At 72.5% G+C, this 54,048-nt stretch carries 57 protein-coding genes and 1 pseudogene (1 of these 58 running past the window's edge); 32 read left to right on the forward strand and 26 right to left on the reverse strand.

Going from position 1 to position 54,048, the window contains the following annotated elements:
* Positions 1–176, reverse strand: partial view of a hypothetical protein gene (locus tag ACZ6Y1_RS19735; RefSeq protein ID WP_469630974.1) — the 5' portion only. It extends 31 nt beyond the left edge of the window; only the first 176 of its 207 coding nucleotides appear in the window; the start codon lies at positions 174–176; its stop codon lies beyond the left edge, outside the window.
* A gap of 275 nt (positions 177–451) precedes the next feature.
* Between ACZ6Y1_RS19735 and ACZ6Y1_RS19740 the strand changes: the two genes are divergently transcribed.
* The 3 genes from ACZ6Y1_RS19740 to ACZ6Y1_RS19750 all read left to right on the forward strand — a co-directional run bounded on the left by ACZ6Y1_RS19740 (position 452) and on the right by ACZ6Y1_RS19750 (position 2,210).
* Complete coding sequence (locus tag ACZ6Y1_RS19740) at positions 452–640, forward strand: hypothetical protein (RefSeq protein WP_469630978.1); 189 nt, start codon at positions 452–454, stop codon at positions 638–640.
* Between the two features lie 122 nt (positions 641–762).
* A complete protein-coding gene (locus tag ACZ6Y1_RS19745) occupies positions 763–1,194 on the forward strand; it encodes an NfeD family protein (protein ID WP_469630981.1) in 432 nt (143 codons plus the stop codon).
* A 2-nt stretch (positions 1,195–1,196) separates the two neighbouring features.
* On the forward strand, positions 1,197–2,210 hold the full coding sequence (locus tag ACZ6Y1_RS19750) for an SPFH domain-containing protein (protein ID WP_469630984.1): 1,014 nt from the start codon (positions 1,197–1,199) through the stop codon (positions 2,208–2,210).
* A gap of 145 nt (positions 2,211–2,355) precedes the next feature.
* On the opposite strand, the gene ACZ6Y1_RS19755 is transcribed toward ACZ6Y1_RS19750, so the two are convergent.
* The 3 genes from ACZ6Y1_RS19755 to ACZ6Y1_RS19765 are packed head-to-tail and all read right to left on the reverse strand — an operon-like array spanning position 2,356 to position 4,143.
* Complete coding sequence (locus tag ACZ6Y1_RS19755; protein WP_469630987.1) at positions 2,356–3,033, reverse strand: DUF3618 domain-containing protein; 678 nt, start codon at positions 3,031–3,033, stop codon at positions 2,356–2,358.
* Entirely contained in the window at positions 3,009–3,458 is a 450-nt protein-coding gene (locus tag ACZ6Y1_RS19760; RefSeq protein WP_469630990.1) for a phage holin family protein, read from the reverse strand. Before ACZ6Y1_RS19760 ends, ACZ6Y1_RS19755 begins: the two co-directional genes overlap by 25 nt.
* Position 3,459: 1 nt before the next feature.
* Positions 3,460–4,143 (reverse strand): hypothetical protein, encoded by a 684-nt coding sequence (locus ACZ6Y1_RS19765; protein WP_469630993.1) that lies wholly within the window; start codon positions 4,141–4,143, stop codon positions 3,460–3,462.
* A gap of 433 nt (positions 4,144–4,576) precedes the next feature.
* On the opposite strand from ACZ6Y1_RS19765, the pseudogene ACZ6Y1_RS19770 reads away from it, so the two are divergent.
* A pseudogene (locus tag ACZ6Y1_RS19770) lies at positions 4,577–5,335 on the forward strand (collagenase); the annotation flags it as partial.
* Positions 5,336–5,431: 96 nt separating this feature from the next.
* Here the strand turns inward: ACZ6Y1_RS19770 and ACZ6Y1_RS19775 are convergent.
* The 8 genes from ACZ6Y1_RS19775 to ACZ6Y1_RS19810 form a co-directional block, all read right to left on the reverse strand.
* Positions 5,432–6,829, reverse strand: a complete 1,398-nt coding sequence (locus ACZ6Y1_RS19775; protein WP_469630996.1) for an amino acid permease — start codon at positions 6,827–6,829, stop codon at positions 5,432–5,434.
* Positions 6,830–7,011: 182 nt separating this feature from the next.
* A complete protein-coding gene (gene pspAB / locus ACZ6Y1_RS19780) occupies positions 7,012–7,590 on the reverse strand; it encodes a PspA-associated protein PspAB (protein WP_469630999.1) in 579 nt (192 codons plus the stop codon).
* Positions 7,591–7,610: 20 nt separating this feature from the next.
* Positions 7,611–8,528, reverse strand: coding sequence for a zinc metalloprotease HtpX (gene htpX, locus ACZ6Y1_RS19785; protein WP_469631001.1), 918 nt, complete (start codon positions 8,526–8,528; stop codon positions 7,611–7,613).
* A gap of 16 nt (positions 8,529–8,544) precedes the next feature.
* Entirely contained in the window at positions 8,545–8,703 is a 159-nt protein-coding gene (gene pspAA, locus ACZ6Y1_RS19790) for a PspA-associated protein PspAA (protein WP_469631004.1), read from the reverse strand.
* Between the two features lie 121 nt (positions 8,704–8,824).
* A complete protein-coding gene (locus ACZ6Y1_RS19795; protein ID WP_469631007.1) occupies positions 8,825–9,115 on the reverse strand; it encodes an SHOCT domain-containing protein in 291 nt (96 codons plus the stop codon).
* A gap of 216 nt (positions 9,116–9,331) precedes the next feature.
* Positions 9,332–9,703 (reverse strand): hypothetical protein, encoded by a 372-nt coding sequence (locus ACZ6Y1_RS19800; protein ID WP_469631010.1) that lies wholly within the window; start codon positions 9,701–9,703, stop codon positions 9,332–9,334.
* On the reverse strand, positions 9,700–10,389 hold the full coding sequence (locus ACZ6Y1_RS19805) for an Asp23/Gls24 family envelope stress response protein (protein WP_469631013.1): 690 nt from the start codon (positions 10,387–10,389) through the stop codon (positions 9,700–9,702). Before ACZ6Y1_RS19805 ends, ACZ6Y1_RS19800 begins: the two co-directional genes overlap by 4 nt.
* Entirely contained in the window at positions 10,380–10,943 is a 564-nt protein-coding gene (locus tag ACZ6Y1_RS19810; protein ID WP_469631016.1) for an RNA polymerase sigma factor, read from the reverse strand. Before ACZ6Y1_RS19810 ends, ACZ6Y1_RS19805 begins: the two co-directional genes overlap by 10 nt.
* A 239-nt stretch (positions 10,944–11,182) precedes the next feature.
* Between ACZ6Y1_RS19810 and ACZ6Y1_RS19815 the strand changes: the two genes are divergently transcribed.
* From ACZ6Y1_RS19815 to amaP, 5 genes are all read left to right on the forward strand, one after another.
* Positions 11,183–11,668 (forward strand): Asp23/Gls24 family envelope stress response protein, encoded by a 486-nt coding sequence (locus tag ACZ6Y1_RS19815; protein WP_469631019.1) that lies wholly within the window; start codon positions 11,183–11,185, stop codon positions 11,666–11,668.
* Positions 11,669–11,800: 132 nt separating this feature from the next.
* The gene (locus ACZ6Y1_RS19820; protein ID WP_469631021.1) at positions 11,801–11,980 is read left to right on the forward strand and encodes a DUF2273 domain-containing protein; all 180 of its coding nucleotides are present in this window, start codon (positions 11,801–11,803) and stop codon (positions 11,978–11,980) included.
* A complete protein-coding gene (locus tag ACZ6Y1_RS19825) occupies positions 11,977–12,390 on the forward strand; it encodes an Asp23/Gls24 family envelope stress response protein (RefSeq protein ID WP_469631024.1) in 414 nt (137 codons plus the stop codon). Before ACZ6Y1_RS19820 ends, ACZ6Y1_RS19825 begins: the two co-directional genes overlap by 4 nt.
* A 325-nt stretch (positions 12,391–12,715) precedes the next feature.
* Positions 12,716–13,108, forward strand: a complete 393-nt coding sequence (locus tag ACZ6Y1_RS19830; protein ID WP_469631027.1) for a DUF6286 domain-containing protein — start codon at positions 12,716–12,718, stop codon at positions 13,106–13,108.
* 53 nt (positions 13,109–13,161) lie between these two features.
* Positions 13,162–13,761: an alkaline shock response membrane anchor protein AmaP gene (gene amaP, locus ACZ6Y1_RS19835; protein WP_469631029.1), complete on the forward strand. Its 600-nt coding sequence runs from the start codon at positions 13,162–13,164 to the stop codon at positions 13,759–13,761.
* An 82-nt stretch (positions 13,762–13,843) separates the two neighbouring features.
* Here the strand turns inward: amaP and ACZ6Y1_RS19840 are convergent, their stop codons facing one another.
* The 3 genes from ACZ6Y1_RS19840 to ACZ6Y1_RS19850 all read right to left on the reverse strand — a co-directional run bounded on the left by ACZ6Y1_RS19840 (position 13,844) and on the right by ACZ6Y1_RS19850 (position 16,818).
* Positions 13,844–14,656 carry a class I SAM-dependent methyltransferase gene (locus tag ACZ6Y1_RS19840; protein WP_469631032.1) on the reverse strand — a complete coding sequence of 271 codons (813 nt, stop codon included), beginning with the start codon at positions 14,654–14,656 and terminating at the stop codon, positions 13,844–13,846.
* A gap of 111 nt (positions 14,657–14,767) precedes the next feature.
* Positions 14,768–15,697, reverse strand: coding sequence for an ADP-ribosylglycohydrolase family protein (locus ACZ6Y1_RS19845; protein WP_469631036.1), 930 nt, complete (start codon positions 15,695–15,697; stop codon positions 14,768–14,770).
* A gap of 173 nt (positions 15,698–15,870) precedes the next feature.
* On the reverse strand, positions 15,871–16,818 hold the full coding sequence (locus tag ACZ6Y1_RS19850; RefSeq protein WP_469631039.1) for a LysR family transcriptional regulator: 948 nt from the start codon (positions 16,816–16,818) through the stop codon (positions 15,871–15,873).
* A 71-nt stretch (positions 16,819–16,889) separates the two neighbouring features.
* Here ACZ6Y1_RS19850 and ACZ6Y1_RS19855 point away from each other — a divergent pair, with 71 nt between their 5' ends.
* Positions 16,890–17,642, forward strand: coding sequence for an SDR family oxidoreductase (locus ACZ6Y1_RS19855; RefSeq protein WP_469631042.1), 753 nt, complete (start codon positions 16,890–16,892; stop codon positions 17,640–17,642).
* A 36-nt stretch (positions 17,643–17,678) separates the two neighbouring features.
* Here the strand turns inward: ACZ6Y1_RS19855 and ACZ6Y1_RS19860 are convergent, their stop codons facing one another.
* The gene (locus ACZ6Y1_RS19860) at positions 17,679–18,347 is read right to left on the reverse strand and encodes a lysophospholipid acyltransferase family protein (protein WP_469631046.1); all 669 of its coding nucleotides are present in this window, start codon (positions 18,345–18,347) and stop codon (positions 17,679–17,681) included.
* 165 nt (positions 18,348–18,512) lie between these two features.
* Here ACZ6Y1_RS19860 and ACZ6Y1_RS19865 point away from each other — a divergent pair, with 165 nt between their 5' ends.
* From ACZ6Y1_RS19865 to ACZ6Y1_RS19915, 11 genes are all read left to right on the forward strand, one after another.
* Positions 18,513–19,112, forward strand: coding sequence for a ribosomal maturation YjgA family protein (locus ACZ6Y1_RS19865; protein ID WP_469631049.1), 600 nt, complete (start codon positions 18,513–18,515; stop codon positions 19,110–19,112).
* A gap of 123 nt (positions 19,113–19,235) precedes the next feature.
* Positions 19,236–20,420, forward strand: coding sequence for an ROK family protein (locus ACZ6Y1_RS19870; RefSeq protein ID WP_469631052.1), 1,185 nt, complete (start codon positions 19,236–19,238; stop codon positions 20,418–20,420).
* A gap of 394 nt (positions 20,421–20,814) precedes the next feature.
* Positions 20,815–21,765 (forward strand): TauD/TfdA dioxygenase family protein, encoded by a 951-nt coding sequence (locus tag ACZ6Y1_RS19875; protein ID WP_469631055.1) that lies wholly within the window; start codon positions 20,815–20,817, stop codon positions 21,763–21,765.
* A 147-nt stretch (positions 21,766–21,912) separates the two neighbouring features.
* Positions 21,913–22,941 (forward strand): ABC transporter substrate-binding protein, encoded by a 1,029-nt coding sequence (locus ACZ6Y1_RS19880; protein WP_469631059.1) that lies wholly within the window; start codon positions 21,913–21,915, stop codon positions 22,939–22,941.
* A 1-nt stretch (position 22,942) separates the two neighbouring features.
* The gene (locus ACZ6Y1_RS19885; protein WP_469631062.1) at positions 22,943–24,082 is read left to right on the forward strand and encodes an LLM class flavin-dependent oxidoreductase; all 1,140 of its coding nucleotides are present in this window, start codon (positions 22,943–22,945) and stop codon (positions 24,080–24,082) included.
* Positions 24,079–24,588, forward strand: a complete 510-nt coding sequence (locus ACZ6Y1_RS19890; RefSeq protein WP_469631065.1) for a flavin reductase family protein — start codon at positions 24,079–24,081, stop codon at positions 24,586–24,588. The genes ACZ6Y1_RS19885 and ACZ6Y1_RS19890 overlap by 4 nt, the downstream gene beginning before the upstream one ends.
* Complete coding sequence (locus ACZ6Y1_RS19895) at positions 24,578–25,489, forward strand: ABC transporter permease (RefSeq protein WP_469631069.1); 912 nt, start codon at positions 24,578–24,580, stop codon at positions 25,487–25,489. The genes ACZ6Y1_RS19890 and ACZ6Y1_RS19895 overlap by 11 nt, the downstream gene beginning before the upstream one ends.
* Complete coding sequence (locus ACZ6Y1_RS19900) at positions 25,465–26,241, forward strand: ABC transporter ATP-binding protein (protein ID WP_469631071.1); 777 nt, start codon at positions 25,465–25,467, stop codon at positions 26,239–26,241. The genes ACZ6Y1_RS19895 and ACZ6Y1_RS19900 overlap by 25 nt, the downstream gene beginning before the upstream one ends.
* Positions 26,238–27,590, forward strand: a complete 1,353-nt coding sequence (locus ACZ6Y1_RS19905) for an LLM class flavin-dependent oxidoreductase (RefSeq protein ID WP_469631074.1) — start codon at positions 26,238–26,240, stop codon at positions 27,588–27,590. The genes ACZ6Y1_RS19900 and ACZ6Y1_RS19905 overlap by 4 nt, the downstream gene beginning before the upstream one ends.
* Complete coding sequence (locus ACZ6Y1_RS19910; RefSeq protein WP_469631077.1) at positions 27,587–31,456, forward strand: ABC transporter ATP-binding protein; 3,870 nt, start codon at positions 27,587–27,589, stop codon at positions 31,454–31,456. Before ACZ6Y1_RS19905 ends, ACZ6Y1_RS19910 begins: the two co-directional genes overlap by 4 nt.
* Positions 31,453–32,490 (forward strand): aldo/keto reductase, encoded by a 1,038-nt coding sequence (locus tag ACZ6Y1_RS19915; protein ID WP_469631080.1) that lies wholly within the window; start codon positions 31,453–31,455, stop codon positions 32,488–32,490. Before ACZ6Y1_RS19910 ends, ACZ6Y1_RS19915 begins: the two co-directional genes overlap by 4 nt.
* A gap of 508 nt (positions 32,491–32,998) precedes the next feature.
* Here the strand turns inward: ACZ6Y1_RS19915 and ACZ6Y1_RS19920 are convergent.
* Together ACZ6Y1_RS19920 and ACZ6Y1_RS19925 are read right to left on the reverse strand one after the other, a co-directional pair.
* Positions 32,999–33,262 (reverse strand): hypothetical protein, encoded by a 264-nt coding sequence (locus tag ACZ6Y1_RS19920; protein ID WP_469631083.1) that lies wholly within the window; start codon positions 33,260–33,262, stop codon positions 32,999–33,001.
* A gap of 219 nt (positions 33,263–33,481) precedes the next feature.
* A complete protein-coding gene (locus ACZ6Y1_RS19925; RefSeq protein WP_469631086.1) occupies positions 33,482–34,138 on the reverse strand; it encodes a maleylpyruvate isomerase N-terminal domain-containing protein in 657 nt (218 codons plus the stop codon).
* Positions 34,139–34,351: 213 nt separating this feature from the next.
* On the opposite strand from ACZ6Y1_RS19925, the gene ACZ6Y1_RS19930 reads away from it, so the two are divergent.
* From ACZ6Y1_RS19930 to ACZ6Y1_RS19940, 3 genes are all read left to right on the forward strand, one after another.
* Entirely contained in the window at positions 34,352–35,902 is a 1,551-nt protein-coding gene (locus tag ACZ6Y1_RS19930) for an alpha/beta hydrolase (RefSeq protein WP_469631089.1), read from the forward strand.
* Positions 35,903–36,047: 145 nt separating this feature from the next.
* Positions 36,048–37,109, forward strand: coding sequence for a serine hydrolase domain-containing protein (locus ACZ6Y1_RS19935; RefSeq protein ID WP_469631092.1), 1,062 nt, complete (start codon positions 36,048–36,050; stop codon positions 37,107–37,109).
* Positions 37,110–37,325: 216 nt separating this feature from the next.
* Positions 37,326–37,775 carry an ATP-binding protein gene (locus ACZ6Y1_RS19940; RefSeq protein ID WP_469631095.1) on the forward strand — a complete coding sequence of 150 codons (450 nt, stop codon included), beginning with the start codon at positions 37,326–37,328 and terminating at the stop codon, positions 37,773–37,775.
* A gap of 95 nt (positions 37,776–37,870) precedes the next feature.
* On the opposite strand, the gene ACZ6Y1_RS19945 is transcribed toward ACZ6Y1_RS19940, so the two are convergent.
* The 4 genes from ACZ6Y1_RS19945 to ACZ6Y1_RS19960 all read right to left on the reverse strand — a co-directional run bounded on the left by ACZ6Y1_RS19945 (position 37,871) and on the right by ACZ6Y1_RS19960 (position 42,355).
* On the reverse strand, positions 37,871–38,686 hold the full coding sequence (locus ACZ6Y1_RS19945) for a phosphatase PAP2 family protein (RefSeq protein WP_469631098.1): 816 nt from the start codon (positions 38,684–38,686) through the stop codon (positions 37,871–37,873).
* 56 nt (positions 38,687–38,742) lie between these two features.
* The gene (locus ACZ6Y1_RS19950; RefSeq protein ID WP_469631101.1) at positions 38,743–39,720 is read right to left on the reverse strand and encodes a YihY/virulence factor BrkB family protein; all 978 of its coding nucleotides are present in this window, start codon (positions 39,718–39,720) and stop codon (positions 38,743–38,745) included.
* Between the two features lie 5 nt (positions 39,721–39,725).
* Positions 39,726–41,564 (reverse strand): bifunctional phosphatase PAP2/diacylglycerol kinase family protein, encoded by a 1,839-nt coding sequence (locus tag ACZ6Y1_RS19955; RefSeq protein ID WP_469631104.1) that lies wholly within the window; start codon positions 41,562–41,564, stop codon positions 39,726–39,728.
* 101 nt (positions 41,565–41,665) lie between these two features.
* Complete coding sequence (locus tag ACZ6Y1_RS19960) at positions 41,666–42,355, reverse strand: DUF4232 domain-containing protein (RefSeq protein WP_469631107.1); 690 nt, start codon at positions 42,353–42,355, stop codon at positions 41,666–41,668.
* A gap of 104 nt (positions 42,356–42,459) precedes the next feature.
* Here ACZ6Y1_RS19960 and ACZ6Y1_RS19965 point away from each other — a divergent pair, with 104 nt between their 5' ends.
* The 5 genes from ACZ6Y1_RS19965 (at position 42,460) to ACZ6Y1_RS19985 (ending at position 46,648) form a co-directional block, all read left to right on the forward strand.
* The gene (locus ACZ6Y1_RS19965; protein ID WP_469631110.1) at positions 42,460–42,987 is read left to right on the forward strand and encodes a SigE family RNA polymerase sigma factor; all 528 of its coding nucleotides are present in this window, start codon (positions 42,460–42,462) and stop codon (positions 42,985–42,987) included.
* Positions 42,977–43,807, forward strand: coding sequence for a DUF4232 domain-containing protein (locus tag ACZ6Y1_RS19970; RefSeq protein ID WP_469631114.1), 831 nt, complete (start codon positions 42,977–42,979; stop codon positions 43,805–43,807). Before ACZ6Y1_RS19965 ends, ACZ6Y1_RS19970 begins: the two co-directional genes overlap by 11 nt.
* Before the next feature lie 234 nt (positions 43,808–44,041).
* On the forward strand, positions 44,042–44,986 hold the full coding sequence (locus tag ACZ6Y1_RS19975) for a virginiamycin B lyase family protein (protein WP_469631117.1): 945 nt from the start codon (positions 44,042–44,044) through the stop codon (positions 44,984–44,986).
* 150 nt (positions 44,987–45,136) lie between these two features.
* Entirely contained in the window at positions 45,137–45,973 is an 837-nt protein-coding gene (locus ACZ6Y1_RS19980; RefSeq protein WP_469631120.1) for a class II glutamine amidotransferase, read from the forward strand.
* A gap of 204 nt (positions 45,974–46,177) precedes the next feature.
* Positions 46,178–46,648, forward strand: a complete 471-nt coding sequence (locus ACZ6Y1_RS19985) for a hypothetical protein (protein WP_469631123.1) — start codon at positions 46,178–46,180, stop codon at positions 46,646–46,648.
* A 50-nt stretch (positions 46,649–46,698) separates the two neighbouring features.
* Here the strand turns inward: ACZ6Y1_RS19985 and ACZ6Y1_RS19990 are convergent, their stop codons facing one another.
* Entirely contained in the window at positions 46,699–47,106 is a 408-nt protein-coding gene (locus tag ACZ6Y1_RS19990; protein ID WP_469631126.1) for a UBP-type zinc finger domain-containing protein, read from the reverse strand.
* 77 nt (positions 47,107–47,183) lie between these two features.
* On the reverse strand, positions 47,184–48,440 hold the full coding sequence (locus ACZ6Y1_RS19995; RefSeq protein WP_469631129.1) for an NAD(P)/FAD-dependent oxidoreductase: 1,257 nt from the start codon (positions 48,438–48,440) through the stop codon (positions 47,184–47,186).
* Positions 48,441–48,688: 248 nt separating this feature from the next.
* On the opposite strand from ACZ6Y1_RS19995, the gene ACZ6Y1_RS20000 reads away from it, so the two are divergent.
* Positions 48,689–49,423 (forward strand): translation initiation factor IF-2, encoded by a 735-nt coding sequence (locus tag ACZ6Y1_RS20000; protein ID WP_469631132.1) that lies wholly within the window; start codon positions 48,689–48,691, stop codon positions 49,421–49,423.
* A gap of 45 nt (positions 49,424–49,468) precedes the next feature.
* On the opposite strand, the gene ACZ6Y1_RS20005 is transcribed toward ACZ6Y1_RS20000, so the two are convergent.
* Positions 49,469–50,107, reverse strand: coding sequence for a TetR/AcrR family transcriptional regulator (locus tag ACZ6Y1_RS20005; protein WP_469631136.1), 639 nt, complete (start codon positions 50,105–50,107; stop codon positions 49,469–49,471).
* A gap of 147 nt (positions 50,108–50,254) precedes the next feature.
* Between ACZ6Y1_RS20005 and ACZ6Y1_RS20010 the strand changes: the two genes are divergently transcribed.
* Both ACZ6Y1_RS20010 and ACZ6Y1_RS20015 read left to right on the forward strand, forming a co-directional pair.
* On the forward strand, positions 50,255–50,896 hold the full coding sequence (locus ACZ6Y1_RS20010; RefSeq protein ID WP_469631139.1) for a DsbA family oxidoreductase: 642 nt from the start codon (positions 50,255–50,257) through the stop codon (positions 50,894–50,896).
* A gap of 90 nt (positions 50,897–50,986) precedes the next feature.
* Positions 50,987–51,922, forward strand: coding sequence for an NADP-dependent oxidoreductase (locus ACZ6Y1_RS20015; RefSeq protein WP_469631142.1), 936 nt, complete (start codon positions 50,987–50,989; stop codon positions 51,920–51,922).
* Positions 51,923–51,952: 30 nt separating this feature from the next.
* On the opposite strand, the gene ACZ6Y1_RS20020 is transcribed toward ACZ6Y1_RS20015, so the two are convergent.
* On the reverse strand, positions 51,953–53,869 hold the full coding sequence (locus ACZ6Y1_RS20020) for a Dyp-type peroxidase (protein WP_469631145.1): 1,917 nt from the start codon (positions 53,867–53,869) through the stop codon (positions 51,953–51,955).
* Positions 53,870–54,048 lie beyond the last annotated feature (179 nt).

A 54,048-nucleotide genomic window follows, 5' to 3' on the forward strand; every position in this document is an offset into this window, starting at 1 on the left:
TCGGCGGCCCGGCGCTGCGCCCCGCTGTTCGGGGTCAGCGCGTCACCGGCCTCGCCCTCGTTCGTCTCGACAAGCGCCTCGTCGGCTTCCTTGCGGGCCTCTTCGTCACCGCTCTCGCCGGGTGCCTGAGAGGGAGGGGTGGCGGTCCGGCCGTGCTGCTGCCTCTGCTCGCTCATCGCGCTCCGATCCTCTGCGTCGACATCGCCATGGCCCGCGTCTGCCCCGCCGTGGCCGGCTCACGCTCACGCCTCGGGGCTTCGCCGGGCCGTGCGATCGTGGCACGGAGGCCGCTTCGGCGCCGACAGGGCAGCCGACCGCACAGGGCAGGTGTGGAGAGGCCGGTCCGGGGCAGACGAATCCCGCAGCCCCGCTCCCGGCGGGGCTGACCAGCTTCGCAGGGCAGCTCGGTCGCGGGGGCGACGACCGCGGCATCCCGTGACGAGGAGGAGCTATGGTTCCCGCCGAGAAGGACCGGGTCACCTACCGTGACGGCCGCGAGGATCTGCACCAGGGGCGGATCGAGGAAGTACGCGATCCCGGGCCGCACGCGGTCTACCGGATCCGCAACGAGCGCACGAACGAACTCCAGATCATCACCCAGGAACAGATCGAGGACGAGCCGAACCCGCCCGGCGCCTAGCCAAGGGGCTCCGCGCTCCGAGCGGGCCGGATTCCAGGTACAAGAAATGGGTAAATTCCATTTCAAATGGAGCGAATCACACCCACATGCCTCCGGTCGCTCCGCACGGGAGGAGGCCATTCGTGGAGCCCTGGCTGATGTGGCTGGTCGCGGCGGCGGTGCTGGCCGTCGCGGAGGTGTTCACCCTCACGGCTGCCTTGGGGCTGCTTGCCGCGGCGGCGGCCGTCACCGCCGGCGCCGCCGCGCTCGGCCTGTCCGTGCCGTTGCAGTTCCTGGTGTTCGCCGGTGTCGCGACGCTCAGCGTGGTCTTCGTACGCCCGCTTGCGCTGCGCCGCCTTTCACCCCGCCAGGAGGCACGGTTCGGCGTGGAGGCACTGGTGGGACAGCCTGCGTACGTCGTCAGTGAGGTGTCCGCGCAGGGCGGCAGGGTCCGCATCGGAGGCGAGGAGTGGACCGCCCGGCCCTACGACGAGACGCTCGTCATCCCGCCGGGGACGACCACCGACGTGGTGGAGATCAGTGGCAGTACAGCGTTCGTCTACCCGCGGGAGTGACCATGGAAGCCTGGGTCGTCGCCGGCGTCATCGTCGCAGTCTTCGCCGTCTTCACCGTGGTGCGGGCCGTGCGCATCGTGCCCCAGGCCCGCGCCCGGAACGTCGAACGGCTGGGCCGCTACCACCGCACGCTGACACCCGGCCTGAACGTCGTCATCCCCTACATCGACCGCGTGTATCCCGTGATCGACCTACGGGAGCAGGTCGTCTCCTTCAAACCCCAACCGGTCATCACCGAGGACAACCTCGTCGTCGAGATCGACACCGTCCTGTACTTCCAGGTCACAGACCCGCGGGCCGCGGCGTACGAGATCGCCAGCTACCTCCAGGCGGTCGAACAGCTCACCGTCACCACGTTGCGCAACGTGGTGGGATCGATGGACCTGGAGAAGACCCTGACCTCCCGCGACACCATCAACAGCCAGCTCCGCGGCGTGCTGGACGAGGCGACCGGCAAATGGGGTCTGAGGGTCAACCGCGTCGAGATCAAAGCCGTGGACCCACCACAGTCGATCAAGGACGCGATGGAGAAGCAGATGCGAGCGGAGCGGGACAAGCGCGCCGCGATCCTGGGAGCCGAGGGACAACGGCAGTCACAGATCCTCACCGCCGAAGGGGAGAAGCAGTCAGCCGTCCTGCGCGCCGAAGGTGAGCGAACGGCCGAGATCCTCCGCGCCGAGGGGCAGTCCCGTGCCATCGACGAGGTGTTCCAGGCGGTGCACCGCAACGACCCCGATCCCAAGGTGCTGGCGTACCAGTACCTTCAGGCGCTGCCGCAGCTGGCCCAGGGGCCGGGCAGTACCTTCTGGATCATTCCCGGCGAGGTCACCTCCGCGCTGCAGAACGTCAGCCGCGCCTTCAACGAGGTCCTGCCCCCGTCCCGGGCCACCCACGGCGGTCCCCCGGAGGACAGGGCGGACCAGGCGGCCGACGACGCCGCGCAGGCCGCACGAGCCGCAGCCCAAGCCCTCGCTGACGCGGCCGAAGCCGATCCCACGTCCCGACCGCCCGCGTGAACCGCCGCGCCGGCGACCTCCTGGGGGCGCTGTCTTCCTGGATCGGGGAGCGGACAGGGCCGCGGCCCATCGCCAGACCTCGGCCCCGGCCTCCGGTGTACTCGGAGGCCGGGCCCGCCGTCGTCGCAGCCGGGCGCCGCCCCGCCTATCCGGGGCGCTGGTCGCCGGGGTCCGTGCGTATCTCGGCTGCGGTCTCCCGCCCGACCTCGCGCAGTTCGCCGGCGGTTTCCCGGCCGGCGCTCCGTGCGCGCGCGGTGGTCGTGGCCACTGCCTCCTGCGCCGTGCCCTTGACGGATTCCACGGCTTCCTCGACCGGCTGCCGAAGCTCCTGCCGTACTTCCCGGGCAGCGTCGAGGGCGGTCTGCCTGACCGGTTCCAGCAGTTCGTCCGAGTGCTCACGCAGGCGCCGGCCGGCCTGTTCCTCGGCCTCGGTGGTCGGCAGGAGCGCGGCCGCGAGCATCCCGGCGCCGAAAGCCATCAGGCCGGCCGCGAGCGGACTGCCCTGCGTCGGCCGCTTCATCCGGTCCGGGGCCTGTTGCACGGCCTCCTGCACGGCCTGCTGCACGTCACCACCGACCTCCTTGGCCGTTTCCGTCACGCTGCCGGCGGCCTGGTGCAGGCTCGCGGAGGTGCCGTGCGCGGCGTCCTGTGCAGTACCCATCACGCGCTCCTTCACTCCACTCACGTGGTCGCGCAGGGAATCCACCTTGCGGCGGGCCATCCTGCTCGGGGTCATCCGGTCCGCCAGGCGGTCGACATTGCGCGAGAGGTGTGCTCGCCGGTATTCCATGTCGAGCCTCAGCTCTTCAGGTGTCGCGCCCATCGGGCGTCCTCCTTCAGGGTGTCCACCGTCTGCTCGGGCTTGAGGTTGACGGTGCGCAGTCGCTCGCGCCCCTTCGCGTAGAGCACACCGCCGACGACGGCCCAGACGGCCGTGACGATCAGAGCGGCCCAGGCCGGATCCATGACGTTGGCCAGCGCGAAGACCAGGGCCAGGCTGCCGAACAGCAGCACGAGGTGCCCGGCGTATCCCGCTCCGCCCAGCATGCCGACGGCCTTGCCCGCCTTGGCGGACTCCTGCTTCATCTCGGCCTTGGCCAGCTCGATCTCATCCCTGACCAGCTGGGACAGGTCCCGGCCGATCTCACCGACGAGGTCTCCGAGCGACGGCTCGGAGTGCGTCGCGGGCGGGGGCGGGACCGGCGGACGGGTGGGCGCCACGGGCCGTTCGTGGGAGGAGAGGGCCATCTCAGATCCCTTCCCCGGGCCCCATGGAGCCGCTGCCCCGGGCGGGCGATCCGTTCGGCGGGTAGGACGGCGGCGGCGGCATGACCTGCGCGGGTTCACCCAGCCCTGTCGAGGGCCTGGCGGCCACGGCCGGCACGTCCGCTCCCCGCCCGGTGCCCGATCCGTCCGGGCTCTGCCTCGAGGCCGCCGCACTCACGCCCTTGCCGGCTCGCGCGACGAGGAACCCGGCCAGCGCCGCGCCGGCGAGGAAGACCCCCGGACGGCGGCGAGCGAAGTTCTGCAGGTCGGTGACCAGCCCGTCGGGGCCCCGCTTCTCCACGTGATCGGCCATCTGACGTCCGCTGTCGGCGATCTGGCGGGCGACGCCCGCCATGGTGGAGTCCGGCTTGCCGCTCTCGCCCAGCTCCCGGAGCTCCTCCGACAGCCTCCGCACGTTCTCCGCCAGTCGTTGCGTCTGCGTCTCGGCCTGGCCGGTGAGCTGTGTACGAAGCTCATCGACGAGGTCACGGGCCTGCGTGGTGGCCTCGCCCACGACGTGGGCCGCCTGTTCCCTGGCCGTGCCGCCCACCTCGGCGGCCTTGTCGCCGATCAGTGACGCTCCCTCACCGGCCTTGTCCTGAACGGTCTGTGCTGCGGCCGCCGTGCTGCTCCCGTCCGGGCGGCTCGCGTTCCGGAAGTCACTCAAGGCTCCTCCTCGTGCTTCGCGTTCCGACGTTTCAGGGGGCGCCTGCCCCGCTTCCGCCACCTCACCCGCCCTCACTTGTGCGAGTCGAGCCCGAGGTTGCAGCCACCGCTCCGGGGGCCCGGCGGCGGCGACCCCCGTGGGCCGGGCGACGTGGGGTCTCGATGGACCCTGTCATGAATATTGAAAAGGACATGTCACATGTGCCATTTTACAGCGCAGCCCGTCAAGGACGGGACCCAACTCCCATCCCCAGGAGTGAATTTTGCGCGCCATGGCCGTCGCCACCGCCCTGTTCATAGCCGCCTTCGCGGCCTCCCCCGCCCACGCCGCCCAGGCCGACCCCAAGCCGGACCACGTCTTCTCGGACCCTGGCCAGCGACCGGCCCACGGCACCGCGAAAGGCGCTCCCGGTGCGACCGGGACCACCGGCGGCAAGCTGGAATCACGCATCCTGCCGATCGTCCACACCTGCAGCCCCTCACTGCGGATCCGTGCCCAGGAGATGACCACCGCCCAGCTGACGGCGACCTGCGCGAGCCTCGCGAACCAGGACGCCTACTTCCACGGCGTGGTGCGGGACTCCGGGCCGGTCGCCGACGACTACAACACCACCCTGGAAGTCGACGTCTTCAACTCGAGCGCCGACTACAAGGCCTACGCGGGGAGGATCTACGGCATCGACACCAATAACGGCGGCATGTATCTCGAGGGGGACCCCGCCCGGACGGGCAACCAGCCACGGTTCATCTGCTACGAGCGCACGGACGTGAGCCCCGGCTGGCAGATCTGGAACCTCAACCACGAGTACACCCACTACCTCGACGGCCGCTTCGACCTGTACGGGGACTTCGACGCCGGCCAGTCCACCCCCACCGTGTGGTGGGGCGAGGGCATCGCGGAGTACGTCTCCTACTCCTACCGGGGCGTGACCTACTCCAACGCCCTGGCCGAGGCCGGCAAGCACACGTACTCCCTGCGCACGCTGTTCGACACCACCTACGCCAACAGCGACGTCAACCGGACCTACAACTGGGGCTACCTCGCGGCCCGTTACATGGTCGAGAAGCACCCCGCCGACGTCGCGACCGTGCTCGGCCACTACCGCACGGGGAACTGGACCGCCGCCCGCTCCTTCCTCACCTCGCTGGACTACGAGAGCGACTGGAACGCCTGGCTGACGTCCGTGGCGTCGGCCGCCTGAGAACGGGCGACGGGGCCCCTCGCTCGCGGCGAGGGGCCCCTCGGCGTCGGGACCCGGCAACCGTCGCCGACGAGGCGCCGCCTTCCGTCAGTCGGCTTCGGCGCGGGCTTCGACGTCCTCGATGCCGGAGGGGCGGCCGGCTCGGACCCAGCGGAGGAAGAAGGCCGCAGCGATGGCGAGGGTGGCGGCGAGGGAAAGGACGGGCCAGCCGCGGAGCAGGTTGACCAGGAGGGTGAAGGCCACCGCGGCGGCTGCCGCGCCGTTGAGCCAGGCGAGGGCCGGCTTGCGCTCGGTACGGGCGAAGCGGGTCATGGCCAGCAGGCCGACGAGGAAGCTGACGAAGACCGCGACCGCATAGAAGAGGACGAGTTCCTGCTCCTTACCGGCGGAGGCGACGATGATCACGGCGGCCGCGGCCAGGTAGACGACGACGGACCAGTACGGGGTGTGGTGCCGATTGGTCCGGCCCAGCGCCGCCGGGAGGATACCCGGGTGGTCCGGGGTTCCGGCGAGGGCCTTGAGGAGCCCCGGGCCGGCCTGGAAGGAGGAGCTGGCAGCGGCGAGGAGGAGCAGGGAGCTGGTCAGCTGGAAGGCCCCGTAGAGCCAGCCGGATCCGGTGGCGGCCTGGGCGATGTCGGCGATCTGGGTGGAGTCCTCGCCCGGGATGCCGATGTGCAGCCGTACGGCCAGGGCGGTGAGGCCGAGGGTGAGCCCGCCGACGATGACCAGGAGCAGGGCGAGGGTGCCGCGCCCGAAGCGGCGGCGGTGGGTGTCGTCGAGCTGCCCCAGCTGGGCGATCGCGGTGGACGGTGCCTCGACGCCGGTGGCCAGGGCCATCGCGACGGGGAAGGCCAGTACGACGGCGAGCGCGGCCGAGCGGCCCGGGTCGGTCGAGGCGGGGGCGTCCCCGATGGCGTGCGGTGAGACGAAACCACGTACGAGGACGGCGACGCAGACGACGACGAACAGGACGGTCATCACGGCGAACAGCAGCCGGCCGCCGTGCCCGAACCAGGTCAGGCCCGCGACCACCACCAGCAGGAGCAGGGCGATCGGGATGCGAAGGGGCGCGACGGCGGGGAAGAGCGCGATCACGGCGCTGGCGGCGGCCGAGATGGAGATCCCGATGGTGAGGACGAAGTCGACGACGAGCGCGCCGATGGGTACGAACGTCCAGCGCGGCCCGAAGGCCCGCCCCGCGGCGGCAGCGGCCCCTCCGCCCTTGGGGAAGCGGCGTACCAGCTGCCAGTAGTTGGCGGTGACCACCACGACCAGGCCCACCACCAGTGACATGGTGGCGAGGAGCAGGGCGAGGTCTCCGTGGAGGGCGCGCAGGGCCGCTTCGATGGCGTAGGCGACGGAGGAGACGGGGTCCGCGATCACGGCGAAGGCGAAGGCGAAGAAGAGGACCGAGCGCCGCGGGCCTCGGTGTCCGGTGCCTCCCGGTGCGGGCACCGGCACAGCCGGCTGCTGTATGGCGGTCATGGGGGATGCCTTTCGAGGCGAGAGCCGGAGCCCATGGAACAGCCCATGACTCCTGACCGCCGACCAGACTTCCCGGCACACCAGGCGTCAAGAATACGTCAGCTGCCCGTTAAGGAACAGTCGAAATGCGCAGCGTGGCGGGGTACTTGAGTGTTCCGTCCCTGCCGCGGCGGTCGGCCTCCTCACAGCCCGGGGGCACCCCACAGCGGGAACCAGCGGGTCAGTTCTTCCTCCATGTGCAGGTCGTCCTTGAGCACGGCTTTGACCTGCAGTTCCAGGGGGTTGTCGCGTTTCTGGCCGGGCAGCGGCGCGAAGGGGTAGAAGGTGCCGCGTTTGTAGAGGTAGACGAGGGCGAGGGGGCGCCGCGCGGCGTCGTGGAAGGACACCAGGGAGCACAGCAGCTGCGGGCCGAAGCCGCTGTCCTGCAAGGCCGTGTTGACCGCGTGCAGGTCTCCCACCAGCGCGGGCAGGTCGTCGGGGGCGCGCCGGGAGAGCAGCCATGAGTAGCCGTAGCCGTCACGGCTGCACTCCACCGGTGCGCCGCCGCGTTCCGAGTCCGCCTCCAGCAGGGACCGTACCTCTTGCTGTACCTGGGTGAAGGCGCCGCCCTCGATGGAGGCGAAGCAGACCGAGCCCGCTCCGGTCGGAGTGAATCCGACGGCCGCCTGGAGGGTGACGGCGGCCGAGGGCAGCCCGAAGAGCTGGTCCAGGTCCGGCCCGACCGGCTCGGACCGCCCGAGCAGCGTGTCCCAGAAACCCACGGGACCTCAACTCCCTTCTCTCACGGTGTCCCGCCGCCCGGCCCGCCCAGCTCGGCGGCGATCTCGGCGAGGGCCGCGAGCCGGCGTTCCAGGCTCGGGTGGGTGGAGAACAGGTTCGCCACCGCCGTGCCGGCATGGAGAGCGGGGGCGAAGAAGAACGCGTTGAACGCCTGGGCGGTACGCAGGTCCTCGGTGGGGATGCGGGCGATGTCGCCGCTGACCTTGGTCAGTGCCGATGCCAGGACGGACGGCTTGGCGGTCAGCATGGCCGCTGCCCGGTCGGCGGCCAGTTCGCGGTAGCGGGACAGGGCCCGGATGAGCAGGAAGCTGATGGCGTACACGAGGGCGGAGACCGCCATGACGGCGGCGAACACGACCGCGGTGTTCTGATCGCGCTGGTCGCGGCCGCCGAACAGCTGTGAGTAGAAGGCGAAGCGGACGACAAGTCCGGCGATCACGCCCAGGAACGAGGCGATGGTTATCACCGCCACGTCGCGGTGGGCGACGTGTGACAGTTCGTGGGCCAGCACGCCCTCCAGCTCCTCGGTCTCCAGGCGGCGCATCAGTCCGGTCGTCACGCAGACCACGGCGTGGTCGGCGTTGCGGCCGGTGGCGAACGCGTTGGGCAGGTCCATGTCTGAGACGGCCACGCGGGGTTTGGGCATGTCCGCGCTGGCGCACAGGCGGTCGATCACCCCGTGCAGCTGCGGCTGCTCCTCGGCCGTGACCAGGCGGCCGTGCATGGCGTACAGGGCGATCCGGTCCGAGTACCAGAACTGCGCGGCGAGCATCCCGGCCGCGATCACGACCACCAGGACGGTGGACTTGAGCAGTGCGACCAGCGCGGCGATGAAGGCCACGTACACCAGCCCGAGCAGGAACATCGTGAGCAGCATGCGGGCGGTCAGCTGCCGGTCGGGTTCGAAACGGCTGTGCATGGCTGTCATCCCGGAATCAGGCCCTCTCGGAGAGCAGTGCGCGTACCTGTGCCGGGCTGGCGTCCCCGTCCGGCAGCACGAGGTGGGACGGGGTGACGGTGTCGTCCGGCATTGGCGTGCCGAGTGTGCGGACAGCGTCCTGCAGGGCGCAGGGGGCGGCGCTGAATATGGTCATGGGGACTGCCTTTCCGCTGGTCACGCGGGTGCCGAGTCGTGCGGGGCGGTCGCCCGGATCGCACGTGGCGGCCTCGCACGCCACGACCGGTCACGTCTCATCGCCGGCAGCCACGAGCGCCTCACATCGGCGTACGCGAGCTGGTTCGGGTACGCAGTACCGCGCGCCGCTTCAGGTAGTCCTCTGCGTCGATCTCGCCCCTGGCGAAACGTTCCGCGAGAAGCCACTCGTCCCCCTCATCGGCATCGGACTCCGTGTCGGGGGCGAAGGGGGCCTCGGACTGCGCGGTCCCCCGGGTGAGGGGGCGCAGGATGTAGGTGGTCACGGTGACGATCAGGGCCACGACCAGCAACGTGGTGAGGGACATGGCGAACCAGCCCCAGCCACCCATCGTGTGACCGTTCCAGTTCATGGCTCAGCTCCCGGGTCGACGGACGTGGGCAGCCGGGAGGCCGTCCGCTGCCAGCGTCACCCTGGGACCCGTGCCGGGTCATGGGCCGATCGGGCCCCGGACGGGTCCGTTGGGCCCATACCAGGAGGGCCGTTCCCCGGCGGCTGCCCTCCCCCTGGGCCGCGGCGGCCGGACGAACCGCCGGGGGAAGCGAAAGCCCACAGGCGCTGCCCCCGGTCATACCGTGCGGGTGATCGTGACCAGGACGGTGACCGGTCCAACCGTCGTCCCGTGCTGGGCGAGGTAGGTCGTGACCGCGGTGCGCACCTGCTCGCGTACCTGTCGGGCGATATCGATCGCCCGGCGGTCGAGGTGCAGGACACAGCGCACTTCGATGTGCCAACCGTCCTCCCGGGTGGGCTCGGAGCGGATGCCGGCCGCCTCGGGACGGGAGGTGGCCTGCGCGCCTGTCGCGGCGTGCCGCGTCCGGGACGCGGCGAGCGCCAGACGTTCGGTGAGGGAGGGCTGGAGTGCTGCCACGCCGGGAACGGCGAGGGCTGCTCGGGCCGCGGCCAGGTGGACGCCTTCGCGGTGATCGGCGGCGGTCATTCCTCACCTCCTGTGGATCCTTCCGAACCGCGTGGGGGCGTGGGCTCGAGTACGGCGTTCACCGTGAGGTCGACGGCTGTGACGGCGAGGCCGAGGACGTGGCGGGCCGCGTCGAAGACGGCTTGGCGTACGTGTTCGGCGCGCTCCGGGAAGGGTTCGTCGAGGGCGGCCGCGAGGGTGATGGCGACCACGTGCACGCTCTCGCTGCCGCGGTCCGGGGTGAGACGGCAGCTGGCCGCGCGGGCTCCGGGGATGCTGTCGGCGGCTCGGCGCAAGATCTTCGCAGCGGCGCTTTCGGCGATGCGCAGGTCGTGTGCGGGATCGTCGAGCAGCAGCATGGCGCCCAGCCGGGTCTCGGCGCGGACGGCGTTGATGACCCGGTTGGCGAGGCCGTGGCCGTCGGGAAGTTCCTCGGCGCGCAGAGCCCGGGTCGCACGGTCCAGGGCCGTCAGTCCTTCGACGGCTTCCCGGCAGTAGGCGCAGGTGCCGGTATGGGGGTCGGCCGCGAGCGCGGCGGGATTGCGGGCCTGCTCCCAGGCACGGCCGAGGGGGCGTCCGCACGGGAGAAGTTCGGCCCCGGCCAGAGATTCGGCCTCGGGGCCCGTGGACGCCGTGTCCGTCGCGCCATCTCCGTCTCCGGTTCCGAACTCTTCGCTGCCGGAGCGGTGCGGGTCGTCTATCGCCATGGGCGCATCGCCTCCGTCAGAGCGCGTCGTGCGCGGAAGAGCCGGCCGCGTACGGTCATCTCACTGGTGTTCACAAGGTGGGCGATCTCTTCGTAATGCAGGCCGTGCAGCTCCCGCAGTACCCAGCACACGCGCAGGTCGGGGCTCAGGTCCAGGAGCGCTCGCGCCAAGGCCGCTGTGGCGGCGTCCGTCTCTGCGGCCCGGGCCGGGGAGCTGCCGGCGTCCACGGCTGCGGGCTCGGGAACGGTGTCCAGGGATGCGGGGCGGGGTCGGCGGCGCAGGACGTTGAGGCAGCGGTTGGTGACAATCCGGTACATCCATGTACCGAAGGAGGCGCCATGACGGAATTCCGGCAGCTGCCTCCACGCACTGAGGAAGGACTCCTGGACGGCGTCCTCGGCGTCTGCCCGGCTGCCGAGCAGACGCTGGGCGAGGGCGAGCAGACGGTTGCTGTGCCGGCGGACCAGGACCGCGAAGGCGTCGTCATCCCCTTCGCCGGCCCTCACCACCAGCATGTCGTCCGTCAGGTCGGCGGAGGTGCTCCGGCCGCTCATGGCGTCGGCGATCGGCCGCGGCGTCGGCCGCGGCGGGAGGTCCGCGCCGTGAAGGGCGGTCTGGTCCTGTGGCGCATCGCCGCTCGCTTTCTACGGGGAACGGTCTCGCGGTCGCGTACGCACCTCTCGATGGTATGCGGTGCGGGCCTCGGGAGCCGGGTGAGGAATGTCCCCGTCCGGTGTCCAACGATTGGAGGGCACCTCACCGGCGCCCCGACGGACACTCTGGGGAGGTCCTCATGTCGGACACCATCAACCCCGCCGCAGGTGGGAACGAGCGCGAGTCGGCCCCTACGGGCAAGACGCTGACGGGCCGCAGCGGCGCGGGGACGGCGCCGGAGACGCGGGGCCGGACGACCATAGCCGACAGCGTGGTGGAGAAGATCGCCGGAATGGCCGCCCGCGAGGTCCCGGGCATCCACAGCCTCGGCGCGGGAGTGGCCCGCACGCTGGGGGCCGTGAAGGACATGGTCCCGGGCGGCCGTCCCAGTGTGAGCCGCGGCGTGAAGGTGGAAGTGGGCGAGCGGCAGGCCGCCGTCGATCTCGATGTGGTCGTGGAGTACGGCGTGGCCATCGTGGACGTCGCGGGTGACGTCCGGACCAACGTCATCACGGCCGTGGAACGCATGACCGGTCTGGAGGTCGTCGAGGTGAACATCACCGTCGACGACGTCCACCTGGCCGATGAGGAGGACGAGGAGGGGGGCGAGGGCCGGGTGCAGTGAGCTCCGCGGTGAGCTCGCAGTGACCCGGGAGTGAGCCGGGAGTGAGCCCCCCCCCCGCCCCCTCACGGCCGGCCCGGCCGGACCCCGGGGCGGAAACAGGTAAACGTCACATACGAAATTCAGGTGAGTTGGATGAGCGCAGCAACAGTGGGCCTGCTGGCCGGTATGGCTCTGGGATTCGCCGCATTCTTCGGAGGTTTCTGGGCCTTCCTCCTCGTCGCGGTGCTGGGCGCGGTGGGTCTGGTGATCGGTCGCATGCTGCAGGGTGACCTGGAGATGTCCGACTTCGTGCATTCCCGGGAGCGGCGATGACCTCGCAGCCGGCCGGTGCCTCACAGGGAACGGGGGCGGATCCGGCGGCTCCGGTGGTGGTACCGCCGGCACAACGCGGTGCCACGGTGATACCCGACAAGGTCGTGGCCCTCCTGGCGGTCCGAGCCACTCGGGAGGCTCTGGCCATGCAGCGGGGCGGGGGCCGACCGCCCGCCCATGGGAGGTCGCCCGCTCCGCGCGCCTCCGTCTCCGTCAAGAACGGCGTGGCCCGGCTGGGACTGAGCCTGGACCTGCCGTACCCCGCGGACCTGGCCGAGGCCTCCCGCCAAGTGCAGCACTACGTCAGCGAGCGCATCTCCCAGCTGACCGGCATGAGGGTCTCGGAGGTCACTTTGGCCGTCGAGCACCTGGTCAGCTCCGGCGGCCCGGAAGGCCGGCGTGTGCAGTGAGGCGGTCGGCGCCGCCACCGGAAGGAGAGCCGGTATGAAACGGGACCAAGGCCCTGCAGGAGAAACGGTGGGTGCCCATGGGGCCGGAGCCACGTCGCGCTCGGCGGCACTGGCGCCACACGCTTCGCCGGCCCCTTCGACCGCCGCGAAGGCGGGGAACGCCTCGCGTTCCCGGACGGCCCGTCGTCCGTGGTCCGCACGCCGGATACCCGCCGCACTGACGGCGCTGGTCATCGCGGCTGCCGCGGCGACGCTGTTGTTCGACATCGTGAGGGTCCGTGCCGGTCAGTCCGCCGCGGCGTGGCGCACTCGCCTGGCCGATGAAATGGCCACGCGCCCGCTGGACGACCTCTGGATGCAGATCGGCGGCGCCTGCGTCGCCCTCCTCGGCCTCTGGCTGTTCGTCCTGGCGGTGACACCAGGTCTGCGCCGGCGGCTGCCTCTGCGATCCCCCGAGGAGCAGGTGCGGGCCGTGCTGGACCGCGACGCGGTGGGCCTCCTGCTGCGCGACGCAGCCATGCGCGTACCTGGCGTCAGCGGTGCAAGGATCCGGGTCGGCCGGCATCGCGTCGCGGCCCGGGCGGATGTGCGTTTCCGCGCCGCAGCCGATGTACGGGCCGATCTGCTGGCCGCTCTGCGGGAGCAGATGGACCGCCTTGCGCTGGCCCGCCCACTGCGGCTGGACGTACGGGCGCGGCCCCGCCCGCGCAGAAAGTGACCCGTCCCTCGACGCTCAGTTCGCGAGAGCGGAAGAACGGAAGAAGGGATCCCATGAGGAAGTCAGCGATCAACCGGATCCTGTTGGCTCTGGCAGGCATCGTCCTGCTCGGCATCGGCCTCCTTGTCCTGGCGGGCGGCTTCGATGTGTACCGGCGCCGGCACCTGACCCCTCCCACCGGCTGGCCCCTGACCGGTCCGCGCGACGTCGTACTCACCGCCGCCGACCGCACCCGCTGGGTGAACGAAGGATGGTGGTGGCCCGTGGTCATCGCCGCCTTGGCCCTCGTCCTCGTACTCGCTCTCTGGTGGCTGCTGGTACAACTGCGCCGCACGCACCCCGGCCACATCTCCCTCGGGGAACCGACGGTCGATGACGTGGAGCTGCGTGAGCGCGCCCTGAGCGATGCCCTGGCCGCCGATGCCCGCCGACAGCCCGGCGTGACAGGGACGCGGGCCCGAATGGTCGGCCCGGCCGGCCATCCCGCGGCCGAACTCGATGTCACCCTCAGCCCGGACAGTGGGCCCGGATCGGTTCTGCGGACACTGTGCGACGGTCCTCTGGCGCGTGCCCGGCAGTCCACCGGCCGAGGCCGGCTTCCCGCGACGGCGCGGCTGCGGGTGGCACCGCACAAGCCGCATCGCGCGGAATGAGGGCGGCGCGGGCGGCGAGGGCGGCGCGGGACGTCAGCACGGCAGCTGTCCGCGGGTCCGGACGTGAAGCCGCAGAAACGCATCATGGCCGGACGCGCCGGCGTCGTTCTCGTGTCCGCGGGGCGCGTGGTCGGCGCGCGACCGCCAGTAGGTGCAGGCTCGACACCACGAGCTCCGGACGGCCGTCGGCGAACCGGGCGGCAGCCAGGGCGGATTCCAGCGCCTTCGCCCCCAGGTCCTTCTTCCCGGTCCGGCGCTCTTCGGCTCTCAAGGCCTCGTAGGCGGGCCCGTGCAGCCCGTGGACCACCACGTCACCCAAGCCGGCCTGCCGGGCCTCGGCGCAGAGCTCCGAAGGGTCGTGGTAGTACGTGGTGGGGCCGTCCCCGCGGACGCGCAGCCCGCTCGCCGCGATGTCCAGTGCATGGGGCGAGTCCAGGTCCATGAGCTTGGCATACCGGTTGAGCGCGGCCGCAGCGACCAGGCCACCGGGCTTGACGACGCGGTGAGCCTCCCGCCAGGCACGCGCACGCCCGGTTGCGTCCGGCAGGTGGTAGAGGGGGCCGAGCATCAGCACGACGTCGAACGAAACGTCGTCCTGGCCGAGTTGCCGCGCGTCACCCACGCAGGCAGCCAGTCCCCGCCGGCGGGCCTGCCGTACGTGGTTCTCCACCGGGTCGACGACGAGAACCTGATAGCCGCTGTCGGTGAGCCAGCGGGCATGCACTCCGGGGCCGCCGCCGACGTCCAGCACGGACGCGGGCGAGGGCGGAAGGTGTGCACGCAGCAGTTCCTGTGTCCGCACCAGCTCGACCGTCCCGATGGTGCGCCCGGAAGTGAGGCGGCCGGCCTCATCGCCGGCATCGTAGTACGCGGTGATGTCGGGAAGGAGTGCCATGTCGACCTCCGGCGGCGGAAGGCGGGTCTGCCGATCGGAGAATGGCATGGCCGGCCGCACGACCGCTACGGAACCCTGCGGGCGGAGGAACAGGCCCCAGGACCACCCGGTTCAGCCCGCGAGACGGTGTGCGAGGTGGAGCAGATCCGCCAGATTCAGCACCCGTCCCTCGAATCCCGGGAGGGGGACATGGAGAGGGCGGGTCCAACGGGCGGGGATCGCGTCCAACCCGTAGTACGCGCCGGCGAGGCCCCCGGTCACCGCGGCGACGGTGTCCGTGTCACCACCGAGGTCGATCGCCGCGCGTATCGCGTCCTCGAAGCCGGTGGTGGTGCGCAGGGCCCAGACGGCGGAGCCCAGGCAGGGCCAGACGGCGCCGTTGAACTCGGTCGCCTGATCGGGGTGCCAGTCGGGCGCCAGGACGGTGGCGTAGCGGTCGCGGTGGTCGGGGTGGACAAGGGCCAGGATGTCCGGGAGCGCGGTGAGGGGGTCGGTGTCCTGGAACGTGACGCGGATGAGTTCGTGGAAGATCGCGGTGCCTTCCCAGGCCGCGCGGTCGCCGTGGGTGAGGGCGGCGATGCGGCGGGCCGCGTCCATGGTGGCTTCCCGGCCTGCGGGCGCGAAGTGGACCGCGGAGGTCGATGCCCGCATCAGGGAGCCGTTTCCCGCAGCTCGCTGGTTGACCTGGAAATGGATCGCGGCGGCGAGGTCCCAGGGCATGCCGTTGGTCAGGACGTCTTCGGTCTGCAGGCCGATGTCCTTGGGCTGTGATGCCGCCCACCGCTGGAAGCGCGCGAAGACGTCCGGCAGGTCCAGTCCGCCCCGCTCCAGAAGGGACTCCGCGACCAGGACGGCCATCTGCGTGTCGTCGGTGGCCTCGCCGGGATCCCAGCCACCGCCTCCGCACATCTCCCCACCCCCACCGGGCGCGGGGAACCGGGCGGAGAACGCTCCCTGGGGACCGAACTCGAAGGGGCCGCCCAGGGCGTCGCCCGCCGCCGAGCCGACGACCGCGCCGGCGGCCCGCTGAATCCGCGTCATTCGAGTCATTCGAGTCCTCCGCGTCATTCGCGTCATTCGCGCAGGCTATCCGTGCCGTGCCGACCGCCGCACGGCAGCCCCGGTGCGCCGAGCCTCCGCCGGGCGGCCCTCGCCCGTGCCGACTCAGGCCTCCGACCTCCGGCCGCCGTACGGCCCATGCCGAGGCGCGGACGTCAGTGGGCCAGTGCCGTCATGTGGTCGGGCTGGCGGGCGGCGACGTCGTGGGCGGCTCGGACGAAGGCGGCGACGGCTGCGGATCGCGAGGTCTCCGGCCAGGCGACCATGACCGCGCTGGGACTGAGGCCGGTGACCGGCCGGTATGCGATGTCCGGGCGCTGGTGCCGCGCGGTGGTGGAGAGCGCCAGGAACGCCACCGCCTGGCCCAGCGCGACCACCTCCAGGAGTTGCTCGACGCTGGCCACGAGCGGCCCCTCGGGAGGGTCGGCCGGCGCCGAGCCGGTGAGGCCATCGCCGGCTTCGGCTCCGTCGCATCCGGTGTAGTAGGCGGTGGCGGAGGGCGCGGCCCCCTTCCAGCGCGGGATCGGTTCGCCCATGAGGTCGGTCAGCCGCAGTCGCGGGCGTGCGGTCAGAGGGTGCGCGGCGGGGAGGACGGCCAGGCGCGGCTCGACCACGAGCGTCTGGGAATCGAGCCCTTGACCGTCGAACGGGCTGCGCAGCAGCGCTACGTCGGCACGGCCGTCCCGCAGCATGGCGATCGGCTCTCCGCTGCCGCCGACGACGACTTCGGGCGGCGGCAGGTGCGAACCCGTCCCCCGGTAGGCGGCGAGGATCTCCCTCAGCAGCCCGGCATCGCCTCCCGGCTTGACCGCCACGACGAGCCGGGGTGCCGGCTGACCGGCCCGGCGTGTCCGCCGTACCGCCGCGTGCACCGCGTCGACGGCGATCCGGGCCTGATCGAGCAGCACTTGGCCGGCTTCGGTCAGCCTCACCTGCCGGGTGGTGCGCTCCAAGAGGCGTACTCCGAGACGGGACTCCATCTGAGCGATCGCCTTCGACAGCGGGGGCTGCGCGATCGCCAGGCGTTGCGCGGCCCGGCTGAAGTTCAGTTCCTCGGCGACCGCGATGAAGTACCGCAGCTCGCGCACCTCCAGCTCATTCATATCCGTGGACTATAGATCCAGAGTCTGCTGGTCTTTCCCTGCCACCCGTGGGTGAGGCGAGGCTGGACGCCATGACGACTTCGCAGAAAACTGCTCTGATCACCGGTGCGAACAAGGGCATCGGCAAGGAAACGGCGCGCAGGCTCGCGGCTCTCGGCATCACCGTGCTGATCGGCGCTCGCGACGCCGAGCGTGGCGAGGCGGCGGCCGAGGAGCTTCGCACCGACGGCGCCAACGGCGCCCACGGCGCCGACGTACGGTTCGTACCGCTGGACGTCACCGACGAGATCTCGGTCCAGGCCGCGGCGAAGCACATCGAAGCCACGTTCGGCCGCCTCGACATCCTCGTCAACAACGCCGCGATCGCCGCCGGGCCGCAGAAGCCGAGTGAAACCCCCGCCGCGACCGTCCGACAGGTCTACGAGACCAACGTGTTCGGCGTCGTCGCGGTGACCCACGCCATGCTCCCCCTGCTCCGCCGCTCCGACGCGGGGCGGATCGTCAACATGTCCAGCGAACTCGGCTCCCTCACCCACTTTGCCGACCCGGGCAGCCCGTGGTCCGCCTACTACTCGGTCCTCCTTCCCTACTGCACCTCGAAGAGCGCGCTGAACGCGGTCACGGTGCTCTACGCCAATGAACTGCGCGCCGAAGGGATCCTGGTCAACGCGGTGAGTCCCGGCTACTGCGCGACCGACCTCAACCGCCACTCCGGGATACGTACGCCGGAGGAAGGCGCGGCCGTCGCGGTCGCCCTGGCGACGGCGGGCGAGGACGGCCCGACGGGCACCTTCCTGGCCGAGGACGGGCCGATCCCCTGGTGAGACCTGCCAGGTTGTCGCCGCCCGAAGCCTGACGGATCAGCCGCGCAGTGCGGCCGGTTCGTTCAGGTGCGCGGCCGCGGTCCGCCACGCACGGGTCACCGCGGTGCGGGCGCGGGCCGTGCGTTCCTGGTGGTCGCCGGTCAGGTGGACCGGTGCGCCCACGTGCACGTGCAGACCGGGGCGCCGCAGCGGTGCGGTGGCCACCCCCGCGAGCTGCTTGGCCACGCTTCCGGACGTGATGCGACGCGCACCGGCCTGGCCGACCGGGACGACCTGCGCGCCGGTCCGCTCGGAGAGGCGGGCGAGCCCGCTGCGGAAGGCTTCGGGGGCGGCTTCGGCCGCGTCGGCACGCCGCGGCAGTCCGCCTTCCGCGTAGATGAGCACCAGTCGGCCCCGTCCGAGGGCTTCCGCGGCCGTGTCGAGTGCCGCCGCGGCCCGCCGGTCCCCGCGGAAGACGGGGATGTGCCCGCCGCGCGCCAGCGCCTGCCCGAGTACGGGCACCCGCCACAGCCCGGCGGCCGCCATCACCACCGGCTCGACGCCCAGCCTCCGCAGGGCGGCCAGCACGACGGCGGGATCGGCGAGTGACGTGTGGTTCGCGGCGATGATGCTGCCGGGCCGGAACGCCGCCCCGGTATCGGTGTCGCAGGTCACCGACAGCCGCCCGAAGGCGGGCAGCAGCGTGTCGGCGATGGTGCTGAGCATGAAACGGGTCCCCTCCCGGTCCGGCGGTGCGGCTCCCATCGTCTTCGCCGGCCGCCCCGGACCGCGTGAGTAGCCGTACTCGGAGCACGTACTCATCCCGGGCCGCGGCACGGGGGAAAACACCCAGGCCCTGACCGCGCATCCGGCACCAGGCACCATTGCCGGATGGCCTCCGCACCCGCGAACACCGAGCGCGCCCCGGACCCCGCCGCACCGGAGCGTTCCCTCGCCCGGCCGGGCCGCGCCCGCGCGGCGGCGGTGGCCGCCGCCGCACTGACCGTCGGCGCGGGCCTGACGCTGAGGGCGACGGCGGCGGTGGACGTGGCCAAGTACGGCGGGGACGCGCTGTACACCGTCCTGCTCCTGACGCTCGTCGTCGCGGCCGCCCCCCGTCTGTCGCCCGCGCGGGCCGCCGCGACAGCGCTCGCCGCCAGCTGGACGGTCGAGTTGCTCCAGCTCGGTCCGGTGCCCGGGGAGCTCTCCCGGCGCAGCACCCTCGCCCGTCTCGTGCTCGGCTCCACCTTCAACGCCCCCGACCTGGCCTGGTACGCGGTCGGCGCCGCCGCGGGCCGGCTGGCCCACTCCTCGCTGCGGCGGACCCGGCGCGGCGCCGACACCGGGTCGCGCCGGAAGGCGTACGGCGGCTTGCTGCGCCGCGGCAGTGGGGCGGCTCCGACCTGCGGTTCAGCGGGAATGGCCGACCCCAGGAGGGGTCGGCCGGCGGCTTCGCACAACCGTCATTGCCCCGTAACGCCGGATCGTTGACCGGCCTCCATGGGCTTGCGAGCATCGGGGCATGAGCTTGTCGAACTGTCCCCAGCGCCGGTAGCCCCCGCTTCCCGGGGCCGCCGTGCCGCCGTGTGACCGCCCCCGGACCGAGGATCATCGATGCGACCAGCGCTCATCGCGACGCCGGGCGGGCAGACCGCCTCCGACCAGCCCGACGGTGCGACCGTCGTCCTCCGGGCCGTACTGCACGGGGGCCCGCTGGCGCGCACCGCGATCATCGGTAAGACGGGGCTCAGCGCGGCCGCCGTGTCGCGGCACGCGGCGGAACTGCTCGCGATGGGGCTGGTCTGGGAACCGCCCGAGCCCTCGCGGCGGCCTCGGCCGGGCCGCCCCCGCATCCCGCTTGACATAGAGACCTCGCATCACGTCGCGGTGGGCGTGCACATCGCGGTACCGCGGCTCACCTTCTCGCTCACCGATCTGCGCGGTGGCGTCATCGCGCACGAGCATGTGCCCAGGCAGCCGCAGCACGGCGCCGTCCTCCACGACGTCGCCGCCCGGCTGCCCGGCTTTCTGCGCCGGCACGCCGGCGGGCGCTCGGTGCTCGGACTGGGTGTGGTCACCGGCGGCTGGGTCGACCCGGACGCCGGGGTCCTCGTCGAGAACTCCGCCCTCGGCTGGCGTGACATCCCGCTGCGGCACACGCTGCAACGGGCGGTGGGCCTGCCGGTCCATGTGGAAGGCCACGCACGGGCGTTGGCCCACGCGGAACTGCTGTTCGGCGAGGTCCGCGGCGGTGACCTGGTGCACCTGTTCGTGGGCAACGCCGTGGACGCGGCGATCGCCACCGGCGGCGTCCTGCTCCGGGGCCGCCGATACGGCGCCGGGGGCATCGCCCACCTGCCCGTTCCGGGCTCGACCGAACCCTGCCCGTGCGGTCGTACCGGCTGCCTGCAGGCCACCGTTTCCGACCGGGCCGTCGCCCAGCGCGCCGTCGCGGCGGGCATCATCCCGCATCCCGACCTGCGACTGCTCGTAGGCGCCGCTCTGGCGGGCGACGGCCGCGCGATGGACCTGTGCCGCGCCCGGCTGCGGCTCATCGCGCACGCGGTGAGGCCGTTGCTGGACCTCATCAGTCCGGACGCCCTGGTGCTGACCGAGTCCGCCGCCCTCCGTCTCCCGCAACTGCTGGACGAGTTGGTCCACGAGCTGGAGAGCGACGGCGGCCAGGTGCGTTCGGGCTCCTTCGGTACGGACACGCTGGCGGTGGCAGCGACCGCGCCGGTGCTCGCGGCCGTCTACCGGGACCCGTTGGGACTGCGCACCACCGGCAGTGCCCGATGAGCGCAGACGGGCGGGCGGGGATTCTTCCGCACCGAGACAAAACGTTGTCCGTACCGGCAGCGTGGCGGCAGACTCCTCGCATGGACGCACAGCAGAGGGCCACGATCCGGGCAGCCGCAGGCCGGCACCCCGTGAACGCCTTCCGCGTGCACCACTTCGCCGGACTGGGCTGTCGCGCCCGCTGACCGGCATTCCGCCGACGCGCCCCCGCGCGGCCGCACTGCGGCGTTGACCGCCGCGCACTTCTTCCCCCGGACTCCGGCCCGGCACCGGATCGACCTCCGGCCCGGCGTCTTCCACACCTTTGGGCACGCGCCCCTCAGGTGAAATCCGCGCGCCCCGACGCCATCACGGCCGTCGGCACCGTATCCGCCATGCCCGAAAGGAACCGCCCATGAGCACGCTCTCCGTCCGCCCCGTCGCCGGTCACATCGGCGCCGACATCGACGGCGTGGACCTCGCCCGGCCGCTGTCCGCCGAGACCGTCGAGGGGATCAGGCAGGCCCTCCACCGCCACAAGGTCGTCTTCTTCCGGGGGCAGCGGCTCGACCATTCCTCACACATCGCGTTCGCCCGCCACTTCGGCGAGCTCACCTACGCCCACCCGCACGACGACGCCCCGCCGGAGGACCACCCGGAGATCTTCACCATCGATCCGCGCCGCTTCGAGGAGCGCTACGGGAAGAACTTCCGGGACGAGTACCGCAAGCGCCAGTACAGCTACTTCGACGGCTGGCACACCGACGTCACCGCCGCGGTGAATCCGCCCGCCGGTTCCATCCTGCGCGCCGAGACCGTTCCGGCGGTCGGCGGCGACACGCAGTGGACCAACCTCGTCGCCGCGTACGAGGGACTTTCCGCCCCGGTCCGGGCGTTCGTGGACACGCTCCGCGCCGAGCACCGGTACGGCGGCAGCCGGCCGGTGGCCGAGGACGGCGAGTACGCCCGCCGGATCAACGACAACCTGCTCGTGTCCGTGCACCCCGTGGTGCGGGTGCATCCCGAGACCGGGGAGCGGGCGCTGTTCGTCAACCCCGGTTTCACCAGCCACATCGTGGGCGTCACCGCCGCCGAGAGCAGGCGCATCCTGGACCTGCTGTATGCCGAGATCACCCGGCCCGAGTACACGGTGCGCTTCCGCTGGGAGCCCGGACACGTGGCGTACTGGGACAACCGGGCCACCGCGCACCTCGCCCCGCGCGACCTGGAACACCTGGACGTCGAGCGCCGGCTGCACCGGGTCACCCTGATCGGCGACGTCCCCGTGGGACCGGACGGGCAGAAGTCCGAGCTCGTCGCGGGACGCCCCTTCACCGCCGAGCACCGGGTCGCCGTCGCCTCCTGACACGGCCGAAGACAGGCCGTCGGCGCCGTACGCGGTTCCCTCCACCGCACGGCGTCGGCGGCGACACCGCCAGAGCGCGCATCCGTCATCGCGCCGAACAAGCAAAGGTCCCCCGGTACCGCCATGTCTGCATACCTCTCAAGACCGTTGAACCGCCGAGGATTCATCGCCCTGGGCAGCGGCGCGCTGCTGACGCTCGCGGGCTGCGCCTCCTCCGATCAGTCCGATCCCACGACGCGCGGCGCGCTCCCGACCCTGTCCCCCGACAAGAGCACCACCCTCCGCATCGGAGTGAGCACGGCGCAGGTCCAGCTGGCCGCCGAGCCGTCGCTCGGCCCGCTGCCCTTCTCCGTCGAATGGGTCCGGCTCAACGGCGGGCCGGAAACCATTCAAGGATTCCGTGCGGGAGCGGTCGATCTGGCCGCCAACGCCGGGATGCCGCCGATCCAGGCGCACGACATCGGCGTCGACGCCAAGATCGTCGCCATCTCGCACAACACGGCGGTCAACTACATCCCGACCACCCGCCCGGGCAGCGACATCACGACGGTGAAGGACGTCGTCGGCAAGAAGATCGCCTTCTCGCAAGGGCAGGCGCAGGGCGTCACCATCCTGAAGTGGCTGAAGGAGAACGGGATCTCCCACAAGGACGTGACCCTGGTGCCGCTGCCGAGTTCCCAGTTCCTGACCGCTCTCCAGGGAAAGCAGGTCGACCTCGCCCCGCTGACCGAGCCGTCGCTGACGAAGTACCTGAGCCAGTACGAGAAGGACGGCGCGCGGACCCTGCCCACCGAGGTCCAGGACCTGCTGAGCCTGCTGTGGGCACCCACGTCGGTGCTCGCCGACGACCGGAAGGCGGCCGCGATCCAGGCGTTCATCCCCATCTGGGTCAAGGGCAACAACTGGGCCTGGGAGAACCCCGAGAAGTGGGTCGACTCCTACTACGTCAAGGACCAGGGCGTCGCCAAGGAGGACGGCGAACGGATCATCACGTCACGCAAGAAGCCGCTGTACCCGGAGGACTGGGACTCCTCCATCGCCTGGGAGCAGTCGGTCGCCGATCTCATGTCCGGGGCGGGCTTCGTCAAGGGATTCGACGTCAGCGTGCTGTTCGACCGGCGGTTCGAGCGCGTCGCCGCGCAGGCCGCGTCCGCCGAGTACCGCGGGCAGGCCTGAGATGGGCGAGTACCTCTGGTACATCCCGAACACGGTCGAACCCGGTCACCGCGGCGACGACACCCCCGACGGCTGGGACACGCTCGACCACTCTACGGAGCTGGCGCGGGCGGTCGAGCACCACGGCTGGGCCGGGGCCCTGCTGGGCACCGGCTGGGGGCGACCGGACACCTTCACCGTCGCGGCCTCCCTCGCCGCCCGCACGACGACGTTCAAGCCGCTCATCGCGATCCGGCCCGGCTACTGGCATCCCGCGAACTTCGCCTCGGCCTCGGCCACGCTCGACCGCCTCAGCCAGGGGCGGGTCCTGGTCAACATCGTCAGCGGACTGGACGACGCCGCGTCGTACGGCGACGGCGAGTTCGACCAGTCGCGCCGCTACGAGCGCACGCTCGAGTTCCTCCTGCTGGTCCGCCGCCTGTGGCACGAGGAGGAGGTGACGTTCCGCGGCGAGCACTACCGGGTGGACAACTCCAGGGTCCGGCCGCGCCCTTGGGGCGCCGAACAAGGCCTCCACCCCCGGCTGTACTTCGGCGGCGCGAGCGCGGCCGCCGAGCGGGTCGCCGCGCAGGAGGCCGACGTCCAGCTGTTCTGGGGCGAGCCGCTGGACGGGATCGCCGGGCGGATCGACCGGCTGCGTGCGCTCTCCGAGACGGTCGGGCGCAGACACCGGCCGCTGGAGTTCGGGCTGCGCATCACGACCGTCGTCCGGGACACCACGGAAGAGGCGTGGCGCGCGGCGGAGGAGAAGGTCGCCCACATGGCGCGGCAGGGCCCCCGTGCCCGGGAAGCGTTCCGGCGCCACACGGCCGTCGGTCAGCAGCGCCTCCTCGACCTGGCGGCACGGGGCGACGTCCTGGACACGTGCCTGTACACGGCTCCGGGCCGCTACGGGGGCGGCGGTGCCGGTACGACATGGCTGGTCGGCTCCGCGCAGGAGGTCGCCGACGCCCTGGGGAGGTACCGGACGCTGGGCGTGACCCACTTCGTGCTCTCGGACACCCCGTACAAGCAGGAGATCGCCCGGGTCGGCGACGGACTGCTCCCCCTGCTGAAAGAGCCCGGCCCAACCGGTCCGGCATCGCCCACCAGCGGCAGCCGGCGGCTGTCCGCCGCCCACCCGACGGAGGCTCCGGCATGACCGCAGTGCTGCACGACACCACATCCCTGCGAGCCGTGTACGGCGCGTTCCCCACCGGCGTCACCGCGATCGCCGCCCTGATCGACGGGGCGCCGGTCGGGCTGGCGGCCAGTTCCTTCACGACGGTGTCCCTCGCACCGCCGCTCGTCTCCGTATGCATGGCGCGCACATCGAGCACGTGGCCGGTGCTGCGCCGCGCCGGGCGCCTGGGCGTCAGCGTGCTCGGCGCGCAGCAGGGGCCGCTCTGCCGGCGGCTCGCCGGTCCGAGTGACGAGCGGTTCGACGGGGCCGCGTGGCGGACGACCCGGGACGGCGCGGTCCTGCTGGAGGGCGCGGGTGCCTGGTTCGAGTGTTCCGTCGAGAACGAGGTCCGCGCCGGGGACCACGACATCGTCGTACTCCGCGTCCATGACCTGCGCCTCGACCAGGCCGTGGAACCCCTCGTCTTCCATTCCAGCACGTTCCGCCCGCTCACCCCCGGATCCAGGAGCCCCGATGAACGTTGACATCTCCGTCCCTGCGGGCGGAGGCCCGGCCACCGTCACCGAAGGGCCCCGGAAGGCCCCCGCGGCCACCGCACCACCGCCGCCGGGGCCGGACCCGGAAGCCGGCGGCCTGGTCCCCGCGCGCCGGCGACGCCTCGGGCGAGGCAAGCAGATCCCGTTCGGCCGGCTCCTCGGCCCGCTGCTGGTCGTCGTGGTCTGGTGGGCGGCCTCGGCAGCCGGATGGCTGGACCCCCGCAAGCTGTCGTCGCCCTCGTCGGTCCTGACCTCCGCCCGGGAACTGTGGACCAGCGGACGGTTGCAGGACAGCGTGCAGACCTCGCTGACCCGTGCGCTCCTGGGCCTGCTCATCGGGGTCGCGGCGGGCGTCGTGCTGGCGCTCGCGTCCGGGCTGTCCCGCATCGGTGACGCCTTCGTGGACGGCACTCTGCAGGTCAAGCGCTCCATCCCCAACCTCGCCCTGCTTCCCCTGCTGATCCTGTGGCTCGGCATCGGCGAGACGATGAAGGTCGTCGTCATCGCACTCGGGGTGCTGGTGAGCGTCTACATCAACACGCACGCGGCACTGGTCTCCATCGACGCGCGTTACGTGGAACTCGCCGAGGCACAACGGCTCTCCCGCCCGCAGTTCCTGCGCAGGGTCGTGCTGCCCGCCGCGCTGCCCGGCTTCTTCACCGGCCTGCGACTGGCCGTAACCGCGGCCTGGCTCGGCCTGATCGTGGTTGAGCAGATCAACGCCACATCGGGAATCGGCTACATGATGTTCCAGGCCCAGCAGTACGCGCAGTCCGGGATCATCCTCGTCGGCCTGGTGCTGTACGGCACCTTCGGGTTCGCCTCCGACGGTCTCGTCCGCCTGGTGGAGGGGAGGGTGCTGTCGTGGCGTCGTACGATCACCGCCTGAGCGGCGCCGCGGCGGCCGCGGCCGTGGATTCCGCCGCCGTCCGGATCACCGGCCTGACCCGGTCCTTCGGGGACCGTCGTGTGCTCGACGCCGTCAGCCTGACACTCGGGCAGGGCGAGTTCACGGCGCTGCTGGGACGCAGCGGATCGGGCAAGAGCACACTGCTGCGCGCGGTCGCCGGTCTCGACCACGACGCGGTCGGCTCGGGGGAGATCCTGGTGCCGGCCCGGGTGTCGCTGGTGTTCCAGGACTCCCGGCTGCTGCCGTGGCTGAGGATCCTCGACAACGTCGTCCTCGGTCTGCCCGGGAAGGACGCCCGGGAACGCGGACGCGCCGCCCTGGACGAAGTCAGCCTCGCCCAGCGGGAATCGGCCTGGCCGCACGAGCTGTCCGGCGGCGAGCAGCAGCGGGCCGCGCTCGCCCGGTCGCTGGTGAGCGCACCGGACCTGTTGCTCGCCGACGAACCCTTCGGCTCCCTGGACGCGCTGACCCGGATCCGGATGCACCGGCTGTTGCGCCGCCTGTACGAGACGCACCGGCCCGCCGTGCTGCTCGTGACCCACGACGTGGACGAGGCGGTGACCCTCGCCGACCGGGTGCTCGTCCTCGACGACGGGGACTTCGTCCAGGACCTGCGCATCGACCTGCCCGCCGGACGCGACCCCGGTGACCCCCGCTTCCAGCACTACCGCACCACCCTGCTGGGCGCCCTGGGCGTCCTGCCCGCCCACCGTACGAAGGAACAGCCATGAGCAAGCGAGCCGGACAACTCCATCTCAACGCCTTCCTGATGGGAGTCGGCCACCACGAGGCCGCCTGGCGGCTGCCGGAGTCGGACCCGTACGCCGGCTGGGACGTGGCGCATTACCAGAACCTGGCCCGCATCGCCGAGCGGGGCAAGCTCGACTCGCTGTTCCTCGCCGACAGTCCGGGCCAGCACGGCGACCCGGGGCGCAGGCCGGCCGGACAGCTCGAGCCGACGGTGCTCCTGACGGCGCTCGCCGGGGTGACCGAGCGCATCGGCCTGATCGCGACCGCTTCGACCTCCTACAACGAGCCGTACAACCTGGCCCGCCGGTTCGCTTCCCTCGACCACGTGTCCGGCGGCCGGGCCGGATGGAACATCGTCACGACCGCCGGCGCCGACGCGGCCCGCAACTTCGGCCTGGACGACACGCCTTTGCACAAGGAGCGGTACGAACGCGCCGGCGAGTTCCTCGAAGTCTCCACCCGGCTCTGGGACAGCTGGGCCGACGATGCGATCGTGGCCGACAAGGGCGCCGGCGTCCACGCCGACACCGCGAGGGTCCGCAAGATCGGCCACGCCGGGCGGTTCTTCCGCGTCGACGGCCCGCTGAACGTCCCCCGCTCACCGCAGGGCCACCCCCTGTTGGTGCAGGCCGGTTCGTCCCAGAACGGCAGGGCCTTCGCCGCCCGTTGGGCGGAAGCGGTCTTCACGGCGCAGCAGACCCTCCAGGAGGCCCAGGCGTTCTACGCCGACCTGAAGAAGAGGGCCGCGGCCCACGGACGCGATCCGCACGGGATCAAGATCCTGCCCGGCATCGTGCCGGTCATCGGCGACACCGAGGCCGAGGCGGCGGAGCTGGACCGTGAGCTCGACCGGCTGATCAGCCCCGAGTTCGCCAGGCGTCAGCTCGCCCGGCTGCTGAAGCTCGATCCGGACGCCCTCGACCTGGACGCCGGACTGCCCGAGGACCTGCCGTCCGAGGACCAGATCGAAGGCTCCAAGAGCCGGTACACCCTGATCGTGGACCTGGCCCGGCGGGAGAAGCTGACGGTGCGGCAGCTCATCGGCCGCCTCGGCGGCGGTCGCGGGCACCGGACGTTCACCGGCACACCCGTCCAGGTTGCCGACGCGATCGAGGAGTGGTTCGACAACGGCGCCGCGGACGGGTTCAACGTCATGCCGCCGGTCCTTCCGTCCGGGCTGGAGGTGTTCGTGGACAAGGTCGTGCCCATCCTGCAGGAACGCGGGAGGTTCCGCACCGACTACACAGGTGCCACCCTGCGCGAGCACTACGGGCTGCCCCGACCCGCCGACTCGTTCGCGGCGTCACCTGCCGTCGAGGTGTCCGCGTGACCGTCACCTCCTGTAGCACCGCGGACCGTACGTCCCAGGCATCCCGCGGACCGGTCGATCCGGGATGGGTACGCCGGCTGGCCCGGTACTGCCTGGCCTACCGCGCCGATCTGGCCTGGGCGTACGGCGCCGCGCTGGTCGCAGCGGTCGCCACGGCCGTACTGCCGCTCGTCCTGCGCCACGTCGTGGACGGGGTGGAGGCCTCGGCGGCGGACCTGACCCCCTGGGCCGCGCTGCTGCTCGGCATCGGCGGGCTGAGGTTCGGGGCGAGTTACCAGCGCCGGTACCGCTCCGGACGGGTTTCGCTCGGCGTGCAGTACGACCTTCGCAACGACGCCTTCGCCGCGCTGCTGCGCCTCGGCGGCAGCCAGCAGGACGATCTGCACACGGGGCAGGTCGTCAGCCGCGCCATCTCCGATGTGACGCTCATACAGATGCTCCTCCAGTTCCTGCCGAACATGTTCGGCAACGCGCTGATGTTCCTCCTGTCGGTGGCGCTGATGGCGGCGCTGTCGCCGCTGCTGACCCTCGTCGCCCTCGTCGTGGGACCCGTGCTCTGGCTGATCGCCTTCCGCAGCCGCCGTGACCTGTTCCCGGCCAACTGGCATGCGCAGCAGGAAGCCGCAGAGGTCGCGGTGACCGTGGAGGCGGCGGTCGCGGGTGTCCGCGTCGTCAAGGGGTTCGCGCAGGAGCAGCGCGAACTGGACGCGCTGGAGCGGCGGTCGCGCAGCCTGTTCTCCTCCCGGGTCCGCGTCGCCCGGCTGACGAGCAAGTACAACCCGGCCCTTCAGGCCGTACCCGCTCTGGGACAGGTCGCCGTGTTCGCGCTGGGCGGCTGGCTTGCACTGCGCGGCAGCATCTCCCTGGGCACCTTCGTGGTGTTCACCGTGTACCTGGGATCGTTCGTGACGCCCGTGCGCCAAGTGGCCATGCTGCTCACCGTGTGGCAGCAGGCGCGCGCCGGCGTGGAACGGGTGCTCGACATCGTCGACGCGTCGCCCGGGATCACCGACGCCCCGGACGCGGTCGGCGTGCCGGACGGAACGCCGGCCGTCGAGTGGGACGGTGTGGTGTTCGGCCGCGACCGGACGGCCGACCCGCTCCTGGACGGGTTCACCCTGCGGGTCGAACCGGGGGAGACACTGGCACTGGTCGGTGCGGCCGGGTCCGGCAAGTCCACCGCGGCGTCGCTGCTGCCGCGGTTCTACGACCCGGCCGCCGGGACGGTCCGGGTCGGCGGCATCGACGTGCGCGAACTGCGGCTGGCCGATCTGCGGGCCCGGATCGGCTTCGTGTTCGAAGAGCCGCACCTGTTGTCCGACACCATAGGGGCGAACATCGCCTACGGCCGCCCGGACGCCGCGCCCACGGAGATCCGTCACGCCGCGCAACTCGCCCAGGCGGACGGATTCATCACCGCGCTGCCGGACGGCTACGACACCGTGATCGGCGAGCAGGGCTCCACGCTCTCCGGCGGGCAGCGCCAGCGGATCGCGCTGGCCCGGGCCATCCTGCACGACCCCGCCGTACTGGTACTCGACGACGCCACCTCCGCGATCGATGCCCAGGTCGAGGCGGCCATCCACACCGGGCTGCGCCAACTGGCCAGGCAGCGAACGACGTTGATCATCGCGCACCGGGCGTCGACGCTGGAGCTGGCCGACCGGATCGCCGTACTCGACCGCGGCCGGGTCGTCGACATCGGAACAGCCCGGGAGCTCCAGGCTCGCAGTCCGCTCTACCGGTCACTGCTGTCCCCCGACGGGCAGCCCGGCGAACTCGGCGTGGACGAGGCGTCCGCGGCGCAGGCCCCCCGCCCGCGCGGCGTGACCGAGGAGCTCTGGCGCGGCGGCCCGGACCCGGCCCAGGCCGGGCGGGACGTCGGCGCGCGGGTCGCCGCCGCTTACGCGCAGGCCGCCGCGACGTCCGGACCGGGCCGGCCGGGGCACGGGGCCGGTCTGCTCGGCGGCGCCCCTCCCAGCGAGGAACTCCGGGAGCGGCTGGCCGCGTTGCCGCACGTGGACGCCGATCCGGAGGTCACGCCCGAGCAGGCACGTGCCTGGGACCCGGGCTTCGGGCTGTGGGCCCTGGTACGGCCGTTCCGTCTGCCGCTGCTCGCCGGTCTCGCGCTCGTCGGCGCGGACGCGCTCGCGCAGATCGCCGTCCCGGTACTCGTCCGGCACGGGGTCGACAGCGGCGTCACCCGGTCCGCGCCGACGGCGCTGCTGCTGATCGCCGCCCTCGCTGCGGCGGTGGTGCTGCTCGGCTGGCTGGTCAACACCGCCCAGGTACGGGTGACCGGCCGCACGGGCGAGCGCCTGCTGCACACCCTGCGGGTTCGTACGTACGCCCAGTTGCAGCGGCTCGGCCTGGACTACTACGAGCGCGAGCCGGCCGGCCGGATCATGACCCGGATGACCACGGACGTGGACGCGCTGTCGGCGTTCCTGCAGACCGGTCTGGTGACCTTCGTGGTCTCTCTGCTGACGATCCTCGGTGTGCTCGTCGCCCTGCTCGTGATCGATGCCGGGCTCGCCGTCACCCTGCTCGTCGTACTGCCGGGCCTGATCGCCGCCACGATGGCGTTCCGCTCGCGGTCGTTGCCCGCGTACCTCGAAGCACGGGAGCGGGTCAGCGCCGTCAACGCGTACCTGCAGGAGAACGTGGCCCTGATCCGGGTCACCCAGGCGTTCGGCCGTCAGGCTCACAACGCACGGGACTTCGCCGAGCTGGCCAGGGCCTTCCACGACGCCCGGCTGCGGGCCCAGCGGCTGATGGCGACATTCTTCCCGTTCGTCGAGTTCCTGAGCACGGCCGCGACCGCCACGGTGCTGGTGATCGGCGCCGCACAGGTGCGCGACGGCAGGCTCACCGCCGGAACCCTGATCGCATTCCTGCTCTACGTCGAGCTGTTCTTCTCGCCGATCCAGCAGCTGTCCCAGGCGTTCGACGGCTACCAGCAGGCGGTGGTGGGACTCGGCAGGCTGCGTGCCCTGATGCGCGAACCGGTCGGCACACCGATCGCCGCGCGCCCCCTGCCCGTGCGTGAACTGCGCGGTGCGATCGAGTTCGACCGGGTGTCCTTCGCCTACCGGGACGGCGAACGCGAACGGCTCCGCGAAGTGACCCTGCGCGTCGCCGCCGGGCAGACGGTGGCCCTCGTCGGTACGACCGGTGCGGGCAAGTCGACGATCGTCAAGCTCGTCGCCCGCTTCTACGACCCGACGACCGGAACCGTGCGGGTCGACGGCACAGACCTGCGCGCACTGGATCCGGCCGGGTACCGGCGCCGGCTGGGAGTCGTACCGCAGGAGACCCACCTGCTGGGCAGCACAGTGCGGGACGCCATCGCCTACGGCCGCCCCGACGCCACCGACGCCGAGGTGGAGGCAGCGGCGCGCGCGGTCGGCGCTCACGAGATGGTGGCCGGGCTGCCGGCCGGCTATCTGACCGAGGTCGGAGAACGCGGCCGCGGCCTCTCCGCGGGCCAGCGGCAACTGCTCGCGCTGGCGCGGGCGGAACTCGTCGACCCGGACATCCTGCTGCTGGACGAGGCCACCGCCTCCCTCGACCTGGCCAGTGAACGCCGGGTGGCCGCCGCGACGGCCGCCCTCACCCGGCGGCGCACCACCCTCGTCGTGGCGCACCGGCTCACCACCGCCGCCCGCGCCGACCGGGTGATCGTCCTGCGGGACGGCGCGGTCGCCGAAGCCGGCAGCCATCACGAACTGCTCGCGGCCCACGGCCCTTACCGCCGGCTGTGGGACGCGTACCGCGCCGCCGGCGACGCGTCGAGCATCGACCAGCTCGCCGAATCCGGGGCAGTGCCCGGACGGCTGACCACCGCCACGGAAGGAACCTCATGACCATCCCGTACCGGCCCTTCGGCCGCACCGGCGTGCAGGTGAGCGCGCTCGCACTCGGCGCGATGAACTTCGGCGCCCGGGGCAACCCGAGTCACGAGGACGGGGTGCGCGTCATCCACCGCGCCCTCGACGCCGGGATCAACATTATCGACACGGCGGACGTGTACTCGCAGGGCGAGTCGGAGGAGATCGTCGGCCAGGCCCTGGCAGGCCGCCGGGACGACGTCTTCCTGGCCACCAAGTTCCACGGCCGCATGGGGGAGGACGTCAACCGGTTCGGCAACTCGCGACGGTGGATCTTCCGAGCGGTCGAGGACAGCCTCCAGCGGCTGCGGACCGACCACATCGACCTCTACCAGGTGCACCGTCCGGAGGACGACACGGATTTCGACGAGACCCTCGGCGCGCTCTCCGACCTCGTACGCCAGGGCAAGGTCCGGTATCTCGGCACCTCCACGTTCCCGCCGTCCCGGATCGTCGAGGGGCAGTGGACCGCGGAGCGGCGGGGCCGCGAGCGAGTGGTGTCCGAGCAGCCGCCCTACTCGATCCTGGCCCGCGGCGTCGAGGCCGAGGTGCTCCCGGTGGCACAGCGGTACGGCCTGGCGGTGATCCCGTGGAGCCCGCTCGCGGGCGGCTGGCTGACGGGGCGCTACCGAGCCGGGCGGCCGCAGCCGGAATCCAGCCGAGCAGCCCGTCAGCCGGGACGCTTCGACGTCGACAGCACGGAGAACGCGGCCAAACTGGAGGCCGTCGAGGCGCTCGCGGTCCTGGCCGAGCAGGCCGGGATCACCCTGATCGAGCTCGCCCTCGGCTTCGTGCTGTCCCACCCGGCGGTCACCGCGCCGATCATCGGCCCGCGCACGCTGTACCAGCTGGAGGAGCAGCTCGGGGCGGCGGAGAACCCGCTGCCCTCCGACGTCCTGGACGAGATCGACAAGATCGTCCCGCCGGGCACCACCCTCTCGGCGCAGGACGCGGGGTACGTGCCGCCGGGCCTGCACGACCCGGCAGCACGACGGCGGGGCGCCCGCTGAGCGGCGGCGGGGGTGGGCGGTGTGCGCAGGGCCCGCCCGTCGCGCGGTTCGGTGGGCGGGCAGTCCGCCACCTGCCCCGGCGGGACCCGCACCGCGCCCGACTCCCTCGGTGCTGCCTCGTCCCGGCGCGTCCCGGGCTCAGTCGCGGCCCCCCGAGCCGCCGCCGAGGGCGGTGATCCGGGCTCCGCGGGACGCCCTCCGGGCCGGCGCGAGCCACGGGGCTCCGGCCGCCGGTGTGACGGCGCGCACCCGCACACGCGGGGATTCGGGACCGGTCGTACGCCGTCCGTGGCGCCATCGAAGCAGGCCTACCCGCCTGCAACGCCCCGATCCGACGTCTGCCACGTCGTGGGGGGCGGCCGACGGTGCCGCGGGGCCTGCGGATCGGGGGGGAAAGATCAACAGGAGCCCCAACGGCACCTGTACCGCCCCTGCCCTCTTTCCCGCGCCTCAATCGCCGGAATCACGTCCACCTGGGCGCACGGCCCGGCACGCCGAGCCCTCACGTTCAGGCCGGCGATCCCGTCCAGATCTCGGGGATCAGCGGCGCCGGCATCCACACGGTGAACATGGCCGCGATGACGCACTCGAGGACCCCCACCGGGATGAACCAGATCGTCACCCACAGCGGAAGGGTGAACGCGGCCATGGTGAGCCAGAGCCGACACCGGAACCTGTCGACCGCCATCCGGGTATGGCTCAGCGCCGCGCACACGGTCACCAGCATCGTGACCGCGCCCAGTGTCGCCAGCAGGTACGTTCCGGCGCGCATGTACCACCAGAACGCAACGTCCAGGGGGGCGCCGACCACGGGGTAGGCCAATGCCCAAGCCGCCGTGTGCAACCCGCAGTACAGGGCGACCAACCGCCCCACGGGCCGCAGCACTCTCCCCGTGCCAGAACCGTCCGCAGCCATGCCGCCCCCCGAAGTATTGAACGCGTTCAATCCGTTCGGTGATGCTACACGCTGCCACGGTGTCGATGGTCCGTGTCAGCCGAGCACCAGCGGCAGCCTCTCCCCGAGGGTGCCCAGGGCGGCCCGTTCCTCCGTGGTCGGCGTGCGGCGGCCGGTTCCGATCAGCAGTGCGTCCCGGTGGGAGAGCGAGGCGGGGAAGGCGGCGCCCGCGATCTGCTCCAGGGCCGTCCGGGCCGCCGCGAGGGTCTCCTCGGGCGGGGCCGGCGCGTCGGACGGCAGGTGTGTGATCAGGTCGAGGTGGTGCAGGGTCCATTCCAGGACGTACGCCGACAGGTAGTCGGCGACGGTCAGTACCTCGCCCCGCGTGCCGACACGGGCCATGGGGTCGGCGAGGGCGGCCGCCCGGCCGGCGGCCGAACCGACGTCGTCGAGGTGGAACTTGAGCCACCTCGGCTCCCCGTACGCCGCCGCCAGCCGGGGGACGAGTGCGTCGAGCGGATCCTCGCCCGTCGGGGGGTCGACGAGTTTCCAGTAGGTGACCGCGTCCACCGTCGGTTCGGCCCCGGCCGGGGTGACCAGGGTGATCAGGACGTCCTGGGCATCGATGACCAGGTGACACACCAGATCCCGCACGAGCCAGCCGGCGCAGCCGGACGGCCGCTCGAAGTCCTGGTCCGGGAGACCGGCAACCGCGGCCCGCAGAGCCGTCCATGAGCGTGAGAACAGATCCATGACGGCACCGTAGCCCGGCGGTCCGGTCGTGCGCGGTTCCCGGGGTCTGCGTACTGACCCCGCGCGCGCACGGTGGTGAAGCTGCTGACTGGACACGGGCGGGGGTGGTGCTGGCACCACCCCGGATACGGGCATTGGGGGGATCGTCCGGTGGGCCGGGTTCTCGGAGGATCAGGGTGTACCGAATCGCTCCGACCGGGGGGAACCACCCACATGCACCTCTTCAGGAAGCCCGCGCGCTGGGCCACGGCCGCCGCGTGCGGGCTGCTCGCCCTCGCCGCCCTGCCCGCCTCGCCGGCGAGCGCCGCCGGGACGAAGGGCGGCGCGCCGGCCGTGCCCTCGCGGTACGCGCAGCAGCACCTCGACTGGCAGCCGTGCCAGTCCGGGGCGCTGGAGTGCGCCTCCATGACGGTGCCGCGCGACTGGTACCACCCGGGCAGGGGGGCCGACCTGACCGTCGCGGTGTCCCGGCACCGGGCCGCGGACCCCGCCGCGCGGCGGGGCGTGCTGATGATGGCGGCCGGCGGGCCGGGGGCCTCGGGGCGGGGCCGGCCCGCCGGACTGGCCTCGTACGCGCCGAAGCTGGCGGCCGCGTACGACATCGTCGGCTTCGACCAGCGCGGGGTCGGGGCCAGCACACAGGTGGTCTGCTCCGACCAGGACACGGTGGACGCCCTGTTCACCAGCGGCGACCTGCGCGACCGCTCCCCCCGGGCCGTGGACGCCACCGTGGACCGGGCGCGGAACTTCGTACAGGACTGCCGGCGGCGGTCGGGCGACCTGCTCCCGTACATCACCACCGACCAGGCAGTGCACGACATGGACCTGTTCCGGGCGCTGCTCGGCGAGTCGAAGGTGTCCTATTACGGCCCCTCGTACGCCACCTTCCTCGGCGCCTACTACGCGACGGAGTTCCCGCGCCGGGTCGACCGGGTGGTGCTCGACAGCAACATCGGCTTCACGGGCAGTTGGCAGGAGTTCCTGACGGGCCAGCCGCTGAGCTTCCAGCGCCGGTTCGAGGAGGACTTCCTGCCCTGGCTCGCCGCGAACGACGCGACGTACCACCGGGGCCGCACCGCCGCGGAGGCCAAGGCCTCGTACGAGCGGCTGCGGAGCGCACTGGCCGAGCACCCGCTGGACCTGGAGGGGACGACGGTCACCCCCAACCACCTCGACGCCGCCGCCACCTCCCTCATCTACAGCGGCGACCGCTTCCCCGACCTGGCGATGACGCTGGGTGTCCTGGAGCACCCGGAGGCGGCTCCGCCGGCCGCCCGCAAGGCCCTGGCCGAGAAGCTGGAGCACCCGCTGGGGGCGCAGTTCGCCGCCGACTTCTTCTCCGTCATCTGCCAGGACACTTCGTGGAACCACGACAGCGCCTACTGGGTCCGCCGGAGCGCGGCCGACAGCGCGGCGTACCCGATGGCCGGGGCCCGTGAGCTGACCTTCGCCTCGGTCTGCGCCGCCTGGCCGCGCTCCCGGGCACCCCGGGTGCAGGTCACCGGGCGGGGGCTGCCGCCGGTCCTGATGCTCAACTCGCTCCACGATCCGGCCACTCACTACGAGGGCGCGCTGCGGGCCCACCGCGGGACGGCCGGATCCCGGCTGATCACCGTCGGCGGCGGCGACCACGGCGTCTACCAGTCGCACAACCCCTGCGTGGACGCGTACGTCGAGGGCTTCCTGGTCGACGGCCGGATGCCTGCCGAGGATGCCTCGTGCGAGGGCGGGCCGCTGCCCGGCCCGACCGCCGCCGGCCGGTAGGTTCGAAGACCCTCGCACCCCCACGCGACCCCGATGACTACTCTCCTTCGTCTCGGGTTCGCTCCTTCCCAAGTCGCAGGGCGGCGGCCGGGAATCATCATGGGGGCTCTGTCGGCGGATGGCCGCCCGTCCGCATCATTCGGACATGGACAAGGCTCAGGAACTCGGCGCGCTCGCCCTGGCGACCGCTGAGCAGCTCGCCCGACGGCACGTCGGTGTCGTGGTCGCCGCCGTCACCGGCGGACACGTGGGGTTCGCGGGTGCGGGCACCAGCGGAGGGGGCGGCACCGGGACACCGAGTGCCGACACGCTGTTCGAGATCGGTTCGGTCACGAAGACCTTCACCGCGCTGGCCCTGGCACGGATGGCGGTCGCCGGCACGGTGGATCTCGACGAGCCGCTGGCCCGGCTCCTGCCCGGGGGCACGTCCGTACCGTCGCGGGCGGGGAAGGAGATCACCCTGCGGCATCTGGCCACCCACACCTCCGGTCTGCCCCGGCTGCCCAAGGGCATGATGCTGCGGGCGCTGCTGCGCCCGCGAACTCCCGATCCGTACGCCGGCTGCACCGCGGACGTGTTGCTGTCCGGGCTGGCCCGCACCCGGCTGGCCGCCGCACCGGGCGAACAGGTCCGTTACTCCAACCTCGGCGCCGGACTCCTCGGGCTGGCCCTCTCCCGTCGCGCGGGCACCAGCTACGAACAGCTGGTGACGGACCAGGTGTGCGCCCCGCTCGCCATGTCCGACACTCTGGTGTCGGCGCCTGCGGGCCGCCCCGGTCGGCTCGCCCAGGGCCACGACGGCCGGCTCCGCCCCACCCCTCCTTGGAACCTGGCCGACCTCGCCGGGGCGGGAGGCCTGTGGTCGACCGCGACCGACCTGGCGTCGTACGTACGGGCCCAACTGGACGGCGGTGGGCCCGCCGAGCTCGCGGAAGCCATCAGGCTCTCCCGGCGGGTCGAGCACCGCAGCAGCCGTTTCGCCTGGATGCACCTCGGCTGGACGGCCCACCGCCTGCACCCCCGCCAGGGCGCCCATCTGCAGATCTGGCACAACGGGGGAACCGGCGGCTTCTCCTCCTTCGTCGGCTTCGACCCCGAGACCGGCACGGCGGTCATCGTCCTGAGCAACACCCAGCGCCCTGTCGACGCCCCCGCCTTCGAGCTGCTGCGCACCCTCCAGGAGGGCGCCGCCCCTCCCAGGGTCTGAGGGGTTTCGAGCGCGGCCCTTGCGGAAACACGCGAAAAGGTCGAAGAGGTACCGATCGCGAGGGGACGAATCACCATGGGGACCATGATTCTGCTGATCGCACCGATGCTGCTGGCCCTGCTGCTGGTCACCCGCCGGGACGGCCACCGTGCCCGCCACCGGGCCGGGCGTTCCTGATGAGCGGACGCGTGGACCGAGGGTGAGGAGGTTGGGGACGTGCGGCTTCGAGCAGTGGGATGGGCGCGGTCGTTCCCCGTGCACCGGGGAGCGCGTGAGGCCCGCAGGTGGTGCCTCGCGCATCTGAACACGCTCCCGTGGACCGAGGACGCCCCTGACACCGTCCATTCCGTCCTGCTCACGGTGGCCGAACTGGTCACCAACGCACACGTGCACGCCCACAGCGCCGCGCAGCTCGTCCTGACCTGGGACGGATGCTGTCTGCACGTCAGCGTCGCGGATGGCGACCCGCGCCTCCCGGCCCCCAGGCGCGCCTCGACGGGGGCGACCTCCGGGCGGGGCCTCGCCATCGTCGACGCCCTTGCCGACCGTTGGGACGCGCACGCCTTCCACGGCGGCAAGGCGATCACGGCCTGCTTCCAGCCGCCCGGGCAGCGTTGCCCGCACGCGACAGCGGACGGGGACGCGGCGCCTCCTCCCGAGGTCTGAGCAGCGTCCGCCTTTTCCGGCCCTGTCCTCGACGGGGAACGGTCCCGGCCGGCCGGAGTCCCCGGAATTCAAGGTCCCCGTCGCCGGCATGTCCCTCACGGCTTCCGGGGACGCTCCGCGGCGCCCACCGGCGGTTCCGGGCGTGCGGAGCGGATCTCCGGTTCCAGGCCCTGCGCGGGTGTGGTGCGACGCCTCCCGACGTCCGCCCGCCAGGCTTCGAACGCCAGCGCCGTCGCCGTCACCACGGCCAGACCGAGCAGCCAGCCCCCCACCACATCACTCACCCAGTGCACGCCGAGCGCCACCCGCGTACAGCCGACGCCCACCACCGAGACCGCCGCGAGCCCCCACGGCAGCGGGCGCCATCGCCGGGGCACCAGCGGGAGCAGCGCGAGCAACAGCACCGCGCAGGACGTGGTGGCCGTCATGGCGTGCCCGGAGGGGAAGGAGAAACCGGGTGCGTGGGCGACCGGGTCCGGCAGGTGGGGCCGGGCCCGTGCGACCACGTTCTTCAGCAGCAGGCCGAGGAGGCCGCCGGCCGTCGTGGTGACGGCCGCCCACAGCGCCAGCCGTACCGCGCCGCGCACGAGGAGCCACACCACCAGCGCCGCCACCAGCAGCCTCATGGTCAGGGGATCCCACACCACGCCGGTGAGGAAGTCGAGCACCCGCACCCACGCGGGATGGTCCAGGGCTGCCGCGTGCAGCCGCTCGGCCGCCCCCTGGTCCAGTCGGCGCAGGGGCGGCCATTGCGACTCGACCAGCAGCAGGGCGAGCGTGAAGGGCACGGAAGCCAGGGTGGCCGCGGCCACCGTCGTCAGCAGCCGTGCGCCGAACCGGGCGTCCGGTCCCGAGCGGCCGGACACGAGCCGGGCGAGCAGATGCCGCGGGCGGGTGGAGGGTCGTGCCATGGTCTGCGTGCTCCTCTCTGCATGTTCCCCGGGCGGGCGTTCCGCGCGTCCCGCGCTCAGACGCCGGGATCCTCGCTGACCGGTTCCGTCACCCCGGCCCGTACCGCTTCCAGCTGGGCGGAGAAGGCCAGCCCCAGGAAGAGGGCCAGCGAGGTCAGATAGGACCACAGCAGCAGGGAAACGAACGCGCTGAGGGGCCCGTACACGGTGTCGAAGGAGCCGCCGGTTCCGACGTACAGGCTCAGCCCCCACGTCGCCAGGAGCCACAACCCCAGGTACACCAGCGCCCCGAAGGCCAGCCAGGTGTAACCGGGCTGGGCGCGCCGGGGTGAGAGCTTGAAGATGGCGCTGGTGGCGAGGACGGCCAGCACCACCCCCACGGGCCAGCGCACGACGTCCCACGCGCGGAGGGCCCCCGGGCCGAGGTGGTACACCTCGGCCACGGCGCGGCTCAGGTGGGCGCCGAGGACGGTGACGGCGAAGCTGAGCCCGAGGGGCAGACCCGCCAGCACGGACATGACCAGACCCCGCGTGTACTTGCGGAGGAACGGCCGGTCCCGTTCTGTTCCGTAGATGCGGTTGGCGCCGCGCTCCACCTGGCACAGGGCGGTGGTCACGTTCATGACGGAGAACAGCAGGCCGAGCCAGAGGGCGACCTCGCTGCCGTCCCCGCTCCGGTGCCGGCTCTGCGCGAGCGCGTCGTCCACCACCTGCTGGCTGGGGCCGCTCGCCAGTCGGCGGAGCGTCAGTTCCGCGACCCGGCCGATGTCCTCGGTGTGCAGCGCGCCGGACAGTCCGATGACGGCGATGGCCAGCGGCACGATCGACAGCACCGTCTGCAGGGCGAGCGCCCGGGAGTGGCTGAAGCCGTCGGCGTAACGGAACCGGATGAAGGAGTCCCGTACGAGGCTCCAGCCGCCGTGGCGCGACAGCGCGGCCACGGCCTCCTCCGCCGACAACTCCTCGCCCTCCACCTCCGGTGCGGCTGCCGCCGCCACGTCTTGGCGCTGCGGTACCCGGGTCGCGGTTCCCATGGCCGTCATCCCCCGTCCACGTCGTGTGCGCGGCCGGCCGGTTCGGTCACCGAGGCGGTACGCGGCTCCTGGTCGCACCCTGCTTCCCCGGCCGCCTCCGTCGTCCGGACCGTGGGCGTGGGCTCGTGCTCCCCCGGCGCGCTTGGCGGCAGCCAGATGCGCAGCGCGCCGGGCTCCACCTGCGCGCTCAGGCGGGTGCCGGTGCTGATGACGTCACCGTCGAGTTCGCGCGGCTGGGGCCGCGCGAAGCGGATGTCGACGCGCGCGGCGCTGAAGTACTCCAGCGCTCCGCCGGCCACCTTGCCGTGCCCGCTTCCGGGCCCGGCGGCCGCCCGGCCGGGCAGCATGCGCGCCACGAGGTGGCCTGCGGCCGCGAGCCAGCCGCGGGCGCCCCGCGGGTCGAGCAGCACGACCTCCAGCCGGCCGCTGTCGGGCCGGGCGTGGGGCAGCAGCGGCACGCCTCCCTGCAGGGTGCCGACGTTGCCGATGACGACCATGCGGGCGCGCCGCTGCCGTACGGGTCCCCCGTCGAGCCGGATCGACAGACGCATCCGGGGGTCCCCGAGGTGACGGACGGCCGACAGGACGTACGCGGCCCAGCCGGCGCGCTCCTTCACCCGCTCCGAGGCGTCGCCGACCACCGAGGCGTCGAAACCGGCTCCCGCCATGACGGTGAACCGGGCGCTCCCCAGCCCGTCGCCGCCCACCCTGCCCATGTCGATCCGCGCCGCGGTCCCGGACAAGGCCGACTCCAGGGCCGCGGCCGGGTCGGCGGGCAGGCGCAGGTTGCGGGCCAGCAGGTTGCCGGTGCCGCAGGGGACCACCGCGAGCGGGGTCCCGGTGCCGGCCAGCAGCTCGGCGCAGGCGCGCACGGTACCGTCCCCGCCGCAGACCACGACGAGCGCGGCGCCACCGTCCGCCATCAGCTCGGCGAGACCGCCGGAGGCGTCCTCGGCGGAGGTGTCCGTCCACGCCTGATCGGTGTACCCGTGGCGACGCAGGACACCCCTCACGCGCCCGGCCAGTTCCCCACCGCAGCCGTGCGGGTGACGCACCACCACGGCCCGCCGGGCAGCCGGGCCTTCGCCCCGGGTGGTGCGGGCGACGGTACGGGCGGCCGGGAGCCGGTCCCCGGCGACCGCGCCGAGGGCCCGGTCCACGGACGGCCAGGGGCGCGACAGCAGGAACACGTGGGCGACGACCAGCAGGGTGCAGGCTCCGTTGAGCAGGCCGCCCATCACATCGGACGGGTGGTGCATGCCCCGGTAGAGCCGGGAGAACGCCACGGCCACGGGGACGAGGACGAGCGGGACGATCACGAGGCACCGCACCAGGCGGCGGGCGCAGCGCAGGCGGATCGCCGCGATGACGGCGAGGCCGCCGAACAGGGCCACCGACGCCCCGACGTGCCCGGAGGGGAAGCTGGAGGTCGGCGGCGCGGCGTCCAGTTGGGGAACGTCCGGCCGCGGCCGCTCGACGACGAGGGTGACCAGGAGGAAGACGGCCGACTGCGCGGCCACTGACACGGCCAGGAACAGCGCCTCCGGCAGCCAACGCCCCCGGGAGAACACCAGCATCGCGGCGACGGCGAGGACGGTGAGGCCGATGATGCTCTGGGTGCCGGCCAGCAGGGACAGCCAGTCCGAGGACGAGAGGGCGGGTTCGCCGCGGTGCGCGGCCAGCCCTCGGTTGACGGCGTCCTCCGCCGCCACCGGCCAGTGGTCCGCGAGCGGGCCGGTGACCATCAGCCCCACACCGACCATCAGGGCCGCCTGTACCGGCAGGAACAACAGGACGGACAACGTGCCGGGTCGCCGCCCGGCTGCGCCGCTTTCAGGTCTCATTTCGCCCGTGTATCCCGATCACGGCCCACTCATGCGCGTCCGCCCCGACCGGTGCCGCGGCGGTGCCGGCAGCCGCCGAGGACACCGGTCGGGGTGGGTGGTCAGGACGACATGATGAAACGCAGGGCGAGGCCGGAAGCGGTCAGCCAGTAGGTGACGCGGGCACCGTCGTCGAAGGAAACCCGGCCGGGCAGACGGACGTTGACCGGATCACCCGGCTTGCCGCCGGGACCCGGCCCCTGGAGGCCGAGGGGAAGGGTGCTCGTGTCGTACGTGTCCATACGGCCGCCGCCGGCCAAGAGAGCCGCGTACGCCTTCTCACCCGGCGCGAGGACGGTGACGGGCGCGTCCTTGCTGTCCTCGATCACCGCGATCGGGGCCCTGGCGTAGGGGAACTTCAGGTACGGGTACCCGTAGAGACCGCACTTCCTGCTCCCGGTGTTGGTGACCGTGACGAGCAAGTGCCTGACCGGCTCGCCCTGCTCGTCCTCACCCGTCGCGGAGAACGCCACGTCGGACACCGCACACGCGGCAACCGCCGCGCCCGCGTCGCCCGAACTCCCGCTGGGCTTCGCCGCACCACTGGTGGGCTTCGCCGAAGCCTTCCCGCCCGGCTTCGCCGAAGCCGTCTCCCCCGTCGTCGGCGCGTTCGTCGCGCTCGGCTGCTCCGAGGTCCTGGAGTCACCCGGTCCGGCCGCCCCGCCCGGCCGGCATGCCGTGGACGCGAGCAGCAGCGCACCGAGGACGGCCGCGGCAGCCGCCTTCCTGATTGCCTTGTTTCCCCTGGTCAACAGAGCCCCCTGTGTGGTGTTCTTCGCTGTACACGACCTGTACGCACGCCAGGAGTCGGCGGGTTGCACGCGGATCGGAAAAGTTCTGGGACCGAGGGGGCGGTATGACGGAGGACGAGTTCGACGCGTTCTACGCGTCGGCGTTCCCCCGGATCGTCGGCCAGGTGTACTCCTTCACCGGTGACCACGGCCAGGCCCAGGACGTCGTTCAGGAAGCCTTCGTACGGGCCTGGGACCGGCGGCGTGACTTCCTCGCCACCGAGGCCCCCGAAGCCTGGATCCGCACCGTCGCGATGCGTCTCGCGGTCAGCCACTGGCGGCGGGCGCGGCGGTGGCTGGAGCTGGTGCGCCGCACCCCGCCACCCGATCACACCCCCGGACCCGGTCCCGAGCACGTCGCCCTCGTCGCGGCGCTGCGACAACTCCCGGAGCCCCAGCGCCTGGCGATAGTGCTGCACCACCTGTGTGACCTCAGCGTGGAGCAGGTAGCCTCCGAGACCGGCGCACCGACCGGTACGGTCAAGGCCCGCCTGTCACGCGGCCGGGCAACCCTCGCCAGGCTGCTGCCGGCGAGTGAGGTCGGCGCAGGGGGCGCGAGCGGCGAGGAGAAGGAGGAAGACCGTGGCCGATGACCTGTCCTCCGCCCTGCGCGAGTTGGCCGGCAGTGCCGCCGGACCCGCGCCCACGACGGGCGCGGAAGTCCGACGCCAGGCCGATTCCCGGCGCCGTCGCCGGCACTCCGCCCTCGCCGGAGGCACCGTCGCGGTGGTCGCAGCCCTCGCGTTCGCCCTGACCACGGTCCTCGGCGGCCCGGAGTCCCACCGGCACCCCGCACCACCGCCCGCCGCCTCCCTCACTCCCACCGCGCCCACGGCCGATACGGCCTCCCCCGCTGCGCCCACCGGTGTGCCCTCGTCCACCGAGCCCTCCCCCACCGCGCCGACCCCCGTCGGGCCGACCCCGACGGCTCCCGCCGCGCCCGCCCCCGGGGCGGCATCCTCCACCGCTCCTGCCGCGGTTGCCGCGTGTGCGGTGTCCGACGTGGCGTTCTCCGCGACGGGTGAGGACGAGCAGGGCGAGCCGGTCAGGCACTTGCTCGTCACGGTCACCAACACCGGGAGCAGGAAGTGCGGTCTCTACGGGTACCCGTACCTGAAGTTCCCCTACGCCAGGGCCCCGATCGCGGTGATCGAGGACAGCAAGGACGCGCCCGTCACCGTCCTCGCGCCGGGTGAGAAGGCGTACGCGGCTCTCTTGGCCGGCGGCGGCCGCATGGACACGTACGACACGAGCACCCTTCCCCTCGGCCTCCAGGGGCCGGGTCCCGGCGGCAAGCCGGGTGATCCGGTCAACGTCGGTCTGCCCGGCCGGGTTTCCTTCGACGACGGTGCCCGCGTCACCTACTGGCTGACCGCTTCCGGCCCCGCCCTGCGTTTCATCATGTCGTCCTGACCCACCCTGCCTGGTTGAACGGCGTGCTGTGGGGCTGCGGCACCACCGACATGTCGCGCTCCCGCCCCGCGCCCGGCGCGCGTACCGACATGATCGGAAACCGTGCATCGGAGTGGCTCGCGGCGCCGTTGATGGCGTGGCTCTCTTGACGCCCCCAGCCGCTGCCTAGGGTCGGCGTGAGCAGGCCGGCACGACGGAGGGCTGCCGGCCGGTCACGGAACAGGTGGGTGAATCGTGGAACGCATCACGGTCAGGCCGTACGAAGACGAACCCCCGGTCCCCTCGAGCCAGACCCGGCGGCGGCTGATCAGGCGGCGCGCCGCCCTCGCCGGACTGCTGCTCCTGTGCGTGTTGCCCGCGCAGGCCGTGGACGCCGCCGAGCCGCACGACGTACACCACCCGCACTCCGGCCAGCGGCTGTACGTGTCCGACTACGGCAACAACCGCGTGGTCACCCTGCCCACCCGGGGCGGGGGCGAGAGCGTACTCGTCCTGGACGGCCTGGTACGCCCGACGGGCCTCGCCTGGGACCGGGCGGGCAGTCTCTACGTCGCCGACACCGGCAACAACCGTGTCCTGCGGCTGCTGCCGGACGGGGGCGGGCAGGCCACCGTTCCCACCGACGGGCTCTCGCGCCCGCTCGGCCTCGCCGTCGACGCCACCGGCAGTGTCTACATCGCCGACAGCTTCAACGACCGCGTCGTGAAGGTGCCGGCCGACGGCAGCGGCCAGACCACGGTCCCGACCACCGGGCTGCTGCACCCCTGGGGACTGGCCCTGGCGCCCGGCGGGGACCTCTACATCTCCGACTTCGTGAACGACCGCGTCGTCAGGGTGTCCGCCGCCGGCAGCCAGACCACCGTCCCCACCGCCGGACTCTCCCAGCCCACCGGGCTCGCCCTGAGCGCCAACGGAGACCTGTACGTCTCCGACAGCGGCAACAACCGCGTGGTGAAGATCGCAGCCGCTACCGGCGCGCAGACCACCGTGCCCTTCACCGGTCTGAGCAGCCCGCTCGGCCTGGCCCTCGACCACCGCGGCACCCTCTATGTGGCCGACGCCTTCAACAACCGCGTGCTCCGCCTCCGCCCGAACGGCACCCAGACCGTGCTGAACCCCGCCGGCCTCAACACCCCCACCGGCCTCGCCTTCCCGCCGCGCACCGGCGCAGACGGGTAGCTCCGGGTCGCACGCCAGGACGCCGTTCCTCCTGTGGCGGTACGTCCTGACGGAGACGAGAATGAGAGGGGCCGGACGCTCGCCGCCGCGCCCGGCACCGGGGGTGCGTGGCTCCTCCGTACGTGCACCAGGAACGACAGGTGATCGCTCATGTGCCGATGGCTCGCGTACTCGGGGACGCCTCTGCTGCTCGACACCATCCTCTACAAGCCGGCCCACTCCCTGATCGATCAGAGCCTGCACTCGAAGCTGGGCGTGGAGACGACCAACGGCGACGGCTTCGGTGTCGGCTGGTACACCGAGGAGGACACGGGCGGTCCAGCGATCCTCAGGGAGATCGGCCCCGCTTGGAGCAACCGCAACCTGCGGGAGATCGCGGACCACGTCCGCTCGCCCCTGTTCTTCGCGCACATCCGGGCGACGACCGGAACGGCGGTGCAGCAGACGAACTGTCATCCCTTCCGGTACGGGCGGTGGATGTTCATGCACAACGGCGCCATCGCCGACTTCCACCTCGTACGCCGCGACCTCGTCCTCCTCATCGACCCCGCGCTGTTCCCGCACATCGAGGGGACGACGGACTCCGAGGTGATGTTCTACCTGGCACTCACCTTCGGCCTCGAAGAGGACCCGCCGGGCGCGGTGGCGCGCATGGCTGGCGCGGTGGAGACTGCCGGACACCGGCACGGAGTGGAGTTCCCCCTCCAGATGACCCTGGCCGTCAGCGACGGCGAACGCCTCTGGGCCTTCCGCTACTCCAGCCAAGGCACCTCGAGGTCGCTGTTCTACAGCACCCGGGTGGACACGCTGCGCAGACTGCACCCCGACATGAGCTTCCTCCAGGAAGTGTCGGACGAGACCCGTCTGATCGTGTCCGAACCGCTCGGTGATCTGCCCGGCGCCTGGAACGCCGTACCGGAGAGCACCTATGGCGTCGTGCACGCCGGGGCCGACGAGTTGCATACCTTCGCTCCCCAGGCGGCGTAGCTCGTCGGCCGGCCGACAGGCCGCTCGCTGCGGCCGCCTTCGCGGTGCCGCCGGGCTCCCCGCACTGCTGCAATCGGCTGGGCGACCGGGGTGGCGGCCGGCGGCGCGGCCGGGGCAGACGGCATCATGGGGCTGGTGACGGTCCGTCGGCACATCCGCAGACGGCTTTGCGACGGCGTGCCGAGTACGCCCATGGAGGCCCGCATGAACTCCGCGTGGACGCGCACGCTGCCCGTGGTCGCCGTTCTGGCGGCTCTCGCCGCCGGCACCGCGGGATGCTCGAACGACGGCACACCGTCCGGGGTCGCGTCGAAGGCGGCCTCCGCCGTGCAGTCGGCCGGGGCGCAGCTGGAGACCGCGGCGGCCGAGGCCAAGAAGAAGCTCGACAGCGTGAAGGACGGGGCGGACGCGAAGTCCGATGTGCGCCTCGGAACACCGTCCAAGGACTCCGACGGGCACAGCACCGTACCCGTAACGGTGTCCAACACCGCCAAGGACCAGAAGTCGTTCGCGGTCCAGGTCAACTTCCGCGACACCGGCGGCAACCTCCTCGACACGGTCGTCGTGACCGTCTCCGACGTCCCGGGCGGGGCCACGGGACAGGGCACCGCCCGCAGCACCCGCAGCCTCTCCGGTGACGTGCAGGCGAACGTCGGAACGGCCCTGCGTTACTGAGCGGACGCCCCCGGCCCCGCCGGGGCTGGGCGGGGCGAGGTGCACGCCGGTCAGGTGCGGTGGAAATCGATGGGGGCTTCCGGTCCCGCGCTGTCGGGAACGAGGAAGACCTCGTCGGCGTAGCACCACGCCCAGGGCTGTTCGACCGCCACCGCGATCGGGTGGCCCGTGGTGGCGGCGTGCTTCCAGGCATGGGCCGCGGCGGAGCTGTCGCAGCAGCCGTTGTGGCCACAGTCCAGACAGATCCGCAGGTGGACCCAGTCCTGCCGGCCCGCGGCCGTGCACTCGGCGCAGCCTGTCACCGGCAGCCGGGACGGGGCGGGCCGTTCCTCGTCGAGGTGCCGGCAGACGCGTGGCCGTGGCCGTCCTCCGTCCGGGGCGGTCCGCCAGCCCGCCGGGGGCAGGCGCACCGAGCCCTGCTCCCGGCCCGGTGTCCTGTCACCTGTGTGGTGTGTCATGGCCGGCCTCGCATGTGGTCTCCGCTCTCCCTTCTCGTCTTCCGCCGCCGGGCGGGCCGCGGATGCACGCGAAGCGGTCAGCGTCCGGCGCGCCGGAGGTCCGCACGGACCTCGCGGGCGGCTCTCGTCCCCGAGGCGAGTGCGCCCTGGAGCGATCCGGTGGCCCGGTGGTCCCCGCAGACGTACCGGCCGGGGCCCAGTCGCGTCGTCCTGATCAGCGGCAACGGCGGGGGCATGGCGGGGAGGGCGTCCCGTACCGTGCACCGGTGCACCAGCTCCCAGGAGTCGGTGTCGGCGCCGTAGGCCTCGGCCAGGGCAACCCGGATCACCGCTTCCCGCGTCGGGTCGGGTGCGCCGAGGACGGAGGTGGAGATCAGCGCCCGGCCGTCGGGGGCGTAGCCGGGGTGGACCTCGCTCATCACGCAGGTGTTGAGGAACCGGCGTCGCGTGTCGACGAGGAGCGTGGGCTCGCGCAGGGGGGAACGGGCTGCGGCGTGGTAGAGGGTCGTGACGGTGCGTCCGGCCGGGACGCCGAGCCCGGGCACGAGCCGGGCCGCCGCGGTCTGGCCCGTGGCGACGACCACCGCGCGTGCCCGCAGCGGGGTGCCGTCCGCCAGGACCACACCGTCCTCGGTCAGTCGGGCGACCGGCGTCTCCAGCCTCAGGACACCGGCCGGGAGGCGCCCGGCGAGCTGGGCGGGTACCGCCGCGATGCCGTCGGCGGGCAGGCACAGGGTGCCTCGCAGCATGCTGCGCCACACGAAGTCGAAGAACCGTGAGGAGGTTTCCAGCTGGTCCTCCAGGAAGACCCCGGACAGGAACGGCCGGAAGAAGCTCTCGACCAGTTGCTCCGACAGGCCCGCTTCCGCCAGTGCGGTGCGGGTGGTCCGTTCGGGGCGTGCGCGCAGCCGCCGGGGTGGCAGGAGGACGTCCCGTGCGGTCAGGACCCCCAGGGCGGCCAGGTCACGGGCCGAGGCGAGCCTGCCGGGAAGTAGGTCGCCGCTTTCGCGCGGGCGCCGGGTGGGGTCGACGAATCGGCGCAGCCGTCCCTCGCCGGTGTGCACGAGCACTCCGGGGGTGAAGGGTCGCAAGCGGAGCGAACGGAGTGCGAGACGTCGCTTCACCTGCGGGTACGAGGTGTTGAGGACCTGGAACCCGCGGTCGGTCACGAAGCCGGAGACGCGGTCGGTGCGCATGCGCCCGCCGACCGCGTCCGCCGCTTCCAGCAGGCCGACCTTGACACCTCCGGCGAGCAGGTCGGCCGCGCAGGCGAGTCCGGCGGCGCCCGCCCCGATCACGATCACCGCATCCTCGGCGCCACGTTCCCGCCGCATGGACGACCACCTGCCCCTCAGCCTCGGTCAGCCAGCACCGACCACACGCTACGCGGCACCGGGGCGGGTACCGGTGGGGCGCACCGTCGGGGGGCCGGTCTGCCGTACCGGCGGGCTCTGCGCGCCGACCCACCCCCTTCCCGCTCCTGTCCCCGGGAGCGGTGGTCCGCGCCCTGCCCCGCGGCCCGCGTTGTCACCGCCGGCCCATACCCTCGGTCCACGTGCCGGATCGACACCGAGGTGGACGTATGCGCCGACTGCTGTTGTTCGTCCCGCTGTTGCTGTGCACCGTCGGCTGCGGTGTGCTGCAGTCCTCCGAGGACGAGGCGACGGACGCCGCACGCGAGGTGGCCCGGAAGGCGGGCGAACGGCTCTACGGCCAGCGCCCGCGCACGGCGGAGGAGGTCGGACGCTCCGCTTCGGGCATCGCCGGGGTGGAGGTGCTGCGGGTGACCGGGACCTCGACGCACGACGGGGACGGTGTGCGCGTGGTCGTGCGCACGTCGGGATCGGCGTACCGCGGATGGATCAATGCCGAGGAGACCGCCGTGCGGCGCTGTTTCCGCATACGGGTGTCTCCGAAGTCGCAGTGGCGCGAGGAGCCCGATGACGTGGACTGTCCGGACGGTCCCGTGCTGACCTTCGCCCCGCCGCCCGCACCGCCCGGGCTCCCCTACGAGGAGCTCCGCTCGAAACTCCCCCGGGTGCCGGAGGGCGGCCGGGTGGACGAGGCCGAGGTGCGCCGCACGCTCGCCGCCCTGGATCTGGATCCGGCGATCCGTACCGAGGTGAAGGCGGACGGCGGCCGGGTCGGCGTTCTCCTGGCGGTGAAGGGCGACAACTTCGACGCCCAGGACTGCCTGCTGGCCCGCGTCGCCCCGGGGGCCACCGACGTCTGGTCGCCGCCCCGCGTCCAGCGGATGCCCGGCGAAGGCGGCTGCACCGTCACCAACGCCCTGAGCCCACTGCCGCCGCCGCACTGAGGCCGGGCCGCCCACGCCCATGGCCGCGCCGGAAGGGCGCGGCCGCTACGGCGCCGCCGAGGCCATGGCCGGGCCGTCGCCGGGCGCTTCGGCGGTGGCCGGCGGGCGGCCCAGGAGGGCGAAGACGGAGTCCAGGCAAGCCGCCGCGCTCGCCGGGTCGGGGTCGACCTTGCGCATGATCTGCAGGCCCTGCACCAGGTTGAGCAGGAGCAGCGCGCCCTGCCGCGGGGTGACGGCCGGTGCGAGTTCCCCGTCCCGTGCGGCCCGCTCCAGCTGCGCCGTGAAGGCCTTCTCGGCGTACTGGAGGTTGCCACGGGCCAGTTTCGCGACCTCCTCGTCGTGCGGCAGCAGCTCGGCCATGCTGTTGACGCTGAAGCACCCGGCGCTGCCGGGGGCCGCGTCGGCCGCCAGGAGCCGGCCCAGGACGTCCCTCAGCCCGGCGAGCGCCGGGCCCTGCCCGTCGAGCGCGGTGCCGAGCAGCCGCGTCTGGTGGTCCAGGTAGCGGCCGAGGGCCCGGATGAAGAGCTGGTGTTTGTCCCCGAACGCCGCGTAGATCGATCCGCGGCCCAGTCCCAGCTCCTCCACGAGGTCGCTCATCGCGGTCGCCTCGTAGCCCTTGCGCCAGAAAAGGATCATCGCCCGGTCCAGGACCGCTTCTTCGTCGAACGTGCGTGGTCTCGCCATGCACCCCACGGTAGCGAAGGTCAGCGACCCCGCAGCACGTATTTGACCGCTCGTTCCAGAACCGGGTACGTTATGGAACGAGCGGTCCGGAATTCGAGCAACAAACTCCGGCCCATCCGTGAGACAGACCCGTCAGGAGCGAGCGTCGTGAAGGTCGAGATCTATTCGGACCTGGTGTGTCCGTGGTGCTACATCGGCAAGCGCCGCTTCGAGAAGGCCCTGGCCGCCTTCCCGGCGGCTGCGAGCGTCGACGTCGTCTACCGGCCGTTCCAGCTCAATCCCGCGGCCCCCGGGACGCCGGAGCCCTCCGCGCAGGTCTACGAGCGCAAGTTCGGCCGCCCCGCCGCGGCCGTCTTCGGGCCGCTGACCCGGGCCGCGGCCGCCGAGGGCATCACCTTCCGGATGGACGAGGCCCTGGCCGCCAACACCTTCCAGGCGCACCGGCTGCTCTGGTTCGCCCGGCGGCACGGACGCCAGGCCGAGGTGAAGGAGCGACTGCTGGCGCACTACTTCACCGACGGCGGGGACCTCGGCGACCGCGAGGCGCTCGCGGGGCTGGCCGGGGCGGCCGGTCTCGACCGCGCGGCGGCGCTGGCCTTCCTCACCTCCTCCGAGGGGGCCGACGAAGTCCGCACCGAACTGTCCGAGGCCACCGCCCTCGGCGTCACGGCGGTTCCCACCTTCGTCATCGACGGCACCTTGGTGCTCCAGGGCGCCCAGAGCCCCGAGGTACTCCTCGGCGCCCTGGAGCGGGCCGCGGCCGGCCGCGGCCCCGCCTCCACCTCCTGACCCCCGGTCCCACCCCCGCCTCACCCACTCCCCTCTCGCAACCGGCCCGGCCGCTCCGCGGCCGGCACAGACTCGATCAAGGAACTTCCCATGAAGGCAGCAGTCATCAACCAGTACGGCCAGGTCCGCGACGTCGTCCGCGTCACCGACGCACCCGTCCCCGCCATCGGCCCCCGCGACGTCCTCATCGAGGTCCGTGCGGCCGGGGTCAACCCGGTGGACCACCTGATCGTCAAGGGCTTCATGAGCGCGGGTGCTCCGGACCGGCCGCTGGTCATCGGCAACGAGCTCGCCGGTGTGGTGACCGGGGTCGGCGCCGAGGTCACGCGCTTCGCGGTGGGCGACGAGGTCTTCTCCCGCGTCGATCCCCGCGTGGGCGGCGCCTTCGCCGAGTACGCGGCCGTGGACCAGTCGCTGGTCGCCGCCAAGCCGTCCGGCCTGACGTTCGAGGAGGCCGCCTCACTGCCCCTGGCCGCGCTGACCGCCCTGCAGGCGCTGACCGAGCAGGCCGACGTACGGGCCGGCACCCGCCTGCTCGTGCACGGCGCCGCCGGCGGCGTGGGCTCCGCCGCCGTGCAGATCGCCAAGCAGCTGGGCGCCGAGGTCGTGGCGACCGCCGGCGCCGGCAGCGTGGAGCTGGTCCGCGAGCTCGGTGCCGACCGGGTGATCGACTACCGGGCGGAGAGGTTCGAAGAGGTCGTCTCCGACGTCGACGTGGTCCTGGACACGATCGGCGGCGACACGCAGGAGCGGTCGTTCGGTGTACTCCGGACCGGCGGCACCCTGGTCTCGATCGTTCCCATCGCGAACGCCGACGCCCAGAAGGCCCGGTGGAACGTCGAGGCCCGCAGCTTCTTCATGCGCCCGCACGGCGAGCAGCTCGCCCACCTGGCGGGCCTGGTGGAGGCCGGGCAGCTCCGGCCGATCGTCGAGACGGTCTTCCCGCTCGACGAGGCCTCGGAGGCCCTGCAGAAGGTGGAGCGGGGCGGCGCCCGCGGCAAGACCGTCATCGGAGTCCGCGCCTGACCGGCCACGGCCCGGCGAGCCGGGCACCGGTCAGGACGACGGCCCGGCCGCCCGCCACACGGGACGGCCGTTCCTGAGGATGACGGCGTCCCCCGACGGACGGACCAGGAGGCGGGCGCCCGGCGCACCGCCGGTAGGGGAGGACCAGAGCGGCTTGCCGGCGGCGTCGCGCACGCTGAGCTCGCCGTTCGGGGCGAACAGGGCGTCGGCTCCGGACCCGGCCGTCGTCGCGCTCCACAGCGTCTGCCCGTCCTCCGCCTGGAGCGTCAGTCCACCGGCGGCATCGAAGCGCAGGCGTACGGAACCCGCGTCCAGGCTGTCGCCGGGGCGCAGGACCGTACCCGGATGCACCTCGATGGCGTTGTCGAGGGAGCCCTCGGCGAGGGCCCGGAGCGTGGGGATCGAGGGCGTGAAGGCGTACAGGGCTCCCTGCGTGCGCACGAAGTTCTGGAAGTCCAGGGTCGTGGCGCGGCTGCCGCTGGGGGCGGGGGACTCGAAGCAGACGGGGGAGGCGGGTCCGATGACCGTGTCGGAGCCCGGCTGCGGGTGCCGTGCGGGCGGAAAGTCCGTGCTGTTGCACCACTGCCGCGCGACGAACTCGAACTGCTCGACGAGGTCGGCCTGGTAGCTCACGAAGACCAGCCCGCGGTCGGCCGGCCCGGAGTCCTCGCGGTGTGCCGGGCCGTAGGGGATGCCGCGCCGGATGATGCGGCGGTTGTCGAGCGCCGAGGCGGGCAGGGGCGGTCGTCCGGGAGCGGTGACCAGCCCGCCGCGCGGACTGGCTTTGCGGATGTGCGCGAAGAGGGGTGTGGTCCACCCCTGGGGGTCGTCGTGAAAATCGAAGTCGTTCCCCGCGTCCGCCCCGGGCGGTACGGCCTTCTCCGTCATCGGGCAGGTGGCGACGGGGGCTCCACCCGGCCAGCGGCCGACGAAGCGGGCGGCGAGCCACTGGGGGGTCGCGTCGGCCGGGGCGGCACCTGACTTCTGCAGCTCCTTCAGCAGGACACGGGCCTGCTCCCACCACCCCGGTACGTCCTGGGCGAGACGCCGGACCACCTGGAACGAGCCGCCTGTGGCCCAGACGGGCAGCCCGGCGGGACGCTGTCCCACCCGTTCCTGCCCGACGATGAACTCACCGGCGGGGATCAGACGGGTGCCGGGTCTGCCCTGCACGCCCGTGCCGGTCGGGTCCGCGCTGTGGAACCCTCGTACGCCGGGCTGACTGATGGCATCCAAGAACCCGAAGTGCTCGTGGCCGTGCAGGGCCCCCGGCAGCGTGGCCGCGTCCTGCTGGAAGACGACGTCGGCACCGGCGCGCAGCAGCGAGACGCGGTGCCGGCCGATGGCCTCCTGCAGTTGACCGGGCTTGTCGGAGGCGAGGGTGAGCACGGCGTGCACGCTGTCCGCCGCCGCCCCGAACAGCCAGGTCTCGGGGGCGCTGGGGCCGGTGTCGCCGAGCTCCCGGGCGCGTGCTGCCGGGCCGTCGCAGAAGGCTTCGGCGGTGCCCCCGGGCGGGACGGCCGGGAAGGGGTCCTGCTGGGCGAGGTGCCCCAGCCCGGCGTGGGTGAGGCTGATGCCCGTCCAGAGCGCGGCCATGGTGGTGGGATCGACGCCGTTCCGGAGCTGACGGGCTCGACGGAACCGCTCGTTGAACCGGGCGACCTGCTCGGTGGTGGAGAGCTCGGGCAGCAGATCGCCCAGCCAGCGGCGCGCCTGGGCGAAATGCCCGAAGCGGATGAAGAACAGGCACACGTGGTCCTTGCGGAATCCGGCGAGGACGTCGCCCTGCGTGGTGGTGTCCGACCGCAGGGGCAGCGCCTCGCCGGTGGCCCCGGGGCGGGGAGCGGCGGTGGCTCCCGCGGCAGGGATCACGGAGCCGTTGCCGACCGCCAGCGCGGCCGCGGCGCAGCCTCCGGCTTGGACGACGGTCCGGCGGGTGAACGGCATCGATCCTCCGAGACGCAAAGGGTGCAGGGGCCAACGACCCCTGACCCTTGACGAGGGCCGCTCCGAGTGCGTGGCACCGCACCGGTGGACGCCTCAGAATCACCCGCCCGCGACATTCGAGGACTCCACTCGGGTCGGCGGCAGGCCTTCGCGGGGCCGGGGCCGCCGCGGGTCGGCTC

It is taken from the genome of Streptomyces sp. NPDC053432 (assembly GCF_055585365.1).

Coding starts and splice junctions, on each gene's coding strand:
- ACZ6Y1_RS19740 (WP_469630978.1), top strand. CDS start 452: ATGGTTCCCGCCGAGAAGGACCGGGTCACCTACCGTGACGGCCGCGAG.
- ACZ6Y1_RS19750 (WP_469630984.1), top strand. CDS start 1,197: ATGGAAGCCTGGGTCGTCGCCGGCGTCATCGTCGCAGTCTTCGCCGTC.
- ACZ6Y1_RS19755 (WP_469630987.1), bottom strand. CDS start 3,033: ATGGGCGCGACACCTGAAGAGCTGAGGCTCGACATGGAATACCGGCGA.
- ACZ6Y1_RS19760 (WP_469630990.1), bottom strand. CDS start 3,458: ATGGCCCTCTCCTCCCACGAACGGCCCGTGGCGCCCACCCGTCCGCCG.
- ACZ6Y1_RS19775 (WP_469630996.1), bottom strand. CDS start 6,829: ATGACCGCCATACAGCAGCCGGCTGTGCCGGTGCCCGCACCGGGAGGC.
- htpX (WP_469631001.1), bottom strand. CDS start 8,528: ATGCACAGCCGTTTCGAACCCGACCGGCAGCTGACCGCCCGCATGCTG.
- pspAA (WP_469631004.1), bottom strand. CDS start 8,703: ATGACCATATTCAGCGCCGCCCCCTGCGCCCTGCAGGACGCTGTCCGC.
- ACZ6Y1_RS19795 (WP_469631007.1), bottom strand. CDS start 9,115: ATGAACTGGAACGGTCACACGATGGGTGGCTGGGGCTGGTTCGCCATG.
- ACZ6Y1_RS19800 (WP_469631010.1), bottom strand. CDS start 9,703: ATGACCGCCGCCGATCACCGCGAAGGCGTCCACCTGGCCGCGGCCCGA.
- ACZ6Y1_RS19805 (WP_469631013.1), bottom strand. CDS start 10,389: ATGGCGATAGACGACCCGCACCGCTCCGGCAGCGAAGAGTTCGGAACC.
- ACZ6Y1_RS19810 (WP_469631016.1), bottom strand. CDS start 10,943: ATGAGCGGCCGGAGCACCTCCGCCGACCTGACGGACGACATGCTGGTG.
- ACZ6Y1_RS19815 (WP_469631019.1), top strand. CDS start 11,183: ATGTCGGACACCATCAACCCCGCCGCAGGTGGGAACGAGCGCGAGTCG.
- ACZ6Y1_RS19820 (WP_469631021.1), top strand. CDS start 11,801: ATGAGCGCAGCAACAGTGGGCCTGCTGGCCGGTATGGCTCTGGGATTC.
- ACZ6Y1_RS19825 (WP_469631024.1), top strand. CDS start 11,977: ATGACCTCGCAGCCGGCCGGTGCCTCACAGGGAACGGGGGCGGATCCG.
- ACZ6Y1_RS19830 (WP_469631027.1), top strand. CDS start 12,716: ATGGCCACGCGCCCGCTGGACGACCTCTGGATGCAGATCGGCGGCGCC.
- amaP (WP_469631029.1), top strand. CDS start 13,162: ATGAGGAAGTCAGCGATCAACCGGATCCTGTTGGCTCTGGCAGGCATC.
- ACZ6Y1_RS19840 (WP_469631032.1), bottom strand. CDS start 14,656: ATGGCACTCCTTCCCGACATCACCGCGTACTACGATGCCGGCGATGAG.
- ACZ6Y1_RS19845 (WP_469631036.1), bottom strand. CDS start 15,697: ATGACGCGGATTCAGCGGGCCGCCGGCGCGGTCGTCGGCTCGGCGGCG.
- ACZ6Y1_RS19850 (WP_469631039.1), bottom strand. CDS start 16,818: ATGAATGAGCTGGAGGTGCGCGAGCTGCGGTACTTCATCGCGGTCGCC.
- ACZ6Y1_RS19855 (WP_469631042.1), top strand. CDS start 16,890: ATGACGACTTCGCAGAAAACTGCTCTGATCACCGGTGCGAACAAGGGC.
- ACZ6Y1_RS19860 (WP_469631046.1), bottom strand. CDS start 18,347: ATGCTCAGCACCATCGCCGACACGCTGCTGCCCGCCTTCGGGCGGCTG.
- ACZ6Y1_RS19865 (WP_469631049.1), top strand. CDS start 18,513: ATGGCCTCCGCACCCGCGAACACCGAGCGCGCCCCGGACCCCGCCGCA.
- ACZ6Y1_RS19870 (WP_469631052.1), top strand. CDS start 19,236: ATGCGACCAGCGCTCATCGCGACGCCGGGCGGGCAGACCGCCTCCGAC.
- ACZ6Y1_RS19875 (WP_469631055.1), top strand. CDS start 20,815: ATGAGCACGCTCTCCGTCCGCCCCGTCGCCGGTCACATCGGCGCCGAC.
- ACZ6Y1_RS19885 (WP_469631062.1), top strand. CDS start 22,943: ATGGGCGAGTACCTCTGGTACATCCCGAACACGGTCGAACCCGGTCAC.
- ACZ6Y1_RS19890 (WP_469631065.1), top strand. CDS start 24,079: ATGACCGCAGTGCTGCACGACACCACATCCCTGCGAGCCGTGTACGGC.
- ACZ6Y1_RS19895 (WP_469631069.1), top strand. CDS start 24,578: ATGAACGTTGACATCTCCGTCCCTGCGGGCGGAGGCCCGGCCACCGTC.
- ACZ6Y1_RS19905 (WP_469631074.1), top strand. CDS start 26,238: ATGAGCAAGCGAGCCGGACAACTCCATCTCAACGCCTTCCTGATGGGA.
- ACZ6Y1_RS19915 (WP_469631080.1), top strand. CDS start 31,453: ATGACCATCCCGTACCGGCCCTTCGGCCGCACCGGCGTGCAGGTGAGC.
- ACZ6Y1_RS19920 (WP_469631083.1), bottom strand. CDS start 33,262: ATGCGCGCCGGAACGTACCTGCTGGCGACACTGGGCGCGGTCACGATG.
- ACZ6Y1_RS19925 (WP_469631086.1), bottom strand. CDS start 34,138: ATGGATCTGTTCTCACGCTCATGGACGGCTCTGCGGGCCGCGGTTGCC.
- ACZ6Y1_RS19930 (WP_469631089.1), top strand. CDS start 34,352: ATGCACCTCTTCAGGAAGCCCGCGCGCTGGGCCACGGCCGCCGCGTGC.
- ACZ6Y1_RS19935 (WP_469631092.1), top strand. CDS start 36,048: ATGGACAAGGCTCAGGAACTCGGCGCGCTCGCCCTGGCGACCGCTGAG.
- ACZ6Y1_RS19945 (WP_469631098.1), bottom strand. CDS start 38,686: ATGGCACGACCCTCCACCCGCCCGCGGCATCTGCTCGCCCGGCTCGTG.
- ACZ6Y1_RS19950 (WP_469631101.1), bottom strand. CDS start 39,720: ATGGGAACCGCGACCCGGGTACCGCAGCGCCAAGACGTGGCGGCGGCA.
- ACZ6Y1_RS19955 (WP_469631104.1), bottom strand. CDS start 41,564: ATGAGACCTGAAAGCGGCGCAGCCGGGCGGCGACCCGGCACGTTGTCC.
- ACZ6Y1_RS19965 (WP_469631110.1), top strand. CDS start 42,460: ATGACGGAGGACGAGTTCGACGCGTTCTACGCGTCGGCGTTCCCCCGG.
- ACZ6Y1_RS19980 (WP_469631120.1), top strand. CDS start 45,137: ATGTGCCGATGGCTCGCGTACTCGGGGACGCCTCTGCTGCTCGACACC.
- ACZ6Y1_RS19985 (WP_469631123.1), top strand. CDS start 46,178: ATGAACTCCGCGTGGACGCGCACGCTGCCCGTGGTCGCCGTTCTGGCG.
- ACZ6Y1_RS19990 (WP_469631126.1), bottom strand. CDS start 47,106: ATGACACACCACACAGGTGACAGGACACCGGGCCGGGAGCAGGGCTCG.
- ACZ6Y1_RS19995 (WP_469631129.1), bottom strand. CDS start 48,440: ATGCGGCGGGAACGTGGCGCCGAGGATGCGGTGATCGTGATCGGGGCG.
- ACZ6Y1_RS20000 (WP_469631132.1), top strand. CDS start 48,689: ATGCGCCGACTGCTGTTGTTCGTCCCGCTGTTGCTGTGCACCGTCGGC.
- ACZ6Y1_RS20005 (WP_469631136.1), bottom strand. CDS start 50,107: ATGGCGAGACCACGCACGTTCGACGAAGAAGCGGTCCTGGACCGGGCG.
- ACZ6Y1_RS20015 (WP_469631142.1), top strand. CDS start 50,987: ATGAAGGCAGCAGTCATCAACCAGTACGGCCAGGTCCGCGACGTCGTC.
- ACZ6Y1_RS20020 (WP_469631145.1), bottom strand. CDS start 53,869: ATGCCGTTCACCCGCCGGACCGTCGTCCAAGCCGGAGGCTGCGCCGCG.